General features: G+C 71.1%; 49 protein-coding genes (1 of these 49 only partly in view). 23 read left to right on the top strand and 26 right to left on the bottom strand.

Going from position 1 to position 56,829, the window contains the following annotated elements; translation table 11 throughout:
• The 3 genes in view from ACTZWW_RS03625 to ccoG are tightly spaced (at most 44 nt apart) and all read right to left on the bottom strand, a layout consistent with a single transcriptional unit that may run on beyond the window.
• Positions 1–1,416: the 5' portion of a heavy metal translocating P-type ATPase gene (locus ACTZWW_RS03625; RefSeq protein ID WP_444779574.1), read on the bottom strand. The gene continues 885 nt to the left of window position 1, outside the view; 1,416 of the gene's 2,301 nt are visible here — the first part of the coding sequence; it begins with the start codon at positions 1,414–1,416; the stop codon falls past the left edge of the window.
• 4 nt (positions 1,417–1,420) lie between these two features.
• Positions 1,421–1,957, bottom strand: a complete 537-nt coding sequence (locus ACTZWW_RS03620; protein ID WP_444779573.1) for a FixH family protein — start codon at positions 1,955–1,957, stop codon at positions 1,421–1,423.
• Between the two features lie 44 nt (positions 1,958–2,001).
• Complete coding sequence (gene ccoG / locus ACTZWW_RS03615) at positions 2,002–3,519, bottom strand: cytochrome c oxidase accessory protein CcoG (protein ID WP_444779572.1); 1,518 nt, start codon at positions 3,517–3,519, stop codon at positions 2,002–2,004.
• A 302-nt stretch (positions 3,520–3,821) separates the two neighbouring features.
• On the opposite strand from ccoG, the gene ACTZWW_RS03610 reads away from it, so the two are divergent.
• The 7 genes from ACTZWW_RS03610 to ACTZWW_RS03580 all read left to right on the top strand — a co-directional run bounded on the left by ACTZWW_RS03610 (position 3,822) and on the right by ACTZWW_RS03580 (position 11,982).
• On the top strand, positions 3,822–5,162 hold the full coding sequence (locus ACTZWW_RS03610; RefSeq protein ID WP_444779571.1) for a TULIP family P47-like protein: 1,341 nt from the start codon (positions 3,822–3,824) through the stop codon (positions 5,160–5,162).
• A gap of 114 nt (positions 5,163–5,276) precedes the next feature.
• Positions 5,277–6,977, top strand: a complete 1,701-nt coding sequence (locus tag ACTZWW_RS03605; RefSeq protein ID WP_444779570.1) for a TULIP family P47-like protein — start codon at positions 5,277–5,279, stop codon at positions 6,975–6,977.
• Positions 6,974–8,416 carry a TULIP family P47-like protein gene (locus tag ACTZWW_RS03600; protein WP_444779569.1) on the top strand — a complete coding sequence of 481 codons (1,443 nt, stop codon included), beginning with the start codon at positions 6,974–6,976 and terminating at the stop codon, positions 8,414–8,416. The genes ACTZWW_RS03605 and ACTZWW_RS03600 overlap by 4 nt, the downstream gene beginning before the upstream one ends.
• 14 nt (positions 8,417–8,430) lie before the next feature.
• Positions 8,431–10,062, top strand: a complete 1,632-nt coding sequence (locus tag ACTZWW_RS03595) for a hypothetical protein (RefSeq protein ID WP_444779568.1) — start codon at positions 8,431–8,433, stop codon at positions 10,060–10,062.
• Positions 10,059–10,391, top strand: coding sequence for a hypothetical protein (locus tag ACTZWW_RS03590; RefSeq protein WP_444779567.1), 333 nt, complete (start codon positions 10,059–10,061; stop codon positions 10,389–10,391). Before ACTZWW_RS03595 ends, ACTZWW_RS03590 begins: the two co-directional genes overlap by 4 nt.
• Positions 10,388–11,242 carry a hypothetical protein gene (locus ACTZWW_RS03585; protein ID WP_444779566.1) on the top strand — a complete coding sequence of 285 codons (855 nt, stop codon included), beginning with the start codon at positions 10,388–10,390 and terminating at the stop codon, positions 11,240–11,242. The genes ACTZWW_RS03590 and ACTZWW_RS03585 overlap by 4 nt, the downstream gene beginning before the upstream one ends.
• Positions 11,239–11,982 (top strand): hypothetical protein, encoded by a 744-nt coding sequence (locus ACTZWW_RS03580; protein WP_444779565.1) that lies wholly within the window; start codon positions 11,239–11,241, stop codon positions 11,980–11,982. Before ACTZWW_RS03585 ends, ACTZWW_RS03580 begins: the two co-directional genes overlap by 4 nt.
• On the opposite strand, the gene ACTZWW_RS03575 is transcribed toward ACTZWW_RS03580, so the two are convergent.
• Positions 11,946–12,938 (bottom strand): calcium/sodium antiporter, encoded by a 993-nt coding sequence (locus tag ACTZWW_RS03575; RefSeq protein ID WP_444779564.1) that lies wholly within the window; start codon positions 12,936–12,938, stop codon positions 11,946–11,948. The genes ACTZWW_RS03580 and ACTZWW_RS03575 overlap by 37 nt on opposite strands.
• Positions 12,939–13,180: 242 nt before the next feature.
• Between ACTZWW_RS03575 and ACTZWW_RS03570 the strand changes: the two genes are divergently transcribed.
• From ACTZWW_RS03570 to ACTZWW_RS03560, 3 genes are all read left to right on the top strand, one after another.
• Entirely contained in the window at positions 13,181–14,404 is a 1,224-nt protein-coding gene (locus ACTZWW_RS03570; protein WP_444779563.1) for a bifunctional alpha/beta hydrolase/OsmC family protein, read from the top strand.
• A 249-nt stretch (positions 14,405–14,653) separates the two neighbouring features.
• Positions 14,654–15,331 (top strand): O-methyltransferase, encoded by a 678-nt coding sequence (locus ACTZWW_RS03565; protein WP_444779562.1) that lies wholly within the window; start codon positions 14,654–14,656, stop codon positions 15,329–15,331.
• Between the two features lie 78 nt (positions 15,332–15,409).
• Positions 15,410–16,285 (top strand): cation diffusion facilitator family transporter, encoded by an 876-nt coding sequence (locus ACTZWW_RS03560; RefSeq protein ID WP_444779629.1) that lies wholly within the window; start codon positions 15,410–15,412, stop codon positions 16,283–16,285.
• 289 nt (positions 16,286–16,574) lie between these two features.
• Here ACTZWW_RS03560 and ACTZWW_RS03555 read toward each other — a convergent pair whose 3' ends face one another.
• Both ACTZWW_RS03555 and purB read right to left on the bottom strand, forming a co-directional pair.
• A complete protein-coding gene (locus ACTZWW_RS03555; RefSeq protein WP_444779561.1) occupies positions 16,575–17,837 on the bottom strand; it encodes a class I SAM-dependent methyltransferase in 1,263 nt (420 codons plus the stop codon).
• A 77-nt stretch (positions 17,838–17,914) separates the two neighbouring features.
• Positions 17,915–19,222, bottom strand: a complete 1,308-nt coding sequence (purB, locus tag ACTZWW_RS03550; protein WP_444779560.1) for an adenylosuccinate lyase — start codon at positions 19,220–19,222, stop codon at positions 17,915–17,917.
• A 152-nt stretch (positions 19,223–19,374) separates the two neighbouring features.
• Here purB and lptF point away from each other — a divergent pair, with 152 nt between their 5' ends.
• The 7 genes from lptF to ACTZWW_RS03515 all read left to right on the top strand — a co-directional run bounded on the left by lptF (position 19,375) and on the right by ACTZWW_RS03515 (position 28,933).
• Positions 19,375–20,538: an LPS export ABC transporter permease LptF gene (lptF, locus tag ACTZWW_RS03545; protein WP_444779559.1), complete on the top strand. Its 1,164-nt coding sequence runs from the start codon at positions 19,375–19,377 to the stop codon at positions 20,536–20,538.
• Entirely contained in the window at positions 20,538–21,626 is a 1,089-nt protein-coding gene (lptG, locus tag ACTZWW_RS03540) for an LPS export ABC transporter permease LptG (RefSeq protein WP_444779558.1), read from the top strand. Before lptF ends, lptG begins: the two co-directional genes overlap by 1 nt.
• 41 nt (positions 21,627–21,667) lie before the next feature.
• Positions 21,668–24,172 carry an LPS-assembly protein LptD gene (locus ACTZWW_RS03535; protein ID WP_444779557.1) on the top strand — a complete coding sequence of 835 codons (2,505 nt, stop codon included), beginning with the start codon at positions 21,668–21,670 and terminating at the stop codon, positions 24,170–24,172.
• 4 nt (positions 24,173–24,176) lie between these two features.
• Positions 24,177–25,223 (top strand): 4-hydroxythreonine-4-phosphate dehydrogenase PdxA, encoded by a 1,047-nt coding sequence (gene pdxA / locus ACTZWW_RS03530; protein ID WP_444779556.1) that lies wholly within the window; start codon positions 24,177–24,179, stop codon positions 25,221–25,223.
• Positions 25,220–26,092: a 16S rRNA (adenine(1518)-N(6)/adenine(1519)-N(6))-dimethyltransferase RsmA gene (gene rsmA, locus ACTZWW_RS03525; protein WP_444779555.1), complete on the top strand. Its 873-nt coding sequence runs from the start codon at positions 25,220–25,222 to the stop codon at positions 26,090–26,092. The genes pdxA and rsmA overlap by 4 nt, the downstream gene beginning before the upstream one ends.
• A 134-nt stretch (positions 26,093–26,226) precedes the next feature.
• On the top strand, positions 26,227–27,984 hold the full coding sequence (locus ACTZWW_RS03520) for a tetratricopeptide repeat protein (protein ID WP_444779554.1): 1,758 nt from the start codon (positions 26,227–26,229) through the stop codon (positions 27,982–27,984).
• Positions 27,985–27,991: 7 nt separating this feature from the next.
• Entirely contained in the window at positions 27,992–28,933 is a 942-nt protein-coding gene (locus ACTZWW_RS03515; RefSeq protein ID WP_444779553.1) for a 4-(cytidine 5'-diphospho)-2-C-methyl-D-erythritol kinase, read from the top strand.
• Here ACTZWW_RS03515 and ACTZWW_RS03510 read toward each other — a convergent pair.
• On the bottom strand, positions 28,870–29,169 hold the full coding sequence (locus ACTZWW_RS03510; RefSeq protein WP_444779552.1) for a hypothetical protein: 300 nt from the start codon (positions 29,167–29,169) through the stop codon (positions 28,870–28,872). The two genes, ACTZWW_RS03515 and ACTZWW_RS03510, sit on opposite strands and share 64 nt — an antisense overlap.
• 273 nt (positions 29,170–29,442) lie before the next feature.
• Between ACTZWW_RS03510 and gyrB the strand changes: the two genes are divergently transcribed.
• Positions 29,443–31,869, top strand: coding sequence for a DNA topoisomerase (ATP-hydrolyzing) subunit B (gene gyrB / locus ACTZWW_RS03505; RefSeq protein WP_444779551.1), 2,427 nt, complete (start codon positions 29,443–29,445; stop codon positions 31,867–31,869).
• Between the two features lie 63 nt (positions 31,870–31,932).
• Here the strand turns inward: gyrB and ACTZWW_RS03500 are convergent, their stop codons facing one another.
• From ACTZWW_RS03500 to ACTZWW_RS03485, 4 genes are all read right to left on the bottom strand, one after another.
• Positions 31,933–32,970, bottom strand: coding sequence for a Wadjet anti-phage system protein JetD domain-containing protein (locus tag ACTZWW_RS03500; protein ID WP_444779628.1), 1,038 nt, complete (start codon positions 32,968–32,970; stop codon positions 31,933–31,935).
• Between the two features lie 95 nt (positions 32,971–33,065).
• The gene (locus ACTZWW_RS03495; RefSeq protein ID WP_444779550.1) at positions 33,066–36,551 is read right to left on the bottom strand and encodes an SbcC/MukB-like Walker B domain-containing protein; all 3,486 of its coding nucleotides are present in this window, start codon (positions 36,549–36,551) and stop codon (positions 33,066–33,068) included.
• A gap of 13 nt (positions 36,552–36,564) precedes the next feature.
• Positions 36,565–37,230 (bottom strand): DUF4194 domain-containing protein, encoded by a 666-nt coding sequence (locus ACTZWW_RS03490; protein WP_444779549.1) that lies wholly within the window; start codon positions 37,228–37,230, stop codon positions 36,565–36,567.
• On the bottom strand, positions 37,217–38,617 hold the full coding sequence (locus ACTZWW_RS03485) for a Wadjet anti-phage system protein JetA family protein (protein ID WP_444779548.1): 1,401 nt from the start codon (positions 38,615–38,617) through the stop codon (positions 37,217–37,219). Before ACTZWW_RS03485 ends, ACTZWW_RS03490 begins: the two co-directional genes overlap by 14 nt.
• A 234-nt stretch (positions 38,618–38,851) precedes the next feature.
• Between ACTZWW_RS03485 and ACTZWW_RS03480 the strand changes: the two genes are divergently transcribed.
• Together ACTZWW_RS03480 and ACTZWW_RS03475 are read left to right on the top strand one after the other, a co-directional pair.
• The gene (locus ACTZWW_RS03480; protein WP_444779547.1) at positions 38,852–39,691 is read left to right on the top strand and encodes a helix-turn-helix domain-containing protein; all 840 of its coding nucleotides are present in this window, start codon (positions 38,852–38,854) and stop codon (positions 39,689–39,691) included.
• A gap of 64 nt (positions 39,692–39,755) precedes the next feature.
• A complete protein-coding gene (locus tag ACTZWW_RS03475) occupies positions 39,756–40,190 on the top strand; it encodes a VOC family protein (RefSeq protein ID WP_444779546.1) in 435 nt (144 codons plus the stop codon).
• 40 nt (positions 40,191–40,230) lie between these two features.
• On the opposite strand, the gene def (ACTZWW_RS03470) is transcribed toward ACTZWW_RS03475, so the two are convergent.
• From def (ACTZWW_RS03470) to gshB, 15 genes are all read right to left on the bottom strand, one after another.
• A complete protein-coding gene (def, locus tag ACTZWW_RS03470) occupies positions 40,231–40,743 on the bottom strand; it encodes a peptide deformylase (protein ID WP_444779545.1) in 513 nt (170 codons plus the stop codon).
• Entirely contained in the window at positions 40,740–42,212 is a 1,473-nt protein-coding gene (locus tag ACTZWW_RS03465) for a BCD family MFS transporter (protein WP_444779544.1), read from the bottom strand. Before ACTZWW_RS03465 ends, def (ACTZWW_RS03470) begins: the two co-directional genes overlap by 4 nt.
• 43 nt (positions 42,213–42,255) lie before the next feature.
• Positions 42,256–43,041 carry a hypothetical protein gene (locus ACTZWW_RS03460; RefSeq protein WP_444779543.1) on the bottom strand — a complete coding sequence of 262 codons (786 nt, stop codon included), beginning with the start codon at positions 43,039–43,041 and terminating at the stop codon, positions 42,256–42,258.
• A 239-nt stretch (positions 43,042–43,280) separates the two neighbouring features.
• The gene (locus ACTZWW_RS03455; RefSeq protein WP_444779542.1) at positions 43,281–43,424 is read right to left on the bottom strand and encodes a light-harvesting protein; all 144 of its coding nucleotides are present in this window, start codon (positions 43,422–43,424) and stop codon (positions 43,281–43,283) included.
• A 10-nt stretch (positions 43,425–43,434) separates the two neighbouring features.
• Positions 43,435–43,614 carry a light-harvesting antenna LH1, beta subunit gene (gene pufB / locus ACTZWW_RS03450; protein ID WP_444779541.1) on the bottom strand — a complete coding sequence of 60 codons (180 nt, stop codon included), beginning with the start codon at positions 43,612–43,614 and terminating at the stop codon, positions 43,435–43,437.
• 364 nt (positions 43,615–43,978) lie between these two features.
• Complete coding sequence (locus tag ACTZWW_RS03445) at positions 43,979–44,728, bottom strand: SDR family oxidoreductase (RefSeq protein WP_444779540.1); 750 nt, start codon at positions 44,726–44,728, stop codon at positions 43,979–43,981.
• Between the two features lie 221 nt (positions 44,729–44,949).
• Positions 44,950–46,395 carry an aldehyde dehydrogenase family protein gene (locus ACTZWW_RS03440; protein WP_444779539.1) on the bottom strand — a complete coding sequence of 482 codons (1,446 nt, stop codon included), beginning with the start codon at positions 46,393–46,395 and terminating at the stop codon, positions 44,950–44,952.
• An 8-nt stretch (positions 46,396–46,403) separates the two neighbouring features.
• The gene (locus ACTZWW_RS03435) at positions 46,404–47,678 is read right to left on the bottom strand and encodes a TRAP transporter large permease (protein ID WP_444779538.1); all 1,275 of its coding nucleotides are present in this window, start codon (positions 47,676–47,678) and stop codon (positions 46,404–46,406) included.
• Positions 47,679–47,684: 6 nt separating this feature from the next.
• Positions 47,685–48,242: a TRAP transporter small permease gene (locus ACTZWW_RS03430; RefSeq protein WP_444779537.1), complete on the bottom strand. Its 558-nt coding sequence runs from the start codon at positions 48,240–48,242 to the stop codon at positions 47,685–47,687.
• A 278-nt stretch (positions 48,243–48,520) separates the two neighbouring features.
• Positions 48,521–49,504, bottom strand: coding sequence for a TRAP transporter substrate-binding protein (locus tag ACTZWW_RS03425; RefSeq protein ID WP_444779536.1), 984 nt, complete (start codon positions 49,502–49,504; stop codon positions 48,521–48,523).
• Between the two features lie 80 nt (positions 49,505–49,584).
• Positions 49,585–50,892 carry a 3-oxo-tetronate kinase gene (gene otnK / locus ACTZWW_RS03420; protein ID WP_444779535.1) on the bottom strand — a complete coding sequence of 436 codons (1,308 nt, stop codon included), beginning with the start codon at positions 50,890–50,892 and terminating at the stop codon, positions 49,585–49,587.
• Between the two features lie 183 nt (positions 50,893–51,075).
• The gene (gene truA, locus ACTZWW_RS03415) at positions 51,076–51,843 is read right to left on the bottom strand and encodes a tRNA pseudouridine(38-40) synthase TruA (protein ID WP_444779534.1); all 768 of its coding nucleotides are present in this window, start codon (positions 51,841–51,843) and stop codon (positions 51,076–51,078) included.
• Positions 51,844–51,845: 2 nt separating this feature from the next.
• Entirely contained in the window at positions 51,846–52,790 is a 945-nt protein-coding gene (gene fmt, locus ACTZWW_RS03410; RefSeq protein WP_444779533.1) for a methionyl-tRNA formyltransferase, read from the bottom strand.
• Between the two features lie 4 nt (positions 52,791–52,794).
• Positions 52,795–53,355, bottom strand: a complete 561-nt coding sequence (def, locus tag ACTZWW_RS03405) for a peptide deformylase (protein WP_444779532.1) — start codon at positions 53,353–53,355, stop codon at positions 52,795–52,797.
• A 259-nt stretch (positions 53,356–53,614) separates the two neighbouring features.
• Positions 53,615–54,559, bottom strand: coding sequence for a glutathione synthase (gene gshB, locus ACTZWW_RS03400; RefSeq protein ID WP_444779531.1), 945 nt, complete (start codon positions 54,557–54,559; stop codon positions 53,615–53,617).
• A 214-nt stretch (positions 54,560–54,773) separates the two neighbouring features.
• Here gshB and ACTZWW_RS03395 point away from each other — a divergent pair, with 214 nt between their 5' ends.
• The 3 genes from ACTZWW_RS03395 to ACTZWW_RS03385 all read left to right on the top strand — a co-directional run.
• The gene (locus ACTZWW_RS03395; protein WP_444779530.1) at positions 54,774–55,280 is read left to right on the top strand and encodes a BA14K family protein; all 507 of its coding nucleotides are present in this window, start codon (positions 54,774–54,776) and stop codon (positions 55,278–55,280) included.
• 145 nt (positions 55,281–55,425) lie between these two features.
• The gene (locus ACTZWW_RS03390) at positions 55,426–56,298 is read left to right on the top strand and encodes a branched-chain amino acid aminotransferase (RefSeq protein ID WP_444779529.1); all 873 of its coding nucleotides are present in this window, start codon (positions 55,426–55,428) and stop codon (positions 56,296–56,298) included.
• Positions 56,299–56,428: 130 nt separating this feature from the next.
• On the top strand, positions 56,429–56,829 hold a 401-nt coding region (locus tag ACTZWW_RS03385), incomplete at its 3' end, for a hypothetical protein (RefSeq protein ID WP_444779528.1).

Here is a 56,829-nt window from a genome sequence, read left to right as displayed (position 1 = left end):
GACGAGATCGTCGGGCGCGTCCACCCTGTTGGCGATCCGCGCCTCGGGCGTGGTGAGCGTGCCGGTCTTGTCGAGGACGACCGTGTCGCAGGCGGCGATGCGCTCGACGCCGTCGCCGGCGCCGAGCAGCACGCCGGCCTTGAACAGCGCACCCGACACGACGACCTGCACCGCCGGCACGGCGAGGCCGAGCGCGCAGGGGCAGGTGATGATCAGGACCGCGACCGCGGTGAGGATCGCGAAATGCGCATCCGCGCCCCACGCGAGCCAGCCGAGCGCGGTGAGGAGCGCGGTGGCGTGGACGACGGGCGAGTAGAGCCGCGCCGCGCGGTCGGCGATCTGCACGTAGCGCGACCTCGCGAGGAGCGCGGCGTCGAGCAGCTTGTTGACCTCCGCGACGAGCGAGCTCTCGGCGGCGGCGGTCGCGCGCACGACGAGGGCGCCCGAGACGTTGAGCGTGCCGGAATGCACGTGCGCGCCCGGGGCCACCGGCTCGTGCGCCGTCTCGCCCGTGACGAGGCTCGCGTCGATCTCGGAGGTGCCCTCCTCCACCACGCCGTCGACGGCGATGCGGTCGCCGGGGCGCACGGCGACGCGCTCGCCCGCCTTCACCGCGAGGACGGGGATCTCGGTGACGCCGCCGTCGGCGTCGATGCGCCGCGCGGTGTCGCCGCGCAGCGCCACGAGGTTGCCGGCCACCGCGCGGGTGCGCTTGCGCATGGCCTGGTCGAGCACGCGCCCCGCGAGCAGGAAGGCGAGCAGCATCACGGCGGAATCGAAATAGGCGTGCGTCGCCGAATGCGCCGTCTCCCACAGCGACACCCCGACCGCCAGCAGCACGCCGAGCGAGATCGGCACGTCCATGCCGAGCGCGCCGGCGCGGATCGAGCGGGCGGCGGCCTTGAAGAAGGGCTGGCCGGAATAGGCGACCGCCGGGATGGCGATGAGCGCCGAGATCCAGTGGAACAGGTCGCGCGTCTGCGGGTCGATGTCCGAGGCGTTGCCCGACCAGACCGAGACCGACAGGAGCATGATGTTCATCGTCGCGAAGGCGGCGACGCCGAGCCGCGTGAGCAGGTCCTTCGTCTGCGCGCTCTCGAGCGCCTCCTCGCGCGAGGGCGTGAACGGCCAGGCGCGGTAGCCGAGCCGCTCGAGCCGCGCGACGGCCTCGGCGGGATCGCCGTCGGCGTCGAGCTGCAGCGTGAGGCGCCGCGTCGTGTAGTTGAGCCGCGCCGCGCGCAGGCCCGGCGCGCCGGCGACGCCGTCCTCGATCTCGCGGATGCAGGCGGCGCAGGTCACCCCGTCGATCGCGAGGTCGAGGCGGCAGGCGCCCTCCTCGCCCGGGGTGACGAAGGCGGAATAGTCGATGCGGTCGGCTTTCGGGATGCCGGCCGCGAGCGCGGGGGAGACGCTCACGGGATCAATCCACGAGGATGCGATTGCGGGAGCGGAACAGCACCTCGCCGTCCCGCGCGAGCTCGGTGACGAGCGTCCAGCGGCCGGGGCCGGGATCGCCGGCGAACACCGCCTCGTAGTGGCCGAGCCCGGTCTCGACGATCGCGCCCGCCGCGTCGAGGCTCTTGTCGGCGGGCGCCGCGAGCCGTGCCGTCCCGGCGAGCCCGGCGAGCGGAGCGCCGTCCTTGTCGACGACGGCGAAGGCGGCGGCGACCATGCCGTCGTCGCGGCGGGCGACCCGCACGTCGACGCTCCAGCCGCGCGCCCGCTGGGCGGCGCTCTCGGCCAACGTGCCGTTGAACTCCTGGCTCGCGCGGTAGGTGCTGTCGACCTCGAGACCGCGGAAGGTCGAGGAGGCGACGTTGAGCAGGAAGACGTTCATCGTGAAGATGACGCCGAAGAACGCGACGAGGATGGCGAGCACCGCGCGGCCCGTGAGGGGCCGCCCGCCGGGCCGGTAGTCCTGCACGTGGTCCTGGACGAGCCGATCGGGGGAAGTCATGGCTGTCTCGCTCCTGGTATCGGGGGTTCGGGCGCGGTCTCGCGTCAGCGGGGAGGCTGGATGAAGTGGTCGCGGGCGAGCGCGGTCTCGGCGCCGTCGGAGGCGGCGAGGACGAAGGAGACGTCGCGGCTCTCCGGCGTGCCGGGGACGGGCGTCTGCGTGACGAGCACACGCAGCTCGCGCGTCCGGCCGGGGCCGACCACGACCTCGAGCGTGTCCGGATCGAGGTTCGTGGTGCCGATGGCTTCGATCAGCGCGCCGTCGAGCCCCTCCAGCGAGAGCGTGAAGGTCCGCTCCTCAAGCGCCTTGTTGGCGACGCGCACGGTCCAGGCGTTGCGGATCGAGCCGTCGGAGAGGAGCACGTAGACCGGGTTGCGATCGTGCAGCGCCGAGACGCCGAGCGTCGCCCGCACCGCGAGGTGGTAGACCATGAACAGCGAGATGCCGACGATCAGGACCGCGTAGAGGATGGTGCGGGCGCGCACGATCTTCGGCTTCTCCTCGGGCAGGCCCGCCTCGCGACGCTCGAGGTTGTACTCCGAATCGTAGGCGATCAGGCCCTTGGGCCGGCCGATCTTCTCCATCACGTTGTCGCAGGCGTCGATGCACAGTCCGCACTGCACGCAACCGAGCTGCAGCCCGTCGCGGATGTCCACGCCCGTGGGGCAGACGGCCACGCATTGATTGCAGTCGATGCAATCGCCGGCCTTCTCGCCCTTCTCGACGAGCGCCTTGTTCTTCTTCATCGAGCCGCGAGGCTCGCCGCGGTCGACCTTGTAGGTGACGTTGAGCGCGTGCTCGTCGGTGAGCGCCGCCTGGATGCGCGGCCAGGGGCACATGTAGGTGCACACCTGCTCGCGCATGAAGCCGGCGAGCGTGTAGGTCGTGAAGGTGAGGATGCCGATCCAGACGTAGGCGACGGCGGGCGCCTGCAGCGTCGCGAGCTCCCAGACCAGCGTCGGCGCGTCGGCGAAGTAGAGCACCCAGGCGCCGCCGGTCCACCAGGCGATCATCAGCCAGGTGACGTGCTTGCCCGTCGAGCGCGCCACGCGCTCCCCGGTCCAGCCGCCGTTGTAGAGCTTGATGCGCTCGCGCCGGTCGCCCTCGAAGAAGCGTTCGACGGCGAGGAAGAGGTCCGTCCACACCGTCTGCGGGCAGAGGTAGCCGCACCAGACGCGGCCGGCCACCGCGTTCATGAGGAAGAGAATGAAGCTGGCGAGGATGAGCAGGCCCGTGAGGTAGACGATTTCCTGCGGCCAGATCTCGATGAAGAAGAAGTAGAAGCGCCGCGCGGGGAAGTCGATCAGCACCGCCTGGTCAGGCGCGTTCGGCCCGCGATCCCAGCGCACGAAGGGCAGGAGGTAGTAGACGCCGAGCGTCAGGACGAGCACCGCCCACTTGATGCGCCGGAACGTGCCGTCGACCTTCTGCACGTAGAGCTGCCTGCGCTTGGCGTAGAGCGGCCCCTCGATGAGGGTTTCGTCCGGGTGCCTCTCCTCGGCGTGCGCGTCATCGATGCGATGCGCGTCGCGTGCGGGATTCGGTGCTGCCGTGTCGGCCATGGCGGGGGAGCTCGCTGATCCGTCTCGTGCCGCGCACCCTGCCCCGCCGCGCCCGCCGTCGCGTTGATCGGGATCAATGGCCGCGCTGACCCGGACGGACGGGATGTCGCAGCTGTGAACCTCCCGACGCTTTCGACGCGAATTGCGGAGGCGCGGTTCCGGCTACGGAAACCAAAGCGCGATCTCGCGTCTCCTGTCGCGCTCCCCGATCGCATTTCACTTGACCGAATCCCGCAATCCCATATCGTCACGATAAACAACCAATAAGTGATTCGTGCGACTTGCGGCGGGGGGCGACGATCATGGATCTCCAGGGCTGGGATGTCATCACGGCGAGCAACATCGCGGCGGTGAACGCGGTTCTCGCGCATGCGACGTCGACGACGCTGCCGTCGTTCTCCTTCACGAACACGAGCCTCGCGATCTCCATGAAGGGGGATTTCGGGCCCTGGGCGATCCAGCCCGGCGGCTCGGCGAACCGCATCAACCTGATGGTGCCGATCACGTCGGGAACGCTGAGCGCGCCGCAGTTCCGCCAGCCGATCGACCTCGCGGGCGTGCAGCCGATCCTCAACCTCGCCCTCGTCCTGGTCGAGGGCTCGAGCAACGGCACCCAGTCGCTCACCTTCTCGATCGAGACGAACTCGCCGCGCCCGGCCTCGAAGGACGGCGACGTCTACGTCGCCAACCCGGACGCCAGCGCCGGCCACGTCCTGCACGGGCGCGACCCGACGGGACAGGCCGAGCAGATGATCAACGACTGGTTCGGGCAGATCTTCGTCGAAAACAAGGACAAGATCTCCTTCATCTTCGCCACCGTGATCATGAACCCGCAGGGCGAGCCGTGGCTCGCGCCGAAGGCGACGGCGGTGACCTACTTCGAGTCGGTCGACAAGAGCATCCAGGCGCTCGGCATCAAGTCGCTGACGCAGGCGCCGTGGGGGCCGGGCGGGCTCCCGACCGCGGTGGACCCGAGCCTGCTCGCGGCGGGCGACGACTACTTCTTCTCGCTCGCACCGGCGGTGTTCCTGAAGAACCTGCTGATGCCGTCGGTTGTGAAGGCGCTGAACGTGCCGGCCTCGACGCTGCGCTTCAACCCGCCGCCCAACGCCTCGCAGCCGACGGCCTGCTCGATCACGAACACGGCCAACATCCCGATGGGCAAGGTGCACAGCGGGGCGATCGACTACTATCCGTCGCTGACGAGCTACCAGGTCCGGATCAGCGGCAAGCAGATCATCGCCACCGGCGGCGGCCAGTTCGACATCACGGGCCTCCACGACGCCTACGTCACGTTCGACAACCTCACCGTCGTGACCGAGGTGGGCTACGACCCCAAGACCCAGACCGTCACCTTCAACGTGGTGAGCCGGTCCAGTCCCAGCACCGACGAGCACATCCCCTGGTACGAGAAGGAGATCACCTGGATCATACCGGTGATCGGCCTGATCGTGAACGCTGTCATGGACATCGTCGTCGCGACCATCGAGGACGCGGTGACGAACTCTCTGAAGAGCACCGGCCAGCTCTCGATCGACTCGATCCCGGTCGCCACCGCCGTGTGGTCCGGCCTCGAGACCTTCAAGGCGACGAACGCCGAGCTCTCCGACGCCTTCGTGATCCGCGCCACCAACCAGACGTGACCCGCGAGACGTGACCGCCGCGCGCCAGTCCGCGCCGGCGACGCCACCCGACGAGACGACCCGACGTGTGGCTCACCGCGTGAGCGGGCGCACGTCCTGCGCGAGGATTTCTCAATGTCGAACGGAACCAACGGCAACGGCAGCGACGCCGGCAACATCGACCTCATGGGCTGGGACACCGTCTTCGCCCTCCGGCTCGAGGCGCTCAACGCCTCGATCGTGGCGCAGAAGACGACGCCACCGACCTTCGACGGCACCGACACCGCGGGCGGCGCCCACGTCGCCGGCGACTGGAGCGACTGGTCCGTCAAGGGCGGCGAGGGCAACGGCATCATCATGGAATGCCCGATCAAGACCGGCAGCCTGACGTTGCCGGGCAGTGCCCCGGTCAAGCTCGACGGCGGCAACGTCGAGGTCATGATCACGCTCGCCTCCGACAAGGCGTCGCAGGAGATCTCCGATCCCACCGCCAAGCCGGACACGGGCACGACGCACCACTTCAAGGCGAACCAGACGACCGAGGAATTCCAGCGCCCGCGCGTCCAGTCGGTGACCGCACCCGGTCTCTCGGGCGGCGACGTCTACGCGGCGGAGGCCGCGTTCAACGCCTACTACGAGAACAACCTCGCCGCCTTCGACGCGGTCTTCGCCGCCGTGAGGCTCGAGGAGGAGGCGATCGAGGCGGGCAAGCAATGGCTCAAGCCCGTCGTCTCGCTCTACGGCATGGCCTCGGTGCCCGACGACCAGAGCCAGACCTCGTTCGCGCTGCTCAGCCTGACCAGCAAGCCCTCCGGGCCGCTGCCGCAGCAGAACTTCGACATCCGCATGTTCGACGTCTTCTCCAAGACCGCCACGGCGACGAACTCGGTGTTCGCGGTCTCGGCGCCGCTGGCGATGCAGAACATCGTCCTGCAGGCCGCCAAGCAGTGCGTCATGGGCGCCACCGACGACGACTTCCACATCGTCAACGACGGCATCACCGTGGCGAACAAGAACACCCTCAAGTGGGGCAACTTCCAGCTCACCAAGGACGATCCGACGAGCATCGTCGTACCGACGATCGCGCCCGGCGACTTCCAGCTGACGCTCGACGGGATGAACTTCCACCTCTCCATCTCGCAGGCCTCCTTCACGACGCCCGACGGCACCGCCGACGTGAAGCTCACCGCCGACCAGTACTTCAACGTCGAGGCCGCGAAGCTCTCCGACGGCAAGTACTACCTCGTCCCCTCGCCGGGGCTCGGCACCAACTCGATCCGCGCCGACGTCTCCCCCAACAAGGGCTTCGAGATCGCGATGATCATCGAGTCGATCGCGATCGGCATCGCCTTCGGCTTCATCGGCGCCGAGCTCGGCGAGGCGCTGGGCGGCGCGGTCTCCACGGCGACGACGGAGGGCGGCGAGGGCGTCGTCGAGGCCGGCGCGGAGGCGATCGACGACGAGTTCAGCCAGATGTCCGAGGAGGAGATCTCGGCGGCCGAGGACAGCTCGGTGGAGGACGCCACCGAGTCGATCGAGTCCGGCGGCGAGCAGGGCAACAGCCGCACGGGCATCTTCGCCAACAAGTTCAAGGTCTGGGGCGGCGTGCTCGGCGGCATGATGGGCATCCCGATCGGCGTCCTGCCGCAGATCATGACCATGATCTGGAACGACAAGATCACCGAGGGCAACGTACCCACGATCGACGACTTCGCCACCAACTTCTCCGCCGCGATCCAGTGGCCCTACGTGGAGAGCTGGCAGGTCACCGGCGGCACCTTCCGCGCCGCCTTCCTGCTCGGCGGCAGCGCCACGACCACGGGGACGACGGAATGAGCGCCGTCCCGGCCACCACGACGCCGGAAGGCGAGATCTCGACCTTCGGCTGGGACACGGCCTTCGCCGTACGCATCGCCAACGTCAACGCGGCGATCGTGGCGCGCAAGGCCTCTCCCACGGCGTTCTCCTGGACGGACGCGAGCGACCCGAAGGTGACCTGCGAGGGCACCTTCGGCGACTGGAGGCTCGTGCGCGGCGGCGACGGCTCGGGGGTCAACGTCGAGCTGCCACTGAGCGCCGTGACGGGGACCGCCCCGAACGGCGACACCTACGCGCCCTATTCCTGGACCTCCGGGTCGATCACCATGACCGTGCGGCTGCACTTCTTCGACGACGCCACGGACGCGACGGGCAAGAAGAAGCATCTCAAGGTCAAGCCCACGAGCGACGAGCCCAGCGTGCCCGTCGTCGAGGTCTACGGGGTGGACGAGACGATCCTGCCCTCGCCCGCCTGGGCGATGTACTCGATCCAGGCGGCGCTCGTCGCCTGGTGCGAGGCCAACCTCGCGGACTTCGCCTACATCTTCTCGATCGCCGATCTCAACGACGAGGCGGACACGGGGGCGTGGGCGTTCCTCAAGCCCTCCTACGTGTCCTATTCCTACGTCGACGGCCCCGACGACGAGGACGCCTTCCTGGGCGTGCTGGCGATGTGCGGCAAGCGTTCCCCGGCGGGCCTCCAGCAGGTGATCGACAAGCGCATCGTGCCCAAGGGCGTCGAGGGCGCGTTCTGCATCTCGCGCACGCTGATGCTGCAGGACCTGATCGTGCCCTCGCTGCAGCGGATGTGGCCGAACCTGAAGCCCGAGGACCTCGAGATCGGCGACCAGCAGATCCAGCTCAAGCCCAACGTCTCGGTCGACCTGCCGCAGGTCGAGCATCAGGGCAACATGTACACGCCGCAGCTCAAGCAGTTCACCTTCATGATCGAGGGACCGCAGGTCTCGATCGACGCCTATACCGAGACGGACGTGCAGGCGGGCGTGAAGGCCTGGTGCCGATCGACCAACCGCTACACGATCGTCAAGGGCACCAACAAGTCCGGCCAGACCACGCTCGCCTACCAGCGCATCGGCGAGCCGGAGGAGACCCACGGCAACATCGTCGCCGAATGGGTGAAGATCACCGACGCCATCCTGGCGATCGTGCTCGCCATCGCGTTCGCCGTGCTGGCGGTCGTGACCGGGGGCGCGGCGGTGCCGGTGATCGTGGTGATCGGCGCGCTGCTCGTCGGCCTCGTCGGCTTCTCGGCGGAGATCGAGGGCATGATCGCCAACGACGACGCGCCGGCGATCGATCTCCTCCAGGACAACGTCTACGCCCCGATGGTGTGGACCGACAGCCAGGACTTCACCGTCTCCGCCGTTGATCTCGACGGCTCGCTGCGGCTCGCCGGCGCGCTCGGGTTCACGAGCCCCGCCATCGCCGCGACCTGAGGGAGGTCACCACCATGCTCGACACGTTCGGCTGGGATCTCGTCTACGCCACGACGCTCACCGCGGTCGACGCGGCGCTGAAGGCGAGCGGACGGGTTCCCGCCTCCTTCTCCGGTGGCGGCGTCGCGGGGGCCTGGGGCTCCTGGGACCTCGTCCCCGGCGCGCCCTCGAACCGCATCGTCCTCGCCTGCACCGTAGCCTCCGGCACGGCGACGCTCGGCGCGACGCCGCTGGATCTCACAGGCTCGAAGATCAGCGTCGTGATCACGCTCGCGGTCGGCGCGGACGGCACGATCGCGCCCGAGGGCGGGGACGCCGTCGTGCTCGACCGCTACAGCTTCCCGCCCTGCGTCACCGGCGACGACGTCTACGAGGTGGCGAAGGCCTTCCACGCCATCCTGCAGCAGCAGGCGCCCCTCCTCGCCGGCGCCTTCGGCTCGATCTCGACCGGCGTCTCGCTCGCGGCGCCGGCGACGGCGCAGCCCTGGATCGTGCCGACGTCCGCCGCCGTCGCCGTCACGCCGCTGCCCGCCATGGACCCGCGCGGCGCCATCGTGGCGCTCCTCGCCATGACCGAGAACCGCGCGATGAGCGACCTGCAGGTCGCGGTGGACGGGCGTGTGCTCGACGGCGCGCCCCCGGGCTGCGACCGCGCCGTCGCGCTCGGCCCCCATCGGGTGGACGAGGACCTCCTGAAGCCCGCCATCACGGCGATCGTCCAGGGCTCGTCGCTCTCGGACTTCTCCGCCAGCCCCACGGGCACGATCTACAACACCGGGACGATGACCTGGGGGACGTTCACCTACTCGGACTCCGACGGCGGCACGAGCACGATCCACCCGACGATCCCGGCGGGCAATCTCCAGCTCACGCTCAACGGCGCGGTGGCGCACGTCTCGATGTCGAACGTGCACTTCCCCTATCCCGCCTGGCACGGCCCCGGCGAGATCACGGTGGCGATGAACGCCGAGCAGTTCGTGACGATGGGAATCGTGCGCCGCGACGACGGCCATCTCGTGATCGCCGAGGTCGCCGACCCGGTGCAGAGCTTCCACGTCACGGTCATCCCCGATCACGACGTGCAGGCCTTCCAGATCGCGGTGAACGTCACGCTCCAGGTGCTGTTCGCGGTGATCGGCGGCGCCCTCGACTCGGCGGCCGGCGCGGCCGAGAACGCCGCCGCGGAGTCGGTCGAGGAGGAGGCGAGCGGCCAGCTCGTCTCGGACTTCGAGGACGAGGAGATCCAGGGGCTGCTCGACGGCCACGCCAGCGAGGAGGACCTCGAGCGCGCCGAGGAGGATGCCGGCCAGCAGGCGGGCGAGGCCGTCGCCAACGGCGCGAACGCCGGCTGGGTGCAGAGCTTCAAGTCGGCGATCATGGCCAACCGCAGCAAGATCCTGCTCAAGATCATCGAGAAGGCGGTCGAGATCCCCGCCGGCAAGATCGTCGACGTCGCGGTGGCGCTGGCCAGGCGCCAGTACGACCAGCTGCCGACGATCGATCCGCTCGCCGTCGACGCCGCGCTGCCGGTCACCTGGGCCGATCGGGGCGGAATCGTCTTCGAGGGCGGCAAGGTCGACGGCGCCATCGTCTTCTGGGGCATGTCGACGAGCGCCTCCAAGGCGCTGCGGGGAGAGGGATCATGAGCCATCCGATCACGCTGACGGCGACGCTCGCCGTCGACCCGGGCAAGGCGCAGGCGGCGGAAGCCGCCCGCGACGAGGTGGCCGCGGCCGTCGGCGGAGGCGGCGACCTCGCCCTCACCGCCGGCTGGGAGGACGGCAACGCGATCATGACCATCCGCGTCGGCGCCGCGTCCCAGGCGGCGGTCGACCGGCATCTGAAGGAGCACGGGCCGCTCTACGCCGCCTTCGACGGCGTCGCGACGGTGACCGGCGTGCGCGTCGAGGGCACGGTCGACGACGCGACGCTCGCCTCGCTGAAGCGCCTCACCTCCGTGGTCGAGACCGCGTGAACGGCGCCCGCGTCGCGATCGTCACGGGCAACGTCGTCCCTGCGGACGCGGCCGGGCTGAAATACGCGCGACTCGGCCCGATCGGCGTCGCGGCCGCGCGCGCCTATGCCGCGCGCCAGGGCTACGCGTTCCGCGACACGCTCCCCGATGTCCGCCCGCGGCCGGCGTGCTGGGCGAAGATCCCGGCGCTGCTGGCCGCGCTCGAGACGCACGAGTGGGCGGTGTGGGTCGATGCCGACGCCGTCGCGCTCGCGCCGGCGCGCGACCTCGCCGACGTCCTCGACGGCGACGCGGACGTCGTCGCGCAGGACCCCGACGCCTTCTTCGCCGATCTCGGCCTGGACCCCGCGCTCGGGCGCGCCTCCCAGCCGCTGCACACCTGCGTCTTCGCCCTGCGCGCTGGCACCTATGCCCGTGCCCTGCTGCGGGACGCCTGGGCGATGACGCAGTTCGTCAAGCCCGCGATCCCCTGGAACGGAGTCGGCGAGCAGGAGGCGATCAACGCGATCCTCAAGCGCCGCCCGCCGGAGCCCGGCCGCATCCGCTGGGTCGCCGACCTCCAGGCGCCGCCGCGGCTCGCCGGGGCGCCGACTCGGTTCGTGCACTTCTACGGCGACCGCGCCACGCCCCTCGTGCCGGAGGCGGTGGCGGCGCGGGTGCTCGACGCCTTCGCCGCGGCGGTCGCCGCCGGGCGCGGACGCGACTGCGACCTCGGCCTCGTCCATCTGTGCGCAATCCAGAAGTCGGCGCCCGGCGGGCCGATCGACCGCGGCGGGCCGGAGCGCTTCGGCTACGACCCCGACGCGCTGCTGGCTGCGGCGCGCCCGTTCATGGCGGAGGCGGCGGCGTGATCGCGGTCCACCCGCTCGTCGAGGCGCCCCGCGCGCCGCACGTCGTCTTCCTGCACGGGCTCGAGGGCGACGCCTTCGCGAGCTGGGGGCCGCGGGAGCGCCCCGGCGTCTTCCAGGCCCGCCTGTCCGCGGCGCATCCCGGCTGCGCGACGACGACGATCGGCTACCCGGCGAGCGTCGCCCGCTTCAAGAGCGACCCCGCCTTCACCCTCGCGCCGATCGAGGCAGCCTTCGGGGAGGCGCTCGACGGGCTCCTGGCGGAACGCCCCGCCGCGATCTTCGTCGGCTATTGCCTCGGCGGCCTCCTCGCCGCGCTGGCGCTGCGGGCGCGGACTGCGCGCGGGCGGCTCCCGCCGACGTTGCTCTTCCTGATGGATGCGCCCCTGCTCCTGCCCGAGCGCGGCGACCCCTATCCCGAGATCGGCGCGGGGCTCGGCCTGACCGTCGCGGACATGGCGGACCTCGCGCGATGGCTGCGCGGCGAGGCTGGTGCCGTGGGCATCCGGCTCGTCTCCATCCTGAGCGAGGCGCCCGGCTGGCTCGCGCCCTACGGCCGCGACGCCGCCTCCCCGCCCGCCCCGCTCCACGTCGTCCCCGGCGACCATTTGGCCCTCGCGGCGGCACCGGCGACGGGCGACTTCGCCCCGCTCGCGGTGGTGAGCGGGGCGATCGTGGCGTTCCTGGCGGAGGTGCTCGCCGCGGATCAGGCCGGCCAGAGGAACCAGAGATACGCCATGTAGCCGCCGATCAGCACGCCGCCCTCCCAGCGCGCGATGCGTTTGCCCGTGAAGGCGAAGAGCAGCATCAGCAGCGTCACGCCCACCATCACCGGTGCGTCGAACCGTGCGATCTCGGCGGGGATGTCGACGGGGGCGATGAGCGCGGTGACGCCGCCGATGCCGAGGATGTTGTAGATGTTCGAGCCGACGATGTTGCCGAAGGCGACGTCGGCCTGGCGGCGCAGCGCCGCGACGACGGAGGTGACGAGCTCCGGCAGCGAGGTGCCGACCGCGACCACGGTGAGCCCGATCACCGTCTCGGAGATGCCGAGCCCGCGCGCGAGCTCGGTCGCGCCGTCGACGAGGAGCTTGCCGCCGCCCACCACGAGGACGAGGCCCGCGAGCGCGAGCAGGATCGGCCCGAGGAGCCCGCCGCCCTTTTCGGCGGGGTCGGGCACGAGCGCGTCGTCGGCGCCCTGCGTCGCCGCCGCCTTGTCGTAGAGCGCGCCGTGGTCCGGCGCGGGCACCACCGCACGCTCCTGCCGGAACGCCGTCCAGATGTAGAGCGCGAGGCCCGCGACGAAGGCGGCGCCGACCACCCGGTCGAGCGGCCAGACGAAGGCGAGCGCGGCGAAGAGCACGGCGACCACGAGCGCAACCACGCCGTCCCGGGTGAGAGCGCGCGATTGGATCGCGATCGGGGCGATCAGCGCCGAGATGCCGAGGATCAGCAGGATGTTGGCGATGTTGGAGCCGACGATGTTGCCGATGGCGATGCCCGGCGCGCCGGCGAGGGAGGCCTGGACGGAGGTGACGAGCTCGGGCGTCGAGGTGCCGAAGCCGACCAGCGTGAGGCCGATGACGAGAGGCGAGACGCCGAGCCGCGTCGCGGCCTTGACCGCGCCGCGCACCAGGAGGTCGCCGCCGAGAACCAGCAGGACGAGGCCCCCGAGAACGAGGAGAAGGGTGACTGTCATGGAGATGCACCAATGACGGGGGTGGGCGAAAGCCCGTCCGCGAACAGCCGCCGTCTCGCGCGTGCGCGCACGGCCGCCGGCTGATCCCGAACGAGGGAACAGCTCCGACATCGCGGACGGGGGACATCCCGTTCCGCCAGAGGGGCCCGGCGCTGTAGCGAGCGTCAGATGGCGGGGTAACGCGAATTGCGCAAGGGGCGAACGGGAATTGAGATACGCTCATCGCGAAGGACGGAGCCATCATGCCCATCGAGAAGATCGCCTTTCCCGGACACGACGGCCAGACGCTCGCCGCGCGCCTCGATCGGCCGCCCGGCCGGCCGCGCGCCTATGCGCTGTTCACCCATTGCTTCACCTGCTCGAAGGATCTCGCGGCGGCGCGCCGGATCGCCGCCGCGCTCGCCGATTCGGGCATCGCCGTCCTGCGCTTCGACTTCACCGGGCTCGGCCACTCGCAAGGCGAGTTCGCCAACACGAGCTTCACGACGAACGTCGCCGACCTCGTCCTCGCCGCCGACCACATGCGCGCCACGCTGGAGGCGCCCGCGATCCTCATCGGCCATTCGCTCGGCGGGGCGGCGACGATCGCGGCGGCGGCGCGGATCCCGGAGGCGAAGGCGGTCGTCACCATCGGCGCGCCGGCGGAGCCCGCGCACGTGACGCACACGCTGGGCGCCTCGCTCGAGGCGATCGAGCGCGAGGGCTCCGCGCGGGTGAGCCTCGCCGGGCGCGACTTCACCATCACCCGCGACTTCGTCGAGGACGTGCGCGAGGCGAGCCTGCGTGCGGCGCTGGCGGACCTGCGCAAGGCGCTCCTCGTGCTCCACGCCCCGCGCGACGAGACGGTGGGCATCGAGAACGCGAGCGCGATCTTCCTGGCCGCCAGGCACCCCAAGAGCTTCGTCACGCTCGACGACGCCGACCACCTGCTGACCCGCGCCGAGGACGCGGAATACGCCGCCTCCGTCATCGCCGCCTGGTCCGCGCGCTACCTGCCGCCTCCGGCGGACGAGGAGACCGCCGCGCGCCACGAGGGCGTGGTGCGGGTGAGCGAGGATTCGCCCGCGGGCCTCCTCCAGCACGTGTCGGTGGACGGGCGCTTTCCCCTGATCGCCGACGAGCCGCGCGCGCTGGGCGGCTCGGATCTCGGGCCGACGCCCTATCAGTACCTCTCGGTGGCGCTCGGCGCCTGCACGGCGATGACGCTGCGGATGTACGCCCGGCGCAAGAAGCTCGCGCTGGAGAGCGTCGTCGTCGACGTCGGCCACGACAAGGTCCACGCGACGGACAGCGCCGACGCCGAGGCCGGCAGCCATCGCCGCGCCGACCGCTTCGTGCGCCGCCTGCGCATCACGGGCGACCTGTCGCCCGCCGAGCGCGCCCGCCTCGTGGAGATCGCCGACATGTGCCCCGTGCACCGCACGCTGGAGCACGCCTCGGTGATCGAGACGCTGGAGGAGGAGTAGGATCGGACGTACGAAACGCCGATGCCGATGCTCTCCCCTCTCCCTCGTGGCTGGTCGATGCACACATTGCAGGCGTCGTGCCGAGGTACGGACCCCGCGACGCGAGGCACAGGCCTTCTTCTTCCCCTACGGGGAAGGACAGGGGGGTGCCGGCGCGGGTCGTCCAGAGCCGGCGCGGGCGATGGAGATTTGTGAACCGACCAGCCCTGAGGGGACGGACATCGAGATGCCGAGATCGGAGAGATCGCCATGACCGAAGCCGAAGCCGAAGCCGCCGCTGTCGACGCCTGGTTCGCCGACACCCTAGCCCTCTCCGATCCCGCCCTCGACGCTGCGCTCGCCGCCAACGTCGACGCAGGGCTCCCGGCGATCGACGTGTCGCCGGCGCAGGGCAAGCTGCTGCATCTCCTCGCGCGGATGGCGGGCGCCCGACGCATCCTCGAGATCGGTACGCTCGGCGGCTACTCGACGATCCACCTCGCCCGCGCGCTGCCCGAGGGCGGGCGCGTAACGACGCTCGAGGTCGACCCGAAGCACGCCGAGACGGCGCGCGCCAATCTCGCCCGCGCCGGAATGGCCGAGCGCGTCGACATCCGCGTCGGGCGCGCGCTCGACACGCTCGCCGCGCTGGAGGCGGAGGGCGCGGGGCCGTTCGACCTCGTCTTCGTCGACGCCGACAAGCCCTCGAACCCGCACTACCTCGCCAGCGCCCTGCGCCTCTCGCGCCCCGGCACGGTGCTGATCTTCGACAACGTCGTGCGCGAGGGCGCCGTCGTCGACGCCGCGAGCACGGACGCGTCGGTCGTGGGCACCCGCGCGGTGATCGAGACGATCGGCCGCGAGAAGCGGCTCACGGCCACCGCGATCCAGACGCTGGGCGTCAAGGGCTGGGACGGGTTCGCCCTGGCGATCGTGGGCGAGGCCTGATAACGCTGCGCGACACCGGCGCCCACGGGCGCCGCCGAGATCGGCCGGCGGAAGGGAGCTGCGCTCGTGAACACCGTGATGCGGCTCGCGGTGGGGAGCATCGCCGTGGGCGTGCTCGTCCTGGGGCTGAAGCTCGCGGCCTGGTGGCTGACCGGGTCGGTCGCGCTCTACTCGGATGCGCTCGAGAGCATCGTCAACGTGGCGGCCGCAGTCGCGGCGCTCGTCGCCGTGTGGCTCTCCTCCAAGCCCGCCGACCGCAACCACCCCTACGGCCACCACAAGGCGGAGTACTTCTCCGCCGTGATCGAGGGTGTGCTGATCATCCTCGCCGCGCTCTCGATCGCGCACGCGGCCTATGGGGCGCTGTCGGCGCCGCACATGCCCGAGTTCGGGCCCGTCGGCCTCGCCGCCAACGCGCTCGCGAGCGTGATCAACGGGGTCTGGGCGGCCGTACTGATCCGGGCCGGCCGCACCCGCCGCTCGCCGGCGCTCGCGGCGGACGGGCGCCACCTCCTCACCGACGTCGTGTCCTCCGTGGGCGTGCTCGCGGGCGTCGCGCTCGCCGCGCTGACGGGATGGCTGATCCTCGACCCGATCCTGGCGCTGCTCGTCGCCCTCAACATCCTCTGGTCGGGCTGGCAGCTGGTGAAGTCGTCGGTGTCGGGCCTGATGGACGAGGCGGTCGCGCCCGAGGAGCTCGGCGCGATCCGCGACGTGATCTCCCGCCACGCCGACGGCGCGCTCGAGGCGCACGACCTGCGCACCCGCCAGGCCGGGCGCGTGACCTTCATCGACTTCCACCTCGTCGTGCCCGGCGAGATGACCGTGTGCGAGGCCCACGAGATCTGCGACCGGATCGAGGGCGGGCTCCGGACGGCCGTCGGCGAGGCGGTGATCACGATCCACGTCGAGCCCGAGGACAAGGCCAAGCACACCGGCGTGCTCGTGCTGTGAGCAGAGGCCGAAGACGCGACCGCATCCGCCCGAGATCCGCCGACGCTCTCCCCTTCCCCTCGTGGGGAGGTGCCGGGGGTGGGGGGCGTGGGGGGCGTGCGGAACTCACAAGACGCCGATGCCGCGCGACGGTGGCTGGGGCCTGCATCGACACCGTGCTCCCTCCAGCGGCACCCCACATCCCCCGCCCCTCTCCACGAGGGAGAGGGGAGCTCCCGATCGCAGGCCTGAAGCGTCGACGACGTCTTCGTACTGGCAGCCGCTTCCTTCCGGGTCCGAGCAGCCCCGCTCACCCCGTCCGCCGCGCCGCCGTCGCCGACATGCCGGCCTCGAGGCCGCGCAGCCTGCGCTCGCGCTCGCCGACGTAGGCACGCGTCATCGGAACGACGTCGTTGCGGCGGGTGAGCTGGAGCTGGAAGACGACGAGGTCCTCGTAGCGGAAGGCGGCCTCGCAGCTCGCGAGGTAGAACTCCCACATCCGGCAGAAGCGCTCGTCGAGGAGCCGCGCCGCCTCCTCGCGCCGTGCCAGGAAGCGCTCGCGCCAGGCCCGCAGGGTCTCGGCGTAGTGCAGCCGCAGGACCTCGACGTCCGCGAGCCGCAGGCCCGCGCGCTCGATCGCGGGGATCATCTCCGACAGGGCGGGGATGTGGCCGCCGGGAAAGACCCAGCGGGTGATCCAGGGGTTGGTCGGGCCGGGCTCGCCGGTCGAGCCGATCGTGTGGAGCAGCATCACGCCGTCCTCGCACAGGAGCCGGGCCGCCGTGTCGAAGAATTCCCGGTAGTGCGCCGGGCCGACATGCTCGAACATGCCCACCGAGACGATCCGGTCGAAGCGCCCCTCCACCCGGCGGTAGTCCTTCAGCGCGACGTCGATGCGGCTCGAGAGCCCCTGCCGGACGGCGCGCGCGCGCGCCATCTCGTACTGCTCGGTGGAGAGCGTCACGCCCGTCACTCGCCCGGCTCCGGCGACGCCCGCGAGGTAGAGCGCGAGCCCGCCCCAGCCGCAGCCGATGTCGAGCACCTCGTGACCCGGATCGACGAGGAGCTTGGCCGTGAGGTGCCGCTTCTTGGCGAGCTGCGCCTCGTCCAGGCTCTGGCCGGGCCGCTCGAAATAGGCGCAGCTGTATTGCCGGTCGGCGTCGAGGAAGAGGTCGTAGAGGCGGTGATCGAGGTCGTAGTGGTGGTGTACGTTCGCCCGCGCCCGCCGCTCGCCGTTGCGGGCGAACAGCGCGAGCACGGCCCGCCGCAGCCGGCGCACGAGCCGCGTGCCCCACACGCCCCGTCCGCCCGGGCGCCCGCGCATCAAGAGCGCGAGGAGATCGTAGATCGAGCCGCGATCGAGGACGAGGCGGCCCTCCATGAAGAGCTCGCCGAGCTTCATCTCGGGATAGAGGACGAGCGCGCGCTGCGCGGCCTCGTCGGTGAGGCGCATCGTCACCGCGGGCTCGCCCGCGCCGTCGCCCGACACGAAGCGATTGCCGGACGCGGTGACGACCTCCAGCCGGCCGCCGCGGACGGCGATGTCGCACAGCTTGCGCAACAGGAGTTCCATGACCTCCCCCGCGAATGATCGTCGCAGGAGAAGAACGCCACGGCACCCGATCGGTTTCCGAGAGCGCGCGCGGCGCGTCAGGAGGTCCCGAACACCCGCGCGAAGATCGTATCGACGTGCTTGAGATGATACCCGAGGTCGAACAGCGCCTCGAGCTCGGCCCCGGAGAGCTTCGCCGAGACCTCCGGGTCGGCCTTCAGCAGCGTCAGGAAGTCCCCCTCACCGCGCCAGACCGGCATCGCGTTGCGCTGGACGAGCGCGTAGGCGTCCTCACGCGAGACGCCCTTCTGCGTCAGCGCGAGGAGCACGCGCTGGGAATGGATCAGGCCGCCGAGCCGATCGAGGTTCGCCTGCATGCGCTCGGGATAGATCAGGAGCTTGTCGACGACGCCCGTGAGGCGTGCGAGCGCGAAGTCGAGCGTGATGGTGGCGTCCGGGCCGATCATGCGCTCGACGGAGGAGTGGGAGATGTCGCGCTCGTGCCAGAGCGCCACGTTCTCCATCGCCGGCAGGCAGTAGGCGCGCACCATGCGGGCGAGCCCGGTCAGGTTCTCGGTCAGCACCGGGTTGCGCTTGTGCGGCATCGCCGAGGAGCCCTTCTGGCCCGCCGAGAAGTACTCCTCGGCCTCCAGCACCTCGGTGCGCTGGAGGTGGCGGATCTCGGTCGCGAGGCGCTCGACGGAGGAGGCGATCACGGCCAGCGTGGCGAAGAACATCGCGTGCCGGTCGCGCGGGATCACCTGCGTCGAGACGGGCTCGGGGGAGAGCCCGAGCTTCTCCGCGACGTAGTCCTCCACCCGCGGATCGATGTTGGCGAAGGTGCCGACGGCGCCCGAGATGGCGCAGGTCGCGATCTCGGCGCGGGCCGCGACGAGACGCGCCCGGCAGCGGGCGAACTCCGCATGCGCCTGGGCGAGCTTCACCCCGAAGGTCGTCGGCTCGGCGTGGATGCCGTGCGAGCGGCCGATGGTCGGCGTGAGCTTGTGCTCGCGGGCACGCCGCTCGAGCGCGGCGAGCAGCGCGTCGAGATCGGCCAGCAGGATGTCGGAGGCCCGCACGAGCTGGACCGAGAACGTGGTGTCGAGCACGTCCGACGAGGTCATGCCCTGGTGCACGAAGCGCGCCTGCGGCCCCACGATCTCGGCGAGATGCGTGAGGAAGGCGATCACGTCGTGCTTGGTCTCGCGCTCGATCGCGTCGATGCGCGCGACGTCGAAGGTCGCGGCCGCGCCCTTCTCCCAGATCTCGGCGGCGGCCTCCTTCGGCACCACGCCGAGCTGCGCCAGCGCCGAGGTCGCGTGCGCCTCGATCTCGAACCAGATCCGGAACTTCGTCTCCGGCGACCAGAGCGCGGTCATCTCGGGGCGGGAATAGCGCGGGACCATGGGGCGTCATCCTCTCGGGCGGGAGGCGTGCGCCGTAGCACGCCGAGGCCCGGGGGTGAAGCCGCCGGCCCGCCTCACGTCGACGTGAGCCCGCCCCGCGACGCTTGCCACGGGGGCCGAGTGGCGGTAGCGAACGGGTCGGAGCCCGCCGCATGACGCGCATCGAACGCTACATCTTCGGAACCGTGCTCGGCGCGTTCCTCACGATCCTCGTGGGGCTCACCGGCGTGATCTGGATCACGCAGGCGCTGCGCGAGCTCGACCTGATCACCGGCAAGGGCCAGACCTTCGTCATCTTCCTGGTGGTCACCGGGCTGTCCCTGCCCGCGCTCGTGACGGTGATCGCGCCGGTGGCGCTGTTCATCGCCTCGATCCACACGCTCAACAAGCTCAACGGCGATTCCGAGTGGGTCGTCGCCGCAGCGGCGGGCATGTCGCCCTGGCGGATGATGCGCCCCTTCGCGGTGCTCGGCGGGATCGTCGCGGTCGTGGTCGCGCTCAACACGCTGTGGCTCATGCCCGCGAGCTTCGCGCAGCTGCGTCATCTCATCACGCAGATCCGTGCCGACTTCGTCGCGAACCTGGTCCGCGAGGGGCAGTTCACCGAGCTCGACAGCGGCATCACCTTCTCCTACCGCGACAAGGCGGGGGACGCGCTGCTCGGCGTCTTCCTGCAGGACCGGCGCGACCCGCAGCGCACCGTCGTCTACGTCGCCGAGCGCGGCATCGCCGCCGACCTCGAGGACGGGAGCTACCTGCTGCTCGAGTCCGGCAGCATCCATCGCCAGCAGGCGGAACGCCAGGACGGCTCGATCGTCACGTTCGAGCGCTACGCCGTCGACCTCGCCGCCTTCGGCCCGGAGCAGGCGGCGATCCTCTACAAGCCGCGCGAGCAGTCCACAGGCGCGCTGTTCGCGCCCGACCCGGACGATCCCTACTACCGCGCGGTGCCCGGGCGCTTCCGGGCGGAGCTGCACGACCGGCTCACCGCGTGGCTCTACCCGCTGGCGGGCGTCGCCATCGCCTTCGCCGCGCTCGGGCAGGCGGTGACCACGCGCCAAGGGCGCGGGACCGCGATCGCCGCGGCGGTGATCGGGATGGTCCTGGTGCGCGTCGCGGGCTTCGCCGCCTCGAGCGCCGCGGTCGGGTCGGCGGCGGCGGTGGCACTCGTCTGGGCCGCACCGATCGCGGGGATCTTGATCCCGCTGTGGATCGCCATGCGCCCGCAGCAGAGCGCCGCGCTGACCGCGCGCCTGTCCGGCGGGCTCGCGCGCCTCGCGCCGGCGCGCCTGCTCGCCACCGCCCGGAGGGCGTGATGCTCGTCGGCGCGACCTTCGGCTCCTATCTCGCGGCGCGCTTCCTGCGCACGATCGGCGGCGTGTTCCTCACGGTCTTCCTGCTCGTCTACACGCTCGATTTCGTCGAGCAGATGCGCCAGGCCGGCGACAGCGCCACCGTGGGAGCCGTCGACGTCGCGGTGCTCTCGCTCCTGCGCTCGCCGGCGATCGCCGAGCAGGTCCTGCCCTTCGCCGTGCTGTTCGGGGGGATGATCACACTGCTCAACCTGTCGCGCAAGCTCGAGCTCGTCGTCGCTCGAGCCGCCGGCGTATCCGCCTGGCAGTTCCTCCAGCCCGGCATCGTCGTGGCGCTGGCCGTCGGCGTGTTCGCGGTCTTCGTCTACAACCCGCTCGCCGCGGCGCTGAAGCAGGAGGCGAGTGCCCGCGAGGCGGTGCTGTTCGCCCGCGACCCCGGCATCGCGGCGGCGCAGAACGTCTGGATCCGCCAGCGCAGCCCCGAGGGCACCGCCATCATCCGCGCCGAGGCCGCCGTCGAGGGCACGACGCGGCTGTCGCGCCCGACGATCTTCGTCTTCGACCTGCAGGGGCGCTTCCGCGAGCGGATCGAGGCGCGCGAGGGCGAGCTGCGGCAGGGCCGCTGGGAGCTGCTGGACGCGCGGGTGACGGCGCTCGACGTCGAGCCGCAGAGCTACGATCGCTACGAGCTGGCCTCGAGCCTCGACCCGGGACAATTGCGCACGAGCTTCACGCCGCCCGAATCGGTACCCTTCTGGAACCTCGACGACGTGGCGGCGCAGACGGAGCTCGCCGGGCTCGACGCGACGCGCTACCACCTCCAGCGCGAGGCGCTGATGGCGCGCCCCCTCCTGTTCGTCGCCATGATCCTGGTGGCGGCATCCGTTTCCTTAAGATTCTTCCGATTTGGTGGCGTAGGCCAGATGGTTCTGGGTGGCGTCGCCGCGGGATTCCTGCTTTATGTGGCCACCGAGCTGATGGAGGATCTCGGCGGCTCGGGGCTGGTGGGAACCACGCTCGCCGCCTGGTTTCCGGCTGTAGTAGGGAGTTTGCTCGGCGTGCTGGTGCTCTTGCACAAGGAGGACGGCTGATGGTCGCCCCCACGGCTCGCCGGCCTCGAAGGGTGGGACGAGTGACGGTCGGACAAGCGCGCAAGGCCCTGGCGCACATGGCCCTGGCGACGGCGCTCGTGGCCGTGCTCTCGCACGTGCCGGCCTACGCGCAGGGCACGGGTCCCGATCCGATCGCCGGCCAGGTGGCCGCGAACCCGGACGCGCGCCTCCTCGTGGAGGCGGACGAGCTCGTCTACGACAACGATCGCAACACCGTCGCCGCCGTCGGCAACGTCGAGATGAACTACGACGGCCGTACGCTGCAGGCCGATCGCGTCACCTACGACCGCAACACCGGCCGCGTCTTCGCCCAGGGCAACGCCCGGCTCACGCAGGCCGACGGCACCGTCGTCACCGGCGACCGGTTCGAGCTCACCGAGGACTTCCGCTCGGGCTTCATCGACTCGCTGCGCGTCGAGCAGCCGGTCGTCGACGCGGGCCGCGCCGCGACCGGCCGCTTCACCGCGCCGCGGGCGGAGCGGATCGAGGGCGAGCAGACGGTGTTCGAGCGCGGCACCTACACGACCTGCGAGCCCTGCGCCGACAACCCGAGCCGTCCGCCGCTGTGGCAGGTCAAGGCCGCGCGCATCATCCACGACACCGAAGAGAAGACGATCTACTACGAGAACGCGACCGTCGAGTTCGCGGGCGTGCCGATCGCCTACATCCCCTACTTCTGGTCGCCGGACCCGTCGGTGCGCCGCAAGACTGGCTTCCTCACGCCGACGCCGATCGTCTCGCAGACGCTCGGGACAGGCGCGCGGGTGCCGTTCTTCATCAATCTCGCGCCGAACTACGACCTCACCCTGCGCCCCGCCTACTTCGACCGTCAGGGCTTCCTCGCCGACGTGCAGTGGCGCCACCGGTTGATGACGGGCTCCTACTCGATCCGCGCCGCCGGCATCTTCGAGAACGATCCCGCCGCGTTCGACCGCAGGGAGCCGCCGGAGGGCTTCGACGAGAGCCGCGGCATGATCGAGAGCGTCGGCCGCTTCACGATCAACCCGCGCTGGTCCTTCGGCTGGGACGTCACGCTGGTGTCGGACCGCTTCTTCCTCTCCGACTACGGCCTCGGCAACGCCTCCATCAGCGCGATCTCGACCTACCGCAGCGAGGCGATCTCCTCGCTGTTCCTCACGGGCGTCGGCGAGCGCTCCTTCTTCGAGGCGCGGGGCTACTACTTCAAGGGCCTCTCCGCCGTCGACTTCCAGAAGCACCAGCCGCTCGTCCACCCGGTGCTCGACTACGATCGCCGCTTCGAGGCGCCCTGGGCGATCGGCGGCGAGATCGGCGTCACCGCCAACCTGACGAGCCTCTCGCGCGAGGCGGCCCAGTTCCAGGGCGTGAACAGGAACGAGACGCTCATCGTCACGCCGGGGCTCCAGGCGAACTACCCGACCTGCCTCGTCTACGACCGCGACTGCCTCGCCTTCGGCCTCTCGGGCGCGTACACGCGCGCGTCCATCGAGACGAGCTGGCGGCGCCGCTTCGTCGACGATTGGGGCCAGGCCTGGACGCCCTTCGCCTACGCCCGCGCCGACGCGATGTGGTTCTCGCCGAACCTAACCGGCTTCCAGAACGCCAACGTGGCCACCTTCACCGGCAGCGACGACGATTTCCACGCGCGCGTCATGCCGGGAATCGGGCTCGAGTACCGCTTCCCGCTGGCGGGCGACCTGCTCGGCGGGACGCAGGTCGTCGAGCCGATCGTCCAGGTCGTGGCGCGGCCGGACGAGACGCTCGTCGGCAAGTTCCCGAACGAGGACGCGCAGAGCTTCGTCTTCGACGACACCGGCCTGTTCGAGTGGGACAAGTTCACCGGCTTCGACCGCAGCGAGGGCGGCGTGCGCGGCAATTACGGGCTGCAGTACACCTATTCCGGCGACGGCGGCCTCTACCTCAACGCCATGCTGGGCCAGTCCGTCCACCTCGTGGGCCGCAACGCCTTCGCGCAGCGTGGGCTCCTCGACATCGGCTCAGGCTCGGGGCTCGAGGACCGCTTCTCCGACGTGGTCGGGCGGCTCGAGTTCAGCCCGTTCACCGGCCTGCGCGCCGGCGCGCGCGCGCGGTTCGACAAGGACGACTTCTCGGTCCAGCGCTTCGAGGCGGACATGACCGGCAGGGTGGGCCCGCTCACCGCGACGGTGCTCTACGCCCGGCTCTCGCCCCAGCCGGAGCTCGGCTACACGACGGCGCGCGAGGGCATCAGCGCGTCGAGCACGCTCTACCTGACGCGGAACTGGTTCGTCACGGGCGACATCGACGTCGACCTCGACAAGTACCGCAACGACACGAGCCGCGGCCTCGATTCCGACGCGATCACGGCGATGACGATCGGCGGCGGCTACGAGGACGAATGCACGATCTTCACGGTGCAGCTCACCTCGAAGCCGATCGCCGGCGCCACGGGTGGCCAGCGCTACAATCGTACGCTCCTGGCACGGCTCGAGCTGCTGACGCTCGGCGAGGTCGGCTTCCGGCAGGATCTCTCGCAGGACCCGCTCGGCCGCAATCAGAGGCAGTGATCGCATGGCGAGCTCCCCGCCGCGTCCCCTCGCGCTGACGCTCGGCGACCCCGCTGGGATCGGGCCGGAGATCGCGCTGGCGGCCTGGCGCTCCCGCGCGGCACACGGGCTCGCCCCGTTCGCGCTGATCGGCGACGTGGATCATCTCGCCGGCGTGGCGCGTGCCCTGGGCATCGCCGTGCCGGTCCGGGCCATCTCCGCGATCGAGGAGGCGCCCGCCCTCTTCGACGAGGCGCTGCCCGTGCTCCCGCTCGAGGCGGGCGTCCGCGCCGAGCCCGGCCGGCCGGATCCGGCGAACGCACCCGCCATCCTCGAATCGATCGAGCGCGCCGTCGCGCTGGCACGCGCGGGCCGCGCGGGCGCGGTCGTCACCTGCCCGATCGCCAAGGCGGTGCTCTACGAGGCGGGCTTCGCCCATCCCGGCCACACCGAGTTCCTCGCCGCGCTCGCCGCCGAGCCCGGCGCGCAGCCGCCGCTCTCCGTGATGATGCTGTGGAGCGAGGGCCTCGCGGTGGTGCCGGTGACGGTGCACATCGCGCTCGCCGACGTACCGAAGGCGCTCACCGCCGAGCGCATCCTCGCCGTCGCCCGCATCGTGGCGCGGGACCTGCGTGTTCGCTTCGGCATCGCCGCCCCGCGGCTCGCGCTCGCGGGGCTCAACCCGCATGCCGGCGAAGGCGGCGCCATGGGCCGCGAGGAGATCGAGACGATCGCCCCGGCGATCGCGACGCTGCGGGCGGAAGGCATCGACGCCTCGGGTCCCCACCCCGCCGACACGCTGTTCCACGCCCGCGCGCGGACGCGCTACGACGTCGCGCTCGCGATGTACCACGACCAGGCCCTCGTCCCGATCAAGACGATCGCTTTCGACGAGGCGGTGAACGTCACGCTGGGCCTGCCCTTCATCCGCACCTCGCCCGACCACGGCACGGCCTTCGACATCGCCGGGCGCGGCGTGGCGCGACCCGACAGCCTCGTCGCCGCGCTCGCCCTCGCCGGCCGGCTCGCCCGCGGCGTGCGAGGGAGGCCGGGCGGGGCGGCCGAGCCGTGAGCGGCGCCATCGACGACCTGCCGCCGCTGCGGGAGGTGGTGCGGGACTTCGACCTCGCGCCCAAGAAGCAGCTCGGCCAGAACTTCCTGTTCGACCTCAACCTGACGAGCCGGATCGCCCGCGCCTCCGGGCGGCTCGAGGGTGCGCGCGTGCTCGAGGTCGGGCCCGGTCCCGGCGGCCTCACCCGCGCGCTGCTCGCCGGCGGTGCGGCACACGTGGTCGCGATCGAGCGTGATGCCCGCTGCCTCCCCGCGCTGGCGATGATCGCCGAGCGGTATCCGGGCCGGCTCACCGTCGTCGAGGCCGACGCCGCCGCCTTCGACCCGCGCGCGCTCCTCCTGGACGGCCCGGGCGAGGGGCGCCCGCGCGTCGTCGCGAACCTGCCCTACAACGTCGGCACCCAGCTCCTGACGGGCTGGGTGGCGACGCCCGACTGGCCGCCCTTCTGGGAGAGCCTCACGCTGATGTTCCAGCGCGAGGTCGCCGAGCGCATCGTCGCGACGCCCGAGGAGCGCGAGGACTACGGCCGCCTCGGGGTTCTGTGCGGCTGGCGCACCCAGGCGGACATCCTCTTCGACGTCGCCCCCTCCGCCTTCGTGCCGCCGCCGAAGGTGACCTCGAGCGTCGTGCGGCTCGCCCCCCGCGCGGAGCCCGCGCCGTGCGACGTCCGCACCCTCGAGGCGGTGACCGCCGCCGCCTTCGGCCAGCGGCGAAAGATGCTGCGCCAGAGCCTGAGATCGCTGGGCGTCGACCCCGCGCCGCTGATCGAGGCCTCCGGGGTGGCACCGACGGCCAGGGCGGAGGAGGTCGCCGTCGAGGGGTTCGTGGCGATGGCGCGTGCCCTCGGGGAGGCGCGGGCCGGGAGGTAGGCCGCGACGTCGTCTCGCCTTGCTACCGCCGCGCGGACGGGGCATGGTCGCGCATCGTCGCGGACGCGCGCCGATCGCCCCGGCGCGCGAGATAGGAGCCCAGCCCCTTGCCCGCCAACACCGAGAGACGTTCCTTGTCGACATTCTCCCTCCCGAGCCGCTCGTCCCTGGCACTGGCGGCCGCGCTCCTCGCGGTGACGCTGCTCGGCGGCGGCGCGCAGGCGCGCGACGTCGTCGAGCCCGCACGCTCGCTCTCGGGCAATTTCCTCGCCGGCTACGTCGCCGGCCTCGCCCGCGATCCGACGGCGGCGGCGACCTTCCTGCGCGAGGCGCTCCTCGACGATCCGTCCAACCCCGAGCTGATGGAGCGCGCCTTCGTCGCCTTCCTGGCGGACGGGGCGATGCCGGACGCGCTGCGCATCGCCGAGCGGATGATCGCCATCGACGCGCAGAACGGGCTCGCGCGGCTCGCGCTCGGCGTCGGCGCACTGCGCGACGCGCGCTTCCGCGAGGCGCTCGAGCGCTTCGACGACGGCAGCGGCAGCCGCGCCGCGGACCTGACGGCGACGCTCCTCGCCGCCTGGGCGCATGCCGGCGCCCGCGAGGGCGATGCCGCCATGGCGGCGATCGACCGCCTGGACGGCGAGCCCGCCTTCGAGATCTTCCAGCTCTACCACGGCGGCCTGCTCGCCTCGTTCCTGGGCCGGCCGGAGGAGGCCGAGTCGCGCCTCGCCGCCGCCTACGACGCGCAGCCGACCGCGCTCTCCATCGTCGACGCCTACGCGCGCCACATCGCCCGGCGGGGGCGCACCGAGGAGGCGATCGGCATCTACGAGGCCTTCCTCGAGCAGGTGCAGCGCCACCCGCTCGCGGAGGCGCGCATCGCCGCGTTGCGAGAAGGCGAGCGGCCGGAGCGTCCCGCGACCTCGATCGCGGAGGGGGCGGCGGAGGTGCTCTACGCGCTCGGATCGGCCGGGAACGCGCAGGGCGACGAGATGCCCACCATCATCTACCTGCGGCTCGCGCTCCATCTCGCGCCCGAGCACGAGATGTCGCTCATCACCCTCGCCGACGTCTTCGCCCGGATGGACCGCCCGGAGGATGCGATCCTGCTCTACGAGCAGGTCTCTCCGACCTCGCCTCTGAACGTCGACGCCGACATCGAGGTCGCCCATCTCCTGGAGCGGCTCGACCGCAAGGCCGAGGCGGAATCGCGCCTGCGGGTGCTGATGGCGGAGCGTCCGGACGATCTCGAGGTCGTCACGGCGCTGGCCAACATCCTGCGCGTGCGGCAGCAATGGAACGACGCGGCGCGCTACTACACGCGCGCGATCGAGCTGGTCGGTGAGCCGACCGCGGCGCACTGGCCGATGTTCTACTTCCGCGGTGCCTCCTTCGAGCGCGCCAAGCAATGGCCGAAGGCGGAGTCCGACCTGAAGCGGGCGCTCGAGCTCGTGCCGGAGGGCTCCTCGATCGGACGCGCGCAGGTGCTCAACTATCTGGGCTACTCCTGGGTCGACATGGGCATCAACATCGAAGAGGCCTTCGACATGCTCAAGGAGGCGGTGGCGCTCTCGCCCCGCGACGGCATGATCATCGACTCGCTCGGCTGGGCCTACTATCGGCTCGGCCGCTGGGACGACGCCGTGCGCGAGCTCGAGCGCGCCGTGGAGCTGCAGCCATCCGACCCGGTGATCAACGATCACCTGGGAGACGCCTACTGGCGCGTCGGCCGCCGGCTGGAGGCGCGGTTCCAGTGGCAGCACGCGCTCGACAACGATCCCGAGCCCGAGGACCGCGAGAAGATCGTGCGCAAGCTCGAGCACGGCCTCGAGGACACCTCCACCCCCGAGGCGGCACAGGCGCCGCGCACCGGCGCCGACGGCGGCTGAGCGCGCCGTGAGCGAGGCGCTGACCGCCTTCGCCGCGGCGAAGGTGAACCTGACGCTCGCCGTCCTCGGCCGGCGCGATGATGGCTACCATGAATTGTCGAGCCTCGTCGCCTTCGCGGACGTCGGCGACGATCTCGCGCTCGTGCCCGGCGGCGGGACGGCCCTCGCGGTCGACGGGCCGCAGGCGGCGGCGCTCACGAGCGACGCCGACAATCTCGTCGTCAAGGCCGCGCGGGCGCTCGCCGAGCGGGTTCCTGGCCTGACGTCCGGGCGGTTTCGCCTGACGAAGCGCCTGCCGGTGGCGTCCGGCATCGGCGGCGGCTCGGCCGACGCGGCGGCGGCGCTGCGGCTCCTCGCCCGCGCCAACGGCCTTTCGCCGGACGACCCGCGGATGATCGCGGCCGCCGCCGCGACCGGCGCGGACGTCCCCGTCTGCCTCGCCGGTCGTGTGTGCGTGATGGAAGGCATCGGCGAGCGGCTCGGCCCTGCCCTCCCCTGCACCGAACTGCCCGCGGTGCTCGTCAATCCACGCGTCCCCGTCGAGACCCGTGCCGTGTTCCGCGCGCTCGGCCTCGTGCCGGGCGCGGTGCGCGCCGCGCCGACAACGCCCGGGCCCGAGACGGGCCTGTCGGCGGCCGAATTCGTCGCGCACCTGCGCGCCGTCGGCAACGATCTCGAGGCGCCGGCGATCACCGTCGCGCCCGTCGTCTCGGACGTGCTCGCGGCCGTCGGCGCGACTGACGGCTGCGCGCTCGCACGGATGTCGGGCTCGGGGGGGACGGTGTTCGGGCTCTACGGCAGCGACGCGGACGCCACCGCCGCCGCAGAACGCATCGCCGCGGATCATCCCGGGTGGTGGGTCTGCGCGACGCGGCTCGGCGCGGCTCAGGACTGCGGCGCCACCGTCCGCAGCGCCCCGATCAGCGCGCCGAGCACCGCTTCGCCCTGATCGGAGAAGAGCACGCGCCTCTCCTCGACCTTCACGAGCCCGGCCTCGCGCAGCTCTGCGATCGCCTCCTCGTCCGCCTCGTGCCCGGCCCCGTCACGGCGCACCACGCCCGTGACCGGCTCCCCGCTCTCGAGCTGGTGGTAGGCCGCGAAGGCGAAGACGGCGAGCGCCTTGTCGGAGAGCGGCGGCGGAGTCTGCGGATGGTTCTGCGCGTCTGCGCTGCCGTGCTCTGGCATGGGAGGGCTCCTCGCGTCGTCGGTTCATCGTGAGGGCCAACGCGCGAGGAGGCGGAAGGGTCGCCGCCGCGGTCTGCGACGCATCCGCTCCGGGACCCGCCTCCGGTCCCGGCGTGCGCGCCGGCAAAAACCCGTGTACAGATGCACGCGGGCGCGCGCGCGTGAGGCGCGGTGGGTGAAAAGTCGAGCCGCAGCGCCTAAATAGAGAAGACGAATCGAACTCGTGAGGGGGCGATCCCGTCGCACGTCGCGGCGCGCTCCAGGGACCCGTTCATGGCAGAGCCTGCGACCAATCTCGACACCGACGCCTACGGCGCCGAATCCATCAAGGTGCTCAAGGGGCTCGACGCCGTCCGCAAGCGGCCGGGCATGTACATCGGCGACACGGACGACGGGTCCGGTCTGCACCACATGGTCTACGAGGTGGTCGACAACGCCATCGACGAGGCTCTCGCCGGCCACGCCACCGCGGTGAACGTCACGCTCAACGCGGACGGCTCCGTGACGGTCTCCGACAACGGCCGCGGCATTCCCACCGACATCCATTCCGGCGAAGGCGTCTCGGCGGCCGAGGTCATCATGACCCAGCTGCACGCGGGCGGTAAGTTCGACCAGAACTCATACAAGGTCTCCGGCGGCCTGCACGGAGTCGGCGTCTCCGTCGTGAACGCGCTCTCCACCTGGCTGAAGCTGCGCATCTGGCGCAACGGCAAGGAGCACTTCATGGAGTTCCAGCACGGCGTGCCGGTGGCGCCGCTCGCGGTGGTCGGCGAGTCGAACGGGCAGCGCGGCACGGAAGTGTCGTTCATGCCCTCGCAGCAGACCTTCACGATGGTGGAGTTCGACTACGGCACGCTGGAGCACCGCCTGCGCGAGCTCGCCTTCCTGAACTCGGGCGTGCGCATCATCCTCTCCGACAATCGCCACGCGGAGAAGAAGCGCGAGGAGCTGATGTACGAGGGCGGCACGGAGGCCTTCGTGCGCTACCTCGACCGGGCGAAGACCCCGCTCGTGCAGAAGCCGATCATGCTCAAGGCGGAGCGCGAGGGCATCGCCGTGGAGGTCGCGCTGTGGTGGAACGACAGCTACCACGAGAACGTGCTGTGCTTCACCAACAACATTCCCCAGCGCGACGGCGGCACCCATCTCGCCGGCTTCCGCGCTGCGCTGACCCGCCAGATCACCAGCTACGCGGAAACGACGGGCCTCACCAAGAAGGAGAAGGTCACGCTCACCGGTGACGATTGCCGCGAGGGCCTGACCGCCGTCGTCTCCGTGAAGGTGCCCGACCCGAAGTTCTCCTCGCAGACGAAGGACAAGCTCGTCTCCTCCGAGGTGCGACCGGCAGTCGAGAACGTCGTCAACGAGGCGCTGCGCGACTTCCTCGAGACGCACCCCGCCGAGGGCAAGACCATCGCCTCCAAGGTGGTCGAGGCCGCCGCCGCCCGCGAGGCGGCGCGCAAGGCGCGCGAGCTCACCCGCCGCAAGGGCGCGCTCGACGTCGCCTCGCTGCCCGGCAAGCTCGCCGATTGCCAGGAGCGCGACCCTGCCAAGGCCGAGCTGTTCATCGTCGAGGGCGATTCCGCCGGCGGCTCCGCCAAGCAGGGCCGCGCGCGCGAGTACCAGGCGGTACTGCCGCTGCGCGGCAAGATCCTCAACGTGGAGCGCGCGCGCTTCGACAAGATGCTGTCCTCCCAGGAGATCGGCACGCTGATCACCGCGCTCGGCACCGGCATCGGGCGCGAGGAGTTCAACCCGGACAAGCTGCGCTACCACAAGATCATCATCATGACGGACGCGGACGTGGACGGCTCCCACATCCGTACGCTTCTTCTGACGTTCTTCTTCCGGCAGATGCCCGAATTGATCGAGCGAGGCCACCTCTACATCGCCCAGCCGCCGCTCTACAAGGTCGGGCGCGGCAAGAGCTCGATCTACGCCAAGGACGAGCGCGCGCTCGAGGACTACCTGATCGAGACCGGCATGGCCGACGCGCAGCTCAAGCTGGCGACCGGGGTCGTCTTCCAGGGCGAGCAGCTCAAGGCGCTCGTCGACGAGGCGCGCACCGTCCGCAACATCATCAACGGCCTGCACTCGCGCTACCGCCGCTTCGTCGTCGAGCAGGCGGCGATCGCCGGCGTGCTGCGCCCGCAGCTCGTCGACGATCCGGACGCCGCCGGACAGGCGGCCGCCTACGTCGCCCGGCGCCTCGACGCGATCTCGGAGGAGACCGAGCGCGGCTGGGCCGGCGAGGTGCGCGATCACGGCTTCGTCTTCACGCGCACCCTGCGGGGCGTCACGCAGGTCGAGACGCTCGACGCCGCGCTGCTCGAGAGCCAGGAGGCCAAGCGCCTCGACGAGCGCGCCGGCAAGCTCCAGGACATCTACGACCGCCCGGTCGAGCTCGTCCGCAAAGCCGAGACGCGCACGCTCTACGGCCCGAGCGCGCTGTTCGAGGCGGCCATGAGCGTCGGCCAGAAGGGCATCACGCTCCAGCGCTACAAGGGCCTGGGGGAGATGAACCCCGACCAGCTCTGGGAGACCACGCTGGACCGCGAGGCCCGTTCGCTCCTCCAGGTGAGGGTCAAGGACGTGGCGGACGCCGACGACCTCTTCGTCAAGCTGATGGGCGACGTGGTCGAGCCGCGCCGCGAGTTCATCCAGGACAACGCATTGAGCGTATCGAACCTGGACGTGTGAGGCCGTCCTGGGCCGCGCGTGATGCTGCGCCTCGCCCGGGTGTCGCCCGGAGCTCCTCGTCGGCTACCAGGGGAGTGGCGAGGGTGAGAGCGTCTCCTGCTCGAGCCGACGTTCGTCTCCGGCGGTTCCGGCGGCGGAACCGAGCGCCTCGAGCAGGACGGGACACATGAGAAAGGGCGTGACCTCCCGGTCGAGTTCACGCTCCAGGAACCGCACGATCTCGAAGCCGGCCTCGTCGATATCGCCCCAATGGAAGAATGCGGCGCCGGGGTCCGCGTCGCGCAGACGCCGGAGGAGGCCGACGACGGTCTGGGCCGGAAAGCCGCCCGTGTAGACCACGATGTGCCGCGGATCGCGAATCTCGCGCACATATCGGTTGAAGGTCGCGAGGTTCTCGATGGTGAGGACGGCGCGACGCTCAGTGGCGCGTAGGCACAAGCCTCCGAGCCAGGCCGGATCGATGCACACGTATGGGAACGCGGTACCCGGCAGCCGCGCGTCGGCATCCGGAGGCGGGAAGTGGACATCGAACCCGCCGGACGCCAGGACCTGGGGCATGAACCGCTCGAGGCCGAGCCGCCCGAGAACGTCCTCGTCCGACAGGCCCGCCGCTCCGATTCGGCGCAGCATCTGGCAGAGCATGCCCTGATGTGCTTCGAGCGCCTTGCTGCGCCCGACCGAGCGTACCGAGAAGGTCCGGCGATCGAGCCCGCGACCGGCACCGGCCAGGAGAGCCTGCAGCAGCTTGAAGCGTTCGACGGCCCTGCGCGCCGTCTGCTCTTCCGGCCTGAGGCCGTACGCGGGCTCACCTCGTCTCCACCGCGCGACGCAGTCGGCGAGAAGCCGACCCAGAGCCCCGTCGACCGGGACTGCCTCCTTGACCGCTTCCTCCAGCGTCTGCGCCTGATCACCCAAGCGTACGACGCCGAGCCGACGTGCGAGGGCGTCGGCGTCGACGAGCACCACACGGTCGATCAGGTGCCGCGCGCCCCTGCGACGATCGAGGGCGACGATGTTCTCACGCTCCAGGAGCGCGAGGCTGCGCTCGAGCGCCGCGCGAGCATCCGCTCGCCGCGGGATCCGCTCGTAGTCGACACGCATGCTCACGCGCCTGGCCACCGCTGCCCGGTCTCCTCGGCGCAGGAGGGCGAGGAGGATGCTTCGCGCCGGACTGTCGTCGATCGCCTCCACGCCGATCACTCCGCGGCCGTCTTGTCGCGCTGTTCCAGCATGCGTCGACGGAATGCGTCGAATTCGTGCAAGCTCGGGTTCTCCTCCAGGAAGGTCTCGTGCGTGCGCGCCTTGATGCGCTGAACGTCGACGGTGAAGTGACGCCCGCTGCGTGCGATCGAGATCACGGTCTGCACCATCTGCGAGAAGGTGATGCGCTTGCTGTCGGGCGCCGCGAGAAAGACCTGGAGGCCGATCTCGTCCATGAAGTCGAGGCAGCTCCGTATCGAGGCGTCGTCCATCTTTCCGAATGCCTCGTCGAACAGGGCGAGGGGAACGCCGCCGTCATGGGCCTGATTGCCGGGATAGGCGGCGCTCTTGATCGCAGCCGCGAGCGCGACGTAGAACGGCGCCTGGACCTGGCCCCCGGACGCCGTCCCCAGACGCTTGGAGAGGTCGGTCTGCTCCCTCCCGTTCTCATCCTTCATCACCACGTCGTAGGTGAAATAAAGCTTCGGATCGGTGATCTCGTCGATGTTGCGATCAGGGTCGTCGACGAAACCCTCCAGCTCCGCGAGCGCCTTCCCGAGCCCGTCGTCGAACTCGCTTCGCCGTTCGAAGAGCGAGCCCTCCCAGGCGACGTCGGATCCGGCCTCGATCAGCGAGAGCATATGCTCGCGGTCGGGGTCGCGGCGCTTGACGAAGCCCAGCGTCAAGCCGTGGAAAGGCGTCTTCGCGAGCTGCCGGTTGAGGTTGCGGAATTCCTGCTCGATCTTCTCGATCTCGTCGCGCATCTTGGCGATGAAGTCGCCGACGAGCTGCTCCCGCACGCTCTCCAGCGCATCCTGAGCCTTCTGGCGATAGTTCAGGAGCTCGTTCTCGACGAGCCGGTGTCGTTCCGCATCGATCCAGGCTCCGATCTCGGCGATGTCGCGTTCCTCGTTACCCAGGCAGTCGGGCGCTGCGACGTCGTGCAGGCGCAGGTACTCGCCGAGCGCCTCGAGCAGGCGGTCGCGAACGCGCTGAAGGATCGGGGTATTGCGGCGGACGCGCTCATCGACGTCCGCGATGAAGCGCTCGATGGTCGCGCCGTCGAAGCTCAGCTCGCGGGCGGCTGCGTAGGCCAGGGCGGCCACACCCTCCTCGCCGCGCGGATGGATGTCGTCCCAGTAGGCCTGGATCTGCTCGAGATGCAACTCCGGGTCCGCCATCTCCTCGATCACGCGGGATCGGGCGAGATCGGCGTCCGCCTCCTCGGCTCGCAGCGCGGTCAGCGTCGCGCGTAGCGCCTCGGCCTTCTCCTCGCCGCGCGCGATGCGCAGGCGTCGATCGGTGGCCGCGGCCTCGGCGGCGCCGAGCGCCGCATCCGCCGCCGCGATCTGCGCCTCGAAGTCCTCCGCCCACTCCTCGAGCTGCTCGAGCCGATCCTCGCACCGCTCGATCTCGCCCTCGACGAAGCTCAGGCGCCGAAGGATGTCGGCCAGCGGGAGCTTGCGCGCCTCCTCGAGCGCCTCGAGCACGCGAGACACGTCGCGCTCGCGTTCGCGCAGGCGCAGCGCGTCTCGTGTCGCGCGATCGAGGTCGCCTCGCCGCTCGTCGATCTCGACCGCGAGGCTCGACAGATGGTCCTGAGAGCCGGCGCGCCCGAGCAGATACCGGTCCGGCCGCTTCAGCTTTCGCACGACCCGCGAGCCGGACGACATCAGGTCCTTGGTGATCGCGCTGCCGTGCCCGCGCGATTCGGACGCCGTCTCGACCATCATGACCCCGCCGAGCCGGAAGTCGATGAACGCGCGCGCATGCGGGTTCGCCGTCAGGATCATCGTCGCGAGCGAGCCATCCTTCGCAGCCGGCGTGCCGGCCGTCTTCGTGGTGTCGACCACCTGCGCGTCCCAGATGCCGGCGGCCCGGTAGGCGTCGAAGGCGCGGTCGTAGTCCGCGGGATCGACGAGAAGCGCCTCCCGCGAGCGCCCGAGGGCGGCCTCGGCGGCGTCGCGCCAGCTCTCGTCGGCGATGGCATCTACCGCCTCGCACAGAGCCATGCTTTCGATACCGGCGCGCTTCAGCGTCGCCATGAGAGGAAGGGTCGTGCGGTGATCAAGCGGGAGCTTCCCCTCGCCGACGCGCGCCAAGTTCTCCTCTAGGCGGGCGATGTCCTCCTCGATCGCGTCGCGCTCCCTCTCGGCCTTCGCGGCGAGCCTGCCGATCTTCTCCCTCAGCGTCTCGAGATCGGCCCGAAGGCTCCCGCGAAGGAGCGCCCCGAGCTGCTCGTCGATGTCGCCCGGCACGGGTTCGGGGATCCGCTCGAGCCGATCGGCGAGGCCCCCGTTGAACTCACGCGCCTTCGCAGACAGCCCGCGGGTGACGACGATGGCCCGAGCGGCGGGCGCGAGCTCCTGGACAGCGCGCCCCTTCTTCTCCTCGAGCAGGCGTATCTCGCCGAAAAGCCCCTGACGCTCACGCTCCACGGACGATTCCGCCCGTCGTCGGACGACCTCGTCTCTGGCCTCATTGGCTCGCGTCCGCTCGGCGTCGAGCTCGGGGAGGCGGGAGGCGATCTCCTCGATGTCGGCGAGACACGCGTCCCGCTCGCTTCGTGTGTCGCGGCACCTGCGCTGCACCCGCAGCAGCTTGGCGTGCTCCAGGACCAGCCTCTGGCGGCCGACGAGATTGCGGCGGTAGACCACCTCGCGATGGGCTTCGCCGACCCTGCCGATGTCCTCTATCCGCTTCTCGAGCTGCGTGATCCGCTCCTTGATCGCCTTGTAGCTCGCCATCGACAGGCGCAGGCCGGATATGTCCACCCGCTCGTTGGTGAGGATATTCTTGCGAATGAAATCGTTGGGATTGACCGCCGACTTGAACTGGACTGCGTTACGCAGGCTGCGCATGAAGCGCTGGTAGTCCATCTGTCCGCGTCGTGGGCCCAGCACGGTCGCGTATTCCGCAATGAAGCGCGTCGCGTTCGGGAACTTCTCGACGCGCGCGCCCTCCGCCTCGAGCCGTTCCTTGACCTCGGTGAACGAGAGAGCCTCGATCCACGGGCCTTCGGCATCGACCCCGGATCGCGTCACGTCGGCAGCGCGCAGGATGCGATCGTGCACGATGAAGGGCGCCTCGTCGCGGACGCGACCCTCGCCGAGCTTCGCCGCCATGCTGATGCCGATCGTGATCTCCTCGCCGGTCGTCTTGTGCTTGAAGCCGAGCATGAGCCACGTCAGGCACTGGGATCGGATGCCGTCTTGAGCGTCGGACACGTCGTCGAGGACACCCAGGCAGTATGCGAGCACGGTCCGCTTCGTCTCCACGCTCTGCTGCGCAGAGGAATTGAGGCGATAGTGATGGGCGGAGTTCCCCGACAGGACGACCTGGATGCCGTCGATGATCGAGCTCTTGCCCGTGCCGTTGGCGCCGACGAGCGCGACACTGCCTTCGATCGCGATGTCGTCTGCGGCGAACAGATACCAGTTCACGAAGGAGATGTTGCGCAGCTCGAAGAAGGTCGGTCTCATCGCGTCGGCTCCCTCAGCCTCGGTCCGAAGCGGCCGGATCGGCCGTCGCGAAGCCGTCGCTCCCGGCGTTCTCCGGCTGGAGGGTTCGCGCGTACGCCCTGAGCTTCTCCGCGGCATCGATCGTCACGATGAGCGTGATCACGTCACGGATCTCGAGCGGGATGCGGCCCCCGCTCTCCTCCTCCTCGAGAAGGCGGCAGATGCCGTTTCTCTGGAACTCGCGGGCGATCTCGATCGTCGCTCCGCGCGTGCGCGGCCGCAGGACGCCCTGCGCCCTCTCCTCGATCAGGGACCAGACGTCCTCGACCGTCGTGCGGCAGCGCCCGCCCGCGTCGAGCGCGAAGCTCTCGATCGCCTGCTGGAAGACGATGCGCAGCGCCAGCAGGAACAGCGCATGGTCGCGCTTCAACGGGCGCGCCGGGGCCTCGGCTCGGTTCTTGATCCCCACGACTCGCGTCCGCTCATCGAGAACGAGCTCGTATCCGAGCGCATGGAACAGGTTCTCGAAGTAGCGACGGTGTGCGCGCACGAGCTCGAAGCGCCGCGGGTTGCCGTGATCGTCGGCGACGAGGAACTGCCTCTCCAGGAGCGCGCGCGCGACCTGGCGCAGGTCGCGCTCGAGCGCCTCGCTGTCGTCCTCGCTTCGATCGAGGATCGCCTCGAGCTCATTCAGAGCCATGACGCGGGCGCTCCCTGGCGATTCGGAAGTCGCCGAAATCCATCCAATCGTTTCCCGTGGTGGTGTCGAGCGCCTCGATGGTGAAGCCTTTGGGCATGCGATCGGGCCATTTGCGCAGGATCTGCAGCGCGGAGAAGAGCACGAAGTCCTCCAGGCCGTCCACGATCATCTCGCCCGCTCGAGCCTCGCCCGCCTCGCCGAGAGCGCGTGCGGCGAAGTTCCCGATGCGCTCGTGCGTGATCGCGACGCGGTTGTCGAAGGCCCGCTTCAGGCGCTCGAACTCCTGCCAGACGGGGTCGGGAGGAACGGGGCGCGAGCGACGGGTCGCGATCGGCTCGCGCCGACGGTCCGGCTCGGGGAGGACGGTGTCATCGAGGCAGGTCGTGTTGTCGACGAGCCCCATCGTCGTCGGCACGTCGTCGTCACCATCGAGGTCGCCGAGCGGAGCGCAGGCCGACAGGGCGCCGAGGAAGGCGTCGACCTTGCCGGCGTCGAGAAGATCCATGTAGCGCACGGTGTTCTTGAAGCGTTGCTCGACGCGCGACCGCGAGGCGTCGAGCCGCCAGCGGAAGCGCTCGATGGCCGCGAATGCGTGCTCGATGTCCGCGATGTGGCGATTGAGGGTGGCTTCGGCTTCCGCGCGATCGGCCGCGATACCGGTCGCGACGTAGCCGTCGCAGAGGCGCATGAACAGGGACGTGTCGGCGACGATGTCACGGGCGAGGCCCAACGCCCGGTGTCGATGAAGGAACGGGTTGCTGCCGCCGACGGTGATGGTCTTGTAATCGCGAATGACGATGCGGTCGACGAAATCGTCGAAGAAGCGGGTGACGACGCCGGAGAGCGACGCCTCCGTCAGAATTTCCTGCTCGATCGCCTTCAGCGATCCGATGACCCCACGCATGTGTCGAGAGAACTGCTTGGCACGCTTGGCGGCCTCCTGGACGCCGATGCTCTTGGACTCGGGGTCGCCGACCGCGTCCTCCAGGCCGTTGACGACTGTGCTGATGGCGCCGCCGATCGTTTCGTCGGAGGGCTGATGCAGCTGGCACAGCCGATCGAGCAGCCGTGAGACGCGCTCGTCCATACCGACGAAGATCGTCCAAGCCTCACGGATCTCCTGAAGCCAGCCCGTCTCACACAGCTCGACGTAGACGTCTCGCGGCGTCAGGCCGAAGTCCTCCCGGTCGAGCTCCGGGTTGCCGCGCAGGTAGCCGGCGATCGCCTCCTCGATCTCGACGACGACGTCTTCCTTCGTCGGCTGATCGGGATAGTCGATCGAGAATAGTCCCGCATTCAGGCGCGAGAGGATCTGCGCGTAAGCGGCTCGATACTTGTTGGAGAGCGGCCTGAAAATGTCGACCGGCAGGGCTTGGAAGAGCAGCATTCCGACCACCGACGAGGCGAGCGAGAGAGCACTTACGAATAGCTAGGTCGAATCCTGCGCGGGCGCAATCGCAAGCGGTGCCGGGGTCGATCGCTGCCGCCGCCGCCCCACGAGTCCAGCGGCGGGTCCGCCGACGGGGGCGTCCGGCGAAGCCTTCTGCGAACGTGCGCGCCCCTCGCCCGGCCATGCCTCCCGTGCGATGATGCCCCTAGACCCGAACCGGGAGGTCCTACCATGCCCGAGCCGTCCCCGCTCGAGCTCGTCCGGCGGGTGCCGCACCCCGCGCTCGCGGGCGTGGTCGCCTCGCTCGCGGGCTACCGCGAGCACGCGCCGGGGCTGCGGGTCCAGCACGAGAGCGCCACGCTCGTCGTGCCGCTGATCGTCTCGTTCGGCCGTCCCTTCCGCATCGCCTTCGGCCGCACGCCGACGCGGGCGGATGCGCAGCCGAGCTTCCTGGCGGGCCTCCACGCCGGACCCGTCGAGATCCGCTCCGACGGCGGCGCGGAGTGCCTGCAGATCGACTTCACGCCACTGGGTGCGCACCGCTTCCTCGGCGGCCTCGCCGGCGAGGTCGCCTCGCGCATGGTCGATATCGAGGACGCGCTCGGCCACGCGGGGCGGGACCTGCGGCGGCGCCTGGGCGAGGCGGCGACGTGGGAGGCGCGCTTCGACCTCGCGGAGGCGTTCCTGCTCGCGCGCGCGCTCCCGGCGGCGCGGCCGGAGATCGCGCATCTGTGCGCGGCCATCGCCCGGGCCGGCGGCGCGGTCTCGATCGCGGGGATCGCGGCGGACATCGGCATCTCGCGCAAGCATCTCGCGACGCTGAGCACCCGGCACCTCGGCGTCGGCCCGAAGACCCTGGCGCGGATGGTCCGCTTCCGGCGCGCCTGCGTCGTCGCCGCGTCCGGGCACGCGACCTGGGCCGACGTCGCCGCGACCTGCGGCTTCGCCGATCAGGCCCATCTCGTGCGCGAGTTCCGCGCACTGTCGGGCGCGACGCCGACGCACTGGCTCGGCCGGATCGGCCGCGGTGCCGAGGCCCTGCGCGCCGGAGAGGCGCCCGAGACCAGGTGACAAAGCGTCAAGACCCACCCGCTCGCGGGCCGTAGCGTGCGGGCCTCTCACGATGGAGGACCCGATGAGCACGCCGCACACCGCACCCTGCCTCTTCCCCACGCTGCGCTGCACCGATGCCGAGGCGATGATCGCCTGGCTCGTCGCGGCGCTCGGCTTTCGCGAACGCGTCGTCTACCGCGAGGGAGACGACGCCGCCGGCCCGGTCGTCCATGCCGAGCTCGTGCTCGGTCCCTCGATCCTGATGCTCGGCCAGGAGCGCGACGACGCCTACGGCGCCGAGGTGGGACCGCGCGGGGGCCGCCGCACCGACGCGCTCTACCTCGCGGTCGCGGACATCGACGCCGCGTTCGCGCGGGCGAAGGCCGCGGGCGCGACCATCACCGCCGAGGTGCGCGACACCCCCTATGGCACGCGCGACTTCGCCTTCCGCGATCCCGAGGGCAATCTCTGGAGCATCGGCACCTACTGGCCGACGGCGGACGGCGCGCCGCTGTAGGTTCATGTTGCCGTAGGGCTGCGCAGGCCGGCACTCGGCCTCACGCCGCCGGCGGGCCCAGCGCCGCCGCCCCCAGCCGGCGGCGCACCGCCCAGCGCCTGAGCGGCGAGAGCCGGTCGACGAACAGGCGACCGTCGAGGTGGTCGATCTCGTGCTGCAGGCTCACCGCCGCCATCCCGGCGAGGTCGCGCTCGAAGGAGCGCCCCTGCGCGTCCTGCGCCGACACCCGCACCCGCGTGTCGCGCCACACGCTCGCGACGACACCGGGCAGCGAGAGGCAGCTCTCCTGCACGAAGCCCCAGGCCCGCCCGCGCGCGACGAGGCGCGGGTTGACGAAGGCCTCCGGTGCGGTGCCGTCGCCGTGCGGGTCGATCACGGCGATGCGGCGCGCGTCCCCGATCTGTGGTGCGCTGAGTCCGACCGCCCGGTGGGCGCACATCGTCTCGAGCAGGTCCGCGACCGCCGCCGCCACCGTCTCGTCGAAGCGCGCGACCGGGGCCGCGACGGCGCGCAGCGCCGGGTCGGGCGCCTCTAGGATCGGGCGCAGGCTCATGGCACGGGCCGCGCGCGGGCGGAGGCGGGCTCGCCCGGCTCGAGGCGCTCCCGCGCCTCTCCCGCCTCCATCGCCCGCCCGGCGGCGCGCCGCGCGAGCGGCAGCGCCGCGGCGATGGTGACGACGAGGAGCAGGATCTCGAGCGCGTAGACCGTGACGTAGCCCGCCGCCGCACCGCCGAAGGGGGCCGCCGTCTCCAGGGTGCCCGTCGCGAGCGTCACCACGTCGCGGATGACGCCCGCGAGCGCCAGCGCGACGCCCGCCGCGGTGGCCTGCACGGCGCCCCAGGCGCCGAGCGCGAGGCCCGCCTGGCCGGGCGGCGCGAGGCTCATCGTGGCGGTTAGCGTCGCGTGCCCTAACAGCGCCGCGCCGAAGCCGATGAGGACGTTGCCGGCGAGGAACGTGGCGGCGAAGCCGGTGGGGGCCGCGACGATGACGAGACCGAAGGCCGGCACGCCGATCGCCGCGGCGACGAGGGTGAGGCGGTACGGATCGCCGCCGCGGCCGAGTACCCGGGAGGCGACGGCGAAGCCGGCGAGGCCGCCGAGCGCCAGGAGCGCGGTGAGCTTCGTCGTGGCCGCGACGCTCCAGTCGAGCACTTGGCCGCCGAAGGGCTCGAGCAGCACGTCGGCCATCCCGAAGGCCATCGTGCCGACGCCGACCACCACGAGCCGGCGCATGGCCCGCCCGCCGGCGCGGAACCGCGCCCAGCTCTCGGCGAAGCTCGGATCGGGGGCGCGCGCGCGGCCACGCTGCGCGTCCCGCGGCTCCTGCTTCCAGAAGGCGATGCCGTTCAGCACGATACAGGCGACGGCCGCGCCCTGGATCACCTGCACGAGGCGGCCCGGCGTGAAGTCCTCGAGCGCCGCGCCGAAGACGAGGGCGCTCGCGATCATGCCCATCAGCAGCGTGACGTACATGAGCCCCACCACCCGCGGATGGGATTCCGGCGGGGTCAGGTCGGTGGCGAGCGCGAGGCCCGCGGTCTGGAGGACGTGCGCGCCCGCGCCGACCAGCAGGAAGGCGAGCGCGGCGGCGCCGAGCCCGAGCCAGGCCGGGGCGTCCGCCGCGTGCCCGGCGCCGGCGAGGACGAGGAGCGCGAAGGGCATGATGGCGTAGCCGCCGAACTGGAGCTGCGTCGCCTTCCAGACGAAGGGCGTGCGCCGCCAGCCGAGCGCGCAGCGATGCGTGTCGGAGCGGTGGCCGATCAGCGCGCGGAAAGGAGCGGCGACGACCGGCAGCGCCACCATCACGGCGACCACGCTCGCTGCGACGCCGAGCTCGACGATCATCACGCGGTTGAGCGTGCCGACGAGGAGGACGAGCGTCATCCCCACGGAGACCTGGAACAGCGACAGCCGCAGGAGGCGTGCGAGGGGGAGATCCGGCGTCGCGACGTCGGCGAAGGGCAGCCAGCGCGGGCCGAGACCCGACCATACGGACACCAATCGACTCCGCAGGGAGATCATCTGCGTCCTCGCGGGGTGACGAGCGCGCGCCTTCGGGGCGCGGCTACTGCTTCCTGGTGAGCACCGGCAGCCCGAGGAGGGAGGACAGTGGTGCGGCCGAACGCGTGAGCAGCGGCATGCCGAAGCTCGTCTCCCACGCGCGCTTGGGCGTGCTCAGCGTCGACAGGCCGAACGACGACGACAGCGGCGCGGCGCCGCCGGCCAGGAGCGGCAGGCCGAAGCTCGTGCTCTTGCGCTCCGCCGGCTTGCCCGACAGCGTCGCCATGCCCAGCGCACGCGAGAGCGGCGCGCGATTTCCCGAGAGAACGCGGATCCCGAGGAAATCGGAGAACGACCACTTCGGAATCAGCTCCGTGCGCGAGCGCGTGCGCGTGAGCACCGGGATGCCGAAGCCCGTGGAGAAGGGGGCCGGGTTGCGCGGGGGCGGCGCCTCCGGTGCCGGCTCGCAGCCGTCCGCGTCGCGCACGATCGCCTCTGCCGCCGCGCCCTCGCCGAAGGGGGCCTTGACGCTCACCACGACCGCGCCGGCCTCGAGCAGGCCGACATAGGCCCGCGAGAGCGCGCCCGGCAGGTACCCGTCCGCGACGGCGGCGCGCACGGCGGCGGCGTCGAGCGCCGATGCCGAGATCGCGGGTGCCGCGATGGGCGCCTCGGCGATAGCGCTTTCGCCCACACTCTCTCCCACGCCCTCACCGCCGGCGGCGACGCGCGGCTGCGGGCGGATCACCCGGCGCTCCTCGAAGCCGGCCTGCGCGAGGGCGGCGTCCACGGCGTCGGCCGCGGGCTCGGAGCGGAAGATGCCGATGACCTGTGTGGACCCCGAATCCATGTGCGCTCTCCCGTTCCCGCCGGGTCCGGGCCGCATCGCGCGGCCCGCCGAAACCGGCATGCGATCACTCGCGCGATCACTCATGCGAATCACGTCGCGCGCGCGAGCGCGCGCTGCCTCCGTCGATCACGCACCGCCCGTCGATCGAGGGCGGGCGGGCCTCGCGCCGGAGGGCCGCAGGGGGCGGGTGCGTGCGCCCGCCCCTCCGCGAAGGCGGCCCGGGGGATCGGCCGTCCGTGTCAGCCGCCCCAGTAGGCGGCGAACCAGGTGGTGTTGTCGAGGATCGCGAAGTGGACCACGAACGCGATGAGGGCCACGCTTCCGAGGAAGAGCGGCAGCCCCACGGTCGGGCTCACGACGCACCAGATACGACCTTGATTCATGACGTTCTCCTCATCCGCCCCAGGGCGTGAACACGAAGGCGAGGATGTGGGCGATCAGCGCGATCACGAAGAACACCCGCGCGCCGTCGATGACGTGCTTGTGGAGCTCCTCGGATTCACGAATGGTCAGCCCGGTGGGCCAGATGCGATCCGGATCATCGATATCCAGCGTCTGCTTTTCGCTGTGCATGCGCACGCTCCTTTCGGAATCGCCTGCGGGAATGAGCCCGGTCAGGCACTCGCATCCTATGGCCGAGCTCTTGCAGTGTCAATGTTTTGTTACAGCTATTACTGTAAGGTTGAGTTGACACTCAGGAAGCAGAAGCATCGCCGCGCGACGTCGCGCGCGCGGAGAAAAACAATACGTGGCAAAGATTTGTGCGGCATGCCCAGGCGGCGGCCCGCCCCCTCGGCATTCCGCTTTTCGGGTCCGTGTCGTTACGGACACCCCGCCGGGGCAGGCGAGCGGCGGCTGCCGCGTCCGCGACGCTCGTCCCACCGCGTGGCCGCGCGGCCCGCCTGCGCGAAGGATACCCCGGTCGGAGGTTTCGGCGTCAGATGCAGCGCCCGCCGTCGACCTCCATGCAGACGCCCGTCAGGAACGCCGCCTCGTCCGAGCACAGGAACAGCGCCGCGTTGGCGATGTCGGCGGGCTGCGAGAGGCGGCCCATGGGGATGGTCGCGCGGAACTGGTCGCGACGCGCCTCGGTGTCCTCGCCGAGGAAGGTGGCGAGCATGCCCGTCTCGCCGGCGACGGGGTTGATGGCGACGACCCGGATCCTCTCCGGGGCGAGTTCCACCGCCATGGCGCGGGTGAGCGTGATCGCGGCCCCCTTCGAGCCGTTGTACCAGACGAGGCCCGGGCGCGGGCGCACGCCCGCCGTCGAGGCGATGTTGAGGATCACCCCGCCCCCGCCCTGCTCCCGGAAGACCGGGATCGCCGCGTGCGCGCCGTGGAAGATCGCCTTGACGTTGACGGCGTAGATCCGGTCGAAGGTCTCCTCGTCGACCTCGAGCATCGGCCTGTTGCGATGCGCGAAGCCGGCGTTGTTGACGAGGATGTCGAGCCGCCCGAAGGCGCTCCTCGCCTCGTCGACCATGGCCTGCACGTCGGCGGCCTTCGTCACGTCCGCCTTGACGAAGCGCGCGGCCTCGCCGATCTCGGCGGCGACCCGGCGCCCGCCCTCCTCGGCGATGTCGCCGACGATCACCTTCGCGCCCTCGCGCGCGAACAGCTTCGCCATCCCCTCGCCGAACCCGGAGCCCGCCCCGGTGATGACGGCGACCTTGCCTGCCAGACGCATGGTGTTGTCCTTCCCGCTGTTGAACGTAGTTCCGCGCCGTCGATGGCAGCCGCCGACGGTCTCCCCTCCCCCTGGTGGGGAGGGGTCGGGGGTGGGGGGCGTGCAGAACGATCTCGACGCTCATGCCGCACGACATCCGCAGAGACCTGCATCGACCCCGTGATCGGCCCTGAACGCCCCACACCCCCAGCCCCTCTCCGCGAGGGAGAGGGGAGCATTTCTCACTCGTACTTCACCGCCACGGTCTTCAGCTGGGCGAAGCCGTAGAGGGCCTCGAAGCCCTTCTCGCGGCCGTGGCCCGACTTGCCGACGCCGCCGAAGGGCAGCTCGACGCCGCCGCCGGCGCCGTAATTGTTGACGAAGACCTGGCCCGCGCGCAGGCGCTTGGCCATGCGCAGCTGGCGCCCGCCGTCGCGGGTCCAGACGCCGGCGACGAGGCCGTAGTCGGTGCCGTTTGCGATGCGAACCGCCTCCTCCTCGCCCTCGAAGGGGACGAGCGAGAGGACCGGGCCGAAGATCTCGTCGCGGGCGAGCTCGGCGTCCGGGTCGACGGGCCCGAACAGCGCGGGCGCGACGTAGAAGCCACCGTCCGGCGCGTCGTCCAGCACGCGGCCCCGCGCCAGCACCTTCGCGCCGCCGGCCTCGGCGCGCGCGATGAAGCCCTTCACGCGATCGCGCTGCCGGGCGTTGACGATGGGGCCGACGTCGGGATCGTCGAGCGCGGGCCCGACGGTGAGCGCCGAGAAGCGCTCGACCAGCGCCGAGACCACCGTGTCCCAGATCGGCCGCTCGATGAGGATGCGCGACCCGGCCGAGCAGGTCTGGCCGGCGTTCTGCACCGAGGCGCGCACCAGGAAGGGCAGAGCCGCCTCGAGATCGGCGTCGGCGAAGACGAGCTGGGGCGACTTGCCGCCGAGCTCCAGGGTGACGGGCACGACGTTGCGCGCCGCCATCTCCTGGATCTTCTGGCCGACCAGCACGGAGCCGGTGAAGGAGACGTGCGCCACGTCGGGATGCGAGGCGAGCGGTGCGCCCGCCTCCTCGCCGTAGCCGGTGACGATGTTGAGCGCGCCGTCGGGCAGGCCGGCCTCGAGCGCGATCTTGCCGATCATCAGCGCGGTGAGGGAGGCGTCCTCGCCGGGCTTGACGACGCAGGCGTTGCCCATGGCGAGCGCCGCGCCCACAGAGCGCCCGATGATCTGCATCGGGTAGTTCCACGGCACGATGTGCCCGGTGACGCCGTGCGGCTCGTACCAGGTCATCACCTGGTAGCCGGCCTGGTAGGGTATGGTGTCGCCATGGACCTTGTCGGCGGCGCCGCCGTAGAACTCGAAATAGCGCGCGCAGGCGAGCGCGTCGGCCTTGGCCTGAGCGTGCGGCTTGCCGACGTCGCGCGCCTCCAGGATCGCGAGGTCGGTGGCCCGGTCGAGGATGCCCTGGGCGATTCGCGTGAGGATGCGCCCGCGCTCGGTCGCCGTCATGCGGCCCCAGGGCCCGTCGAGCGCCACCTTGGCCGCCCTGACGGCGGCCTCGACGTCGGCCGCGCGGCCGCGGGCGAGCTCGCCGAGCGGCTCGCCGGTCGAGGGATCGATGACGGGGATGCGCTCGCCCGCGGCGGCATCCTGAAAGACGCCGCCGATGAGCAGCTTGGGCGCGGGAACGGTCATGGTCGCTCTCAATAGGCGAGGTTACGGAAGAACAGCGTCAGCTCGGGGACGTAGGTGATGATCATCAGGCACGTCACCACCACGAGGACGAAGGGTACGAGATGGCGGATGATCCGCTCCAGGGGAACTTGCGCCACCTGGCATGCGGCGAAGAGATTGACCCCGAAGGGCGGCGTGATCATCCCGAGCGCCAGGTTGACGACCATGATCAGCCCGAAGTGAACCGGGTCGACGCCGAAGGCGATCGCGACCGGCGCGAGGATCGGCGCGAGCACGATGATCGCCGCCGAGGTCTCGATGAACATGCCCACCAGGAACAGGAAGACGTTCACCGCGAGGAGGAACATCGCCGGGTCGGACACCACGCTCGTGATCCAGGCGGAGATCGCCGCCGGCACGCCGGCGCGGGTGATCAGGAAAGAGAACAGCCCCGCCGCCGCGATGATGAACATGATGATCGTCGACGAGATCACCGAGCGGCGCAGCACGCCGACGAGGTCGCGCAAGGAGATCGCCCGGTAGACGAGCGTCCCGACGAGGAGCGCGTAGACGACGGCGACGACGGAGGCCTCGGTCGGCGTGAATACGCCCTGGTAGATGCCGCCGATGATGATCACCGGCATCGCGAGCGCCCACGCGGCCTGGCGCGTCGCCGCCAGCAGCGGCAGGCGCCCGATGTGGTCCTCCTTGCCCCAGCCGTTGATGCGGCAGGCGACGAGGACGTAGAGGATCAGCGCCGCGCCGATGAGCAGCCCCGGCCCGATGCCGCCGACGAACAGCTCCCCGATCGAGACCTCGGCGGCGACGCCGTAGAGGATGAGCGGGATCGAGGGCGGGATGATCACGCCGAGCTCGGCCGAGGTCGCCTGCAGGCTCGCGCCGAAGGTCTTCGGGTAGCCGTGCTTGACCATGGCCGGGATGATGATCGCGCCGATGGCGAAGGTCGTCGCCACCGATGAGCCGGACACCGAGGCGAAGATCATGCAGGTGAGCACGCACGACGCGGCGAGGCCGCCCTGCACGCCGCCCACCAGCGCCTTGGCGAACTCGACGAGGCGGCGCGAGATGCCCCCCGCCTCCATCAGGTTGCCGGCGAGGATGAAGAACGGGATCGCCATCAGCGGAAACGAATCGATCGTCGTCATCAGCTTCTGCGCGACGAGGACGAGCGGCAACGGCGTGAAGAAGGCGATGCCGCCGATCGAGGCGGCCAGGATGGCGATGGCGATCGGGGCGCCGAGCGCGATGAAGAAGACCATGCCGGCGAGCATGAAGGTCGACATGGCGGGTCAGATCTCCTGGCGCTTCAGCTGCGCGGCCGTCTCCGCGTCGTCGACGGGCGCGCGCCTGCGCACGCGGTCGATCTCCTCGGCGAGCCGGGCGACGACGGCGACGATCGAGAGCGCGGCGCCCACGGGAATGGCGGTGTAGACGAGCGCGATCGAGATGCCGCCGCCGCCGAAGGGGTTGTCCACCCCCGCCAGCGTCTGGAAGCGCACCCGCTCCGCCATCGACCAGCCGTGCCAGAACATCACCGCGAGGACGCCGAGGTTGAGGCCGGCGACGGCGCAGATCACGACGAGTTCGAGCCGGCGGGGGGCGAGGCGCTGGAGCATGTCCACCGCCATCAGCGAGCCCGTGCGGAAGGCCGCGACGAGGCCGATGTAGACCATCCAGATCTGCAGGGAGCGCGAGGTCACCTCCGACCAGGTCGAAGGCTGCTCGAACACGAAGCGGGTGATCACCTGGTAGAACGACACGCCCGCCATCGCGACGAGCAGCACCATCGCCAGCGTGAGCGCGACGTGGAAGACGGTGCGGTCGACGAGCTTGAGGAGGGCGAGCATGGTGGTCGTATCCGGATGTCATCCCGGGCGCCGACGGCGACCCGGGACCCAGAGCCTCCGACGATCGACTTGCGGCGTTCACGCCGCTTCGCACGACCGTCGACTATCTGCCGCGGTGCGATGCGCGCGCCATGCGCGCGCAAGCCGACCGTGGCGGTTATGGGTCCCGGACTTGCTTCGCAATCCGGGATGACAGGTGGGGCGAGCGGCCCGTAGCGGTCTTCGAGCCGCTCACCCTCGGTCCCGGCCCCTCTCCCAATCGGGAGAGGGGCGCGACATCACATCCCCACATTGCGGATGGCGTCGATCTTGTCCTGTCCGAAGCGCTGGGCGAACTCGGCGAAGGCCGGCTGGAGGGCCGCCTCGAAGGCGGCGCGGTCCGGGTCCTCGACGACCTGCATGCCCTGCTCCTTGAGCATGGCGACGCCGTTGTCCGCGTCCTCGCGCACCTTCACGCGCATGGCGGCGGCGCCGGCGGCGGCGGCCTCCTCGAACCAGCCCTTCTCCTCGTCGGTGAGGCCCTCCCAGACGACCGGCGAGAGGATGATCAGCGCCGGCGAGTAGACGTGCTGGGTCAGCGTGAGGTGGTCCTGCACCTGCGAGAAGTTCGCCGACAGGATCACGCCGATCGGGTTCTCCTGGCCGTCGACGGTGCCCTGCTGGAGCGCGGTGAACAGCTCGGGGAACGCCATCGGCGTCGGCAGCACGCCGAGCTCCTGGAAGGCGCGCATGTGCACCTGGTTCTCCATGGTGCGCACCTTGAGGCCCTGCGTGTCCTCCGGCGTGCGGATCGGGCGCACGTTGTTCGTCAGGTTACGGAAGCCGTTCTCGCCCCAGGCGAGCCCGATGAGCCCATGGTTGGGGAACTGGTCGAGGATCTCCTGGCCGATCGGCCCGTCGAGCACCGCGTGCGCGTGGTCGTAGTCGCGGAACAGGAAGGGAATGTCGGTGATGAGCGTGTCGGGCACGAAGTTGCCGACCGGGCCCGTCGAGGTGATGACGATGTCGACGGTGCCGATCTGGGCACCTTCGACCATCTCGCGCTCGCCGCCGAGCGCGTTGGCGGGGAACTGCTCGATGGTGAACTTGCCGCCGGAGAGCTCCGCGAGCGACTCGGCCATCGCCGTGGCGCCGACGCCGTAGTGCGAGGTCGGGGCGAGCGAGTAGCCGAGCTTGAGCGCCTGCTGCGCCTGGGCGCCGCCGATGCCGAGCGCGAGCAGCGCCGCGCCGCCGATCGCGGCCTTCAGGGTCGTGTGGAACATGGGGTCTTCGTCCTCCCGTTCGTTTCTCGTTTCGTTACGCGAGCGCACCCGGCGCCCGCGGTTTCCCGCACCCGCACGCGTCAGCGCAGCGCCTCCAGCGCGCGGGCGAAGAAATCCTCTCCTCCGAAATTGCCGCTCTTGAGCGCGAGCGCGAGCGCCCCCGCCGGCGCGCCGAGCGCGAGCGTCGCCGGCACGCCCGGCGCGATCTCGTCGCCGATGCGCAGGGCCTTGATCTGGAGCGCCTCGACGACCGCGCCGGACGTCTCCCCGCCGGCGACCACGAGCCGGCGCAGGCCCAGCGCGACGAGATGCTCGGCGATGCGCGCCATCAGGCTCTCCAGCGCCGCGCCGGCGATCCGCGCGCCGAAGCGCGCCTGGACCGCGGCGACGGCGTCCGGATCCGCGCTCGTGGCGATGGCGGCCGGGCCGGAAGGCAGCGTCTCGCGGGCGAAGGCGAGCGCATCGGCGAGCGCGCGCTCGGGGTCGGCGACGGCTGCTTCGGCGTCGATGCGCAGCACGGGCATCAGCGCCTGCGCGGCGTCGAGCTGCGCACGCGTCGCCGCCGAGGTGGAGCCGGCGAGCACGACGGCGGGGCCGCCGACCTCCGGCAGCGCGGCGGACGCGCTCTCCCGGGCACGGCCGGACGCGATCAGCGCCCGCGCGAGCCCGTGGCCGAGGCCGGACGCGCCGGTGGACACCGGGTGGGCGAGCGCGGCCTCGCCGAGCGGGATCAGGTCGGCGTCGCAGATCGCGTCGACGATCGCAGCCCCCCTCCCCTCGCCCGCGAGCGTCTCGAGCCGCCGGGCGATGGCGTCGGTGCCGGCGCGCACGTCCGCATGCGCGACGAGCCCGACCGGCGCGGGGCACTGGCGGGCGAGCACGCGCACGAGGTCGCAGTCGCGCATCGGGTTGAGCGGGTGGTCCTTCAGCGGGCTCTCGGAGAGGAGCCTGTCGCCGACGAAGAGATGGCCCTGGTAGACCGTGCGACCCGTGCCCGGGAAAGCCGGGCAGACCGGGACGATGGCGGCGCCCGCGTCCGCGCGCAGCGCCTCCGTGACGGGGCCGATGTTGCCGGCGTCCGTCGAATCGAAGGTCGAGCAGATCTTGTAGAGGACGTGCCCGGCACCCGCCGCGACGAGCGCATCGCGGGCGGCGCGGGCCTTCGCCACCGCCTCCTCGGCCGGCGTGGAGCGGATCTTGAGGGCGACGACGCGCGCGTCCGTCTCCGGCAGGACGACGTCGGGCCCCGGCACGCCGATGGTCTGGACGACGGAGAGGCCCGCGCGTGCGAGCGTGTTCGCGAGATCGGTCGCGCCGGTGTGATCGTCAGCGATACAACCGAGGGCGAGCCCGCGCGCGGTGGCGCCCGCCTGTGCGTGACCGTCCATCGTCCTCCCCATGGAGCGCGTGAGCGCCCTCTCGTTCGCGGTACGTTAGACAGTCGCGACGGCCGCGGCAACGGGGCAGTTCCCATGCCTTTCGGCGCAGACGGATTGGAAAACGCGCGCTGATCGCGGGGTTTTCGCCGCATCTCGCGCATCGCGCACGTTCGGCGTCGGCATGCGCCGCCGTCAACCACCCGGCGGCGCGTCCGAGCCTTCGGCGTAGTCGACGCCCACGAAGTAGAGACCGTGCGGCGGCGCCAGCGCACCGCAGCGGGTGCGATCGCGGGCGAGGAGCGCGGCCTCGACGTCGGCGACGGACCAGCGGCCGATGCCGGCGAGCACGATGGTGCCGACCATCGAGCGGACCTGGTTGTGCAGGAAGGAGCGCGAGGCGGCGTGCACCCGGACCTCCTCGCCCACCCGCTCGACGGCGAGACGCTCGAGCGTCTTCATCGGGCTGCGCGCCTGGCACTGGCTGGCGCGGAAGGTGGTGAAGTCGTGATGGCCGACGAGCGTGTCCGCCGCGGCCTGCATGACGGCGACGTCGATCCCCTGGCGCACGTGCCAGACGCGGGTGCGGTCGAACGTCGGCGGGGCCATGCGGTTGAGGATACGATACGTGTAGTGCCGCCGCACGGCGGAGAGCCGGGCGTGGAACGCCTCCGTCACCGGCGCGGCCGAGACCACCGCGACGAGATCGTCGCGCATGTGGGCGTTCGCCGCGTCGCGGATCGTGTCGGTGCGGAACGCCCGCTCGAGATCGACGTGGACCACCTGATGCGTGGCGTGGACGCCCGTATCGGTGCGCCCCGCGCAATGGAGCCGCACGGCATGCCCGCAGAAGCCGGCGATGGCGCGCTCGACCACGTCCTGCACCGAGCGGGCGTTCTCCTGGTACTGCCAGCCCGAGTACGGCGTGCCGTCGTATTCGACCACGAGCTTGTAGCGGGGCATCCTCAGCCGCCGCCGAGCCGCGCGCCGGGCTCGAGCCGCGCGCCGCGCAGCCAATCGGCGGCGCTCATCGCGGCCTTGCCCTGGCGCTGTACGGTGACGAGGCGCACCGCGCCCTCGGCGCAGGCTACGACGCCGTCGCCCGTGAGCAGCGTACCCGGCACGCCCTCGCCCACGTCCTCCGCGAGCGTCGTCTGGAGAACCTTTACCCGCTCCGGCCCGCGGCCAAGATCGGCGGTGAAGAAGGCGCCCGGGAAGGGCGAGAGGCCACGCACCTGGTCGTGGACGCGCTTGGCCGGCAGCGTCCAGGCGATCTCGGCGTCGCCGTTGGTGATCTTGGCGGCGTAGGTGACGCCCTCCTCCGGCTGGGGCGTGAAGGCGAGCGAGCCGCGCGAGAGGGCGGCGAGCGCGCGCGCCATCAGGTCCGCGCCGAGCACCGAGAGGCGGTCGTGCAGCTCGCCGGCGGTCGTGTCGGGGCCGATGGCGACCTTCTCGACCATGGCGACGGGCCCGGTGTCGAGCCCGGCCTCCATGCGCATGACCGCGACGCCGGTCTCCGCGTCGCCCGCCATGATCGCCCGCTGGATCGGCGCCGCGCCGCGCCAGCGCGGCAGCAGCGAGGCGTGCAGGTTGAGGCAGCCGATGTCGGGCGCGTCGAGGATCGCCTGGGGCAGGATCATGCCGTAGGCGACGACCACCGCCACGTCCGCCCCGTGCGAGCGGAAGATCTCGGCGGCCTCCTCCGTGCGCAGCGACCGCGGCGTGAACACCGGGATGCCGAAGCCGTCCGCCATCTTGTGGACCGGGGACGGCCGCTCGGCCATGCCCCGGCCGGCCGGCGCGGGCGCGCGGGTGTAGCAGGCGACGACCTCGTGGCCCTGGCCGACGATCTCGGAGAGGGTCGGCACCGCGAAATCGGGCGTGCCCATGAAGACGACGCGCAGGCTCATCGCGTCAGGCCGTCTCGGATTCGCGCTTGGCCGCCTTGGCGAACCTCTTCACCACGCGCTCGCGCTTGAGCCGCGACAGGTAGTCGATGAAGAGCTTGCCGTCGAGATGGTCGACCTCGTGCTGGATGCAGGTGGCGAGCAGCCCGTCCGCCTCGCGCTCGACGACGGCGCCGTCGAGGTCCGTCCAGCGCACGCGGATGCGCGCGGGGCGCTCGACCTCCTCGGTATAGTCCGGGATCGAGAGGCAGCCCTCCTCGTAGAGGCGCGTCTCCTCGGAGCGCCAGAGGATCTCCGGGTTGACCAGGACCTGCGGGTCCGCCTCGTACTTGGGCACCTCCTCCCCGTCCTCGTCGAGCTCGGTCTCGCCCTCGATCTCGCGTCCGAGGTCGACCACGACGAGGCGCTTTGGGATGCCGATCTGGATCGCCGCGAGCCCGATGCCGCGCGCGGCGTACATCGCCTCGAGCATTTCCCGCGCGAGCGCCTTCACGTCCTCGTCGATGGCGGCGACGGGCTCGGAGACGAGGCGCAGGCGCGGATCTGGCAGCTTGACGATCTTGCTCACGGGGCGGGCTCGGACGTGCGGCTTCGCGAAGAAAGCGGGATGAGGTCGAGATAAGCGCCGTGACGGCGCGGGTCAACGGCGCTCCACGCCGTCCACTATGCCGACGACGGGCGAGATCGCGCTTCCTCCCCGAAGGGGAGGAGTCCGCGCGAAGCGAGGGCGGTGGGGCCGTTCGATCGATCAGGCGAGCCGGGCCGCCGCCGTCCCCACCCTCCGGCCTGCGGCCTCCGTCCTCGCCTGCGGGGAGGATGCGAACCCGTCAGCCGCGCTTCGCCTCGATCGCGTCCCAGACGTCGACCGCCACGTCCGGCCCGCCGAGCTTGCGCACGGCGCGTACGCCGGTGGGCGAGGTGACGTTGATCTCGGTGAGCAGCCCGTCGATGACGTCGATGCCCACCAGGATCAGGCCCATGCGCTTCAGGTGCGGCCCGATCGTCTCGCAGATCTCGCGCTCCTTGTCGGTGAGCGAGGTCGCCACCGCCCCGCCCCCGCGCACCATGTTCGAGCGGATGTCGCCCGCCGCCGGCACGCGGTTGATGGCGCCCCGCGCCTCGCCGTCGACGAGGAGGATGCGCTTGTCGCCCTCGGTGATCCGGGGCAGGAACTTCTGGATCACCCACGGCTCGCGGAATGTGACCGAGAACAGGTCGAACAGCGAGCCGAAGTTCGGGTCGTCCGGCGTCAAGCGCACCACCGCCGCGCCGCCGTGGCCGTGGAGCGGCTTCATCACCACCGCGCCGTGCTCGCGACGGAAGTCCTCGATCTCCTCCTTGTCGCGGGAGATGAGGGTCGGCGGCATCAGGTGCGGGAACTCGGTGACGAAGATCTTCTCCGGCGCGTTCCTGACATGGTGGGGGTCGTTGACGACGAGGACCTTCGGGTGCACCCGCTCGAGCAGGTGCGAGGCGGTGATGTAGGCGAGGTCGAAGGGCGGATCCTGGCGCATCAGCACCACGTCGACCGCGTCCTCGAGCGCGATGCGCCGGGGCGCGCCGAGCATGGCGTGCGCGCCCTCGACGTCCTGCACGGCGAGATCCCGCACCCGCGCCACGACGCGCCCGTCGCGCATCGAGAGCCTGTCGGGCGTGAAGTAGACGAGCCCATGCCCGCGCCGCTGCGCCTCGAGCAGGAGGGCGAAGGTGGTGTCGCCCGCGATTCTGATGTGCTCGATGGGGTCCATCTGGACGGCGACGGTGAGGGGCATGGGGTGTCGTCCTCGGGTTCTACGCGGGCGGACCATAGCGGCGGCGCGGGCGGACGGGAAGCGCGCGGCGCGCGCACCCGCCCCGGAACGGACGCGGGCCGCGGATGGTTGAAGCTCCGGGATTGGGCGCGGCGCCCATCCCTGCTATCCTCCCGCTCACAACGCGCGCGGCCGGCGGGGGCGAGGGACGCGCCGAGAACGAGGCGTCACGACCATGCGAAACCTCCTCCTCACCCTGCTCGCCGCGGCGACCCTCGGGCTCGCGGCGCTCGGCGCTGCCGGGCCGGCGGCCGCCGATGGGCGCGGCCCGTACTACGCGAGCCCGAACTACGACGGCGGCCACCCGGGCATCTCCTTCCACGTCGAGGCCTATCGCGGGCCGGTCTACTACGACCGCCGGCGCCACTACGACGGCTACGTCTACGAGCATCGGCCGATCCGCCCGCGCACGGTGTATCGCTACCGCTACCCGCGCGACACGTATCCGCCGGTCTACCGGCACGACCCGGGCGCGGCGGTGGCGGCGGGAATCATCGGGCTCGCGACGGGGGCGATCCTCGGCCAGGCGCTCGCCGCGCCGCCGCCGGTCGTGCGCGCGCCCCGGGTGCGGTACGACGCGGACGCGATCGCCTATTGCGCGCGCAGGTACCGGTCCTTCGACCCCCACTCGTTCACCTTCCTGGGATACGACGGACGCCGGCATTACTGCCGCGCCCCCTGATCGGATCACGCAGATTGACGGGTGCCATCAGCACTCGTCATCGGTCCGGGGTGCTTTTCCGAATTGACGCGGGCGGCCCGGCAGGGTTCGATCGGGACAGCATCACTGACCGATCCCGCACGCACACATGATTCTGGAGGCGGCCTTGGCGACCTTCTCGCGCACCTGGACCTGGTTCGACGGCGACTGGCACGAGGGCAACCCCGGCATCATGGGACCGCGCAGCCACGCCTCTTGGCTGGCCTCGATGGTCTTCGACGGCGCGCGCGTGTTCGAGGGCGTCGCCCCCGATCTCGCGCGCCACGCGGCGCGGGTGAACGAGTCGGCGCGGAAGATCGGCCTCAACCCGACGATGCGCGCCGAGACGATCGTCGGGCTCACCCACGACGGCGTGAAGCGCTTCGACGGGGACGTCGCGCTCTACGTGAAGCCGATGTACTGGGGCCACGGCGAGGGCGCCTCGACGATCCTGCCGGACCCGGACGACATCGGCTTCTGCCTGTGCCTGTTCGAGGCGCCGCTGCCGCCCGCCGGCAAGGGCGCGCGCATCACCAAGAGCCGCTTCCGCCGCCCCTCGCTCGAGACCATGCCCACGGACGCGAAGGCCGGGTGCCTCTACCCCAACAACGCCCGTGCGCTCCGCGAGGCGCTCGACCGCGGCTTCGACAACGCGCTCGTGCTCGACATGCTCGGCAACGTCGCCGAGACCGCGACCTCGAACATCTTCATGGTGCGCGGCGGGGAGGTGCTCACCCCGGTGCCGAACGGCACGTTCCTGAACGGGATCACCCGCCAGCGTGCGATCGACCTTCTCGGACATTCCGGCGCTACCGTGCGCGAATGCGCGCTCACCTACGAGGACTTCCTCGGCGCCGACGAGATCTTCATGTCCGGCAACTATTCCAAGATCACGCCGGTGGTGAGGATCGACGACCGCGAGCTCCAGCCCGGCCCCGTCGCCCGGCGCGCGCGCGAGCTCTACTGGGAGTTCGCCCACGACACGGCGGCCGCCGCCTGAGCTGAGCGGATCGCGCCGCGACGAGCGGCGCCGCTCGCCTTTGTTGCATCGTATTTGGTTGCCCCAGAAGGAACACAGTCTCAATGCCGCGCTTGGTTCGGCATGCGGTTCCTTTCGCGGAGCAACGGACATGCGACGTTCCCTTCACTTCCTGGCGGTCCCTCTCGTGGCGACCGCATTCACGGCTCTCTCACCTCTCCCGGCGCACGCGCAGGAGACGCCGGACCTCTGCATGGGCTATGTGCAAGGCGGCCAGTACGCGAGCTGCCGGCTCGTGACGCGCACCGGCGGCGAGCTACGCTGCCTGTGCCGGGGAGCACCCCTCCTGGATGTGCTCGTGACCGGCTCGATCCGCCGCGGCCCGGCGCAGCAGCCGGACCTCTTCGGCGACGGCTCGACCGACGGCGACCGCTCGGCCGCGCCGGGCTCGATCGCGGGCGGCGCCGCGCCCTCCGGAGGCTCGGCAACGGGCGGCGGTACGAGTGACGGCGGCGGCGGCGGCGGTGGCGGCGGCGGCGGCAACGGCGGCGG

This window comes from Salinarimonas sp. NSM (assembly GCF_052380005.1).
Lineage (GTDB): Bacteria > Pseudomonadota > Alphaproteobacteria > Rhizobiales > Beijerinckiaceae > Salinarimonas.
Note: the sequence above shows the minus strand (reverse complement) of the source record. Positions and strands in the feature narration are given on the sequence as shown.

Bases quoted from the DNA above. Each gene is read 5' to 3' on its own strand.
- ACTZWW_RS03445 (WP_444779540.1), bottom strand. From the start codon at position 44,728: ATGCGTCTGGCAGGCAAGGTCGCCGTCATCACCGGGGCGGGCTCCGGG.
- def (WP_444779545.1), bottom strand. From the start codon at position 40,743: ATGAGCCTGCGCCCGATCCTAGAGGCGCCCGACCCGGCGCTGCGCGCC.
- ACTZWW_RS03610 (WP_444779571.1), top strand. From the start codon at position 3,822: ATGGATCTCCAGGGCTGGGATGTCATCACGGCGAGCAACATCGCGGCG.
- pdxA (WP_444779556.1), top strand. From the start codon at position 24,177: ATGGCGAGCTCCCCGCCGCGTCCCCTCGCGCTGACGCTCGGCGACCCC.
- gshB (WP_444779531.1), bottom strand. From the start codon at position 54,559: ATGCCCCTCACCGTCGCCGTCCAGATGGACCCCATCGAGCACATCAGA.
- ACTZWW_RS03465 (WP_444779544.1), bottom strand. From the start codon at position 42,212: ATGATCTCCCTGCGGAGTCGATTGGTGTCCGTATGGTCGGGTCTCGGC.
- ACTZWW_RS03565 (WP_444779562.1), top strand. From the start codon at position 14,654: ATGACCGAAGCCGAAGCCGAAGCCGCCGCTGTCGACGCCTGGTTCGCC.
- ACTZWW_RS03490 (WP_444779549.1), bottom strand. From the start codon at position 37,230: ATGGCTCTGAATGAGCTCGAGGCGATCCTCGATCGAAGCGAGGACGAC.
- ACTZWW_RS03570 (WP_444779563.1), top strand. From the start codon at position 13,181: ATGCCCATCGAGAAGATCGCCTTTCCCGGACACGACGGCCAGACGCTC.
- lptG (WP_444779558.1), top strand. From the start codon at position 20,538: ATGCTCGTCGGCGCGACCTTCGGCTCCTATCTCGCGGCGCGCTTCCTG.
- ACTZWW_RS03425 (WP_444779536.1), bottom strand. From the start codon at position 49,504: ATGTTCCACACGACCCTGAAGGCCGCGATCGGCGGCGCGGCGCTGCTC.
- fmt (WP_444779533.1), bottom strand. From the start codon at position 52,790: ATGAGCCTGCGCGTCGTCTTCATGGGCACGCCCGATTTCGCGGTGCCG.
- ACTZWW_RS03555 (WP_444779561.1), bottom strand. From the start codon at position 17,837: ATGGAACTCCTGTTGCGCAAGCTGTGCGACATCGCCGTCCGCGGCGGC.
- ACTZWW_RS03435 (WP_444779538.1), bottom strand. From the start codon at position 47,678: ATGTCGACCTTCATGCTCGCCGGCATGGTCTTCTTCATCGCGCTCGGC.
- ACTZWW_RS03395 (WP_444779530.1), top strand. From the start codon at position 54,774: ATGCGAAACCTCCTCCTCACCCTGCTCGCCGCGGCGACCCTCGGGCTC.
- truA (WP_444779534.1), bottom strand. From the start codon at position 51,843: ATGCCCCGCTACAAGCTCGTGGTCGAATACGACGGCACGCCGTACTCG.
- ACTZWW_RS03480 (WP_444779547.1), top strand. From the start codon at position 38,852: ATGCCCGAGCCGTCCCCGCTCGAGCTCGTCCGGCGGGTGCCGCACCCC.
- ACTZWW_RS03560 (WP_444779629.1), top strand. From the start codon at position 15,410: ATGCGGCTCGCGGTGGGGAGCATCGCCGTGGGCGTGCTCGTCCTGGGG.
- ACTZWW_RS03430 (WP_444779537.1), bottom strand. From the start codon at position 48,242: ATGCTCGCCCTCCTCAAGCTCGTCGACCGCACCGTCTTCCACGTCGCG.
- lptF (WP_444779559.1), top strand. From the start codon at position 19,375: ATGACGCGCATCGAACGCTACATCTTCGGAACCGTGCTCGGCGCGTTC.
- ACTZWW_RS03590 (WP_444779567.1), top strand. From the start codon at position 10,059: ATGAGCCATCCGATCACGCTGACGGCGACGCTCGCCGTCGACCCGGGC.
- ACTZWW_RS03495 (WP_444779550.1), bottom strand. From the start codon at position 36,551: ATGAGACCGACCTTCTTCGAGCTGCGCAACATCTCCTTCGTGAACTGG.
- ACTZWW_RS03600 (WP_444779569.1), top strand. From the start codon at position 6,974: ATGAGCGCCGTCCCGGCCACCACGACGCCGGAAGGCGAGATCTCGACC.
- ACTZWW_RS03510 (WP_444779552.1), bottom strand. From the start codon at position 29,169: ATGCCAGAGCACGGCAGCGCAGACGCGCAGAACCATCCGCAGACTCCG.
- ACTZWW_RS03440 (WP_444779539.1), bottom strand. From the start codon at position 46,395: ATGACCGTTCCCGCGCCCAAGCTGCTCATCGGCGGCGTCTTTCAGGAT.
- pufB (WP_444779541.1), bottom strand. From the start codon at position 43,614: ATGCACAGCGAAAAGCAGACGCTGGATATCGATGATCCGGATCGCATC.
- ACTZWW_RS03485 (WP_444779548.1), bottom strand. From the start codon at position 38,617: ATGCTGCTCTTCCAAGCCCTGCCGGTCGACATTTTCAGGCCGCTCTCC.
- otnK (WP_444779535.1), bottom strand. From the start codon at position 50,892: ATGGACGGTCACGCACAGGCGGGCGCCACCGCGCGCGGGCTCGCCCTC.
- ACTZWW_RS03595 (WP_444779568.1), top strand. From the start codon at position 8,431: ATGCTCGACACGTTCGGCTGGGATCTCGTCTACGCCACGACGCTCACC.
- gyrB (WP_444779551.1), top strand. From the start codon at position 29,443: ATGGCAGAGCCTGCGACCAATCTCGACACCGACGCCTACGGCGCCGAA.
- ACTZWW_RS03605 (WP_444779570.1), top strand. From the start codon at position 5,277: ATGTCGAACGGAACCAACGGCAACGGCAGCGACGCCGGCAACATCGAC.
- ACTZWW_RS03575 (WP_444779564.1), bottom strand. From the start codon at position 12,938: ATGACAGTCACCCTTCTCCTCGTTCTCGGGGGCCTCGTCCTGCTGGTT.
- ACTZWW_RS03620 (WP_444779573.1), bottom strand. From the start codon at position 1,957: ATGACTTCCCCCGATCGGCTCGTCCAGGACCACGTGCAGGACTACCGG.
- ccoG (WP_444779572.1), bottom strand. From the start codon at position 3,519: ATGGCCGACACGGCAGCACCGAATCCCGCACGCGACGCGCATCGCATC.
- ACTZWW_RS03500 (WP_444779628.1), bottom strand. From the start codon at position 32,970: ATGCGTGTCGACTACGAGCGGATCCCGCGGCGAGCGGATGCTCGCGCG.
- purB (WP_444779560.1), bottom strand. From the start codon at position 19,222: ATGGTCCCGCGCTATTCCCGCCCCGAGATGACCGCGCTCTGGTCGCCG.
- ACTZWW_RS03455 (WP_444779542.1), bottom strand. From the start codon at position 43,424: ATGAATCAAGGTCGTATCTGGTGCGTCGTGAGCCCGACCGTGGGGCTG.
- ACTZWW_RS03475 (WP_444779546.1), top strand. From the start codon at position 39,756: ATGAGCACGCCGCACACCGCACCCTGCCTCTTCCCCACGCTGCGCTGC.
- ACTZWW_RS03460 (WP_444779543.1), bottom strand. From the start codon at position 43,041: ATGGATTCGGGGTCCACACAGGTCATCGGCATCTTCCGCTCCGAGCCC.